This is a genomic window from Marinibacterium profundimaris, assembly GCF_002210095.1.
Classification (GTDB): domain Bacteria; phylum Pseudomonadota; class Alphaproteobacteria; order Rhodobacterales; family Rhodobacteraceae; genus Marinibacterium; species Marinibacterium profundimaris.
Map to the genome: position 1 here is coordinate 1 of NZ_AQQR01000028.1, position 47,964 is coordinate 47,964.

General features: G+C 60.0%; 53 protein-coding genes and 1 pseudogene. 27 read left to right on the forward strand and 27 right to left on the reverse strand.

Going from position 1 to position 47,964, the window contains the following annotated elements; genetic code table 11:
- The 9 genes from ATO3_RS26085 to ATO3_RS26125 all read right to left on the reverse strand — a co-directional run.
- The coding region (locus ATO3_RS26085) for a strawberry notch-like NTP hydrolase domain-containing protein (protein WP_198963356.1) at positions 1–2,331 on the reverse strand (2,331 nt) is incomplete at its 3' end.
- Between the two features lie 126 nt (positions 2,332–2,457).
- On the reverse strand, positions 2,458–2,757 hold the full coding sequence (locus tag ATO3_RS26090) for a type II toxin-antitoxin system RelE/ParE family toxin (protein ID WP_008335672.1): 300 nt from the start codon (positions 2,755–2,757) through the stop codon (positions 2,458–2,460).
- Positions 2,750–3,001, reverse strand: coding sequence for a type II toxin-antitoxin system ParD family antitoxin (locus tag ATO3_RS26095; RefSeq protein ID WP_037207773.1), 252 nt, complete (start codon positions 2,999–3,001; stop codon positions 2,750–2,752). Before ATO3_RS26095 ends, ATO3_RS26090 begins: the two co-directional genes overlap by 8 nt.
- 50 nt (positions 3,002–3,051) lie before the next feature.
- Positions 3,052–3,696, reverse strand: a complete 645-nt coding sequence (locus ATO3_RS26100; RefSeq protein WP_008335676.1) for a hypothetical protein — start codon at positions 3,694–3,696, stop codon at positions 3,052–3,054.
- 106 nt (positions 3,697–3,802) lie between these two features.
- Positions 3,803–4,279 carry a DUF6915 family protein gene (locus ATO3_RS26105; protein WP_008335678.1) on the reverse strand — a complete coding sequence of 159 codons (477 nt, stop codon included), beginning with the start codon at positions 4,277–4,279 and terminating at the stop codon, positions 3,803–3,805.
- A 1-nt stretch (position 4,280) separates the two neighbouring features.
- Complete coding sequence (locus ATO3_RS26110) at positions 4,281–4,664, reverse strand: DUF6878 family protein (RefSeq protein WP_008335679.1); 384 nt, start codon at positions 4,662–4,664, stop codon at positions 4,281–4,283.
- Between the two features lie 77 nt (positions 4,665–4,741).
- Positions 4,742–5,038 carry a hypothetical protein gene (locus ATO3_RS26115; RefSeq protein ID WP_008335680.1) on the reverse strand — a complete coding sequence of 99 codons (297 nt, stop codon included), beginning with the start codon at positions 5,036–5,038 and terminating at the stop codon, positions 4,742–4,744.
- 116 nt (positions 5,039–5,154) lie between these two features.
- Entirely contained in the window at positions 5,155–5,535 is a 381-nt protein-coding gene (locus tag ATO3_RS26120) for a DUF3768 domain-containing protein (protein ID WP_008335689.1), read from the reverse strand.
- 126 nt (positions 5,536–5,661) lie between these two features.
- Complete coding sequence (locus ATO3_RS26125) at positions 5,662–7,833, reverse strand: ParB/RepB/Spo0J family partition protein (protein WP_008335691.1); 2,172 nt, start codon at positions 7,831–7,833, stop codon at positions 5,662–5,664.
- 299 nt (positions 7,834–8,132) lie between these two features.
- Between ATO3_RS26125 and ATO3_RS26130 the strand changes: the two genes are divergently transcribed.
- Positions 8,133–9,200 carry a helix-turn-helix domain-containing protein gene (locus ATO3_RS26130; RefSeq protein WP_088652792.1) on the forward strand — a complete coding sequence of 356 codons (1,068 nt, stop codon included), beginning with the start codon at positions 8,133–8,135 and terminating at the stop codon, positions 9,198–9,200.
- Positions 9,201–9,269: 69 nt separating this feature from the next.
- On the opposite strand, the gene petA is transcribed toward ATO3_RS26130, so the two are convergent.
- Positions 9,270–9,830, reverse strand: a complete 561-nt coding sequence (gene petA / locus ATO3_RS26135; RefSeq protein WP_088652793.1) for a ubiquinol-cytochrome c reductase iron-sulfur subunit — start codon at positions 9,828–9,830, stop codon at positions 9,270–9,272.
- A 103-nt stretch (positions 9,831–9,933) separates the two neighbouring features.
- A complete protein-coding gene (locus tag ATO3_RS26140) occupies positions 9,934–10,458 on the reverse strand; it encodes a hypothetical protein (RefSeq protein ID WP_088652794.1) in 525 nt (174 codons plus the stop codon).
- Positions 10,459–10,533: 75 nt separating this feature from the next.
- On the opposite strand from ATO3_RS26140, the gene ATO3_RS26145 reads away from it, so the two are divergent.
- A complete protein-coding gene (locus tag ATO3_RS26145) occupies positions 10,534–11,100 on the forward strand; it encodes a Crp/Fnr family transcriptional regulator (RefSeq protein ID WP_088652795.1) in 567 nt (188 codons plus the stop codon).
- Positions 11,101–11,105: 5 nt separating this feature from the next.
- Here the strand turns inward: ATO3_RS26145 and ATO3_RS26150 are convergent, their stop codons facing one another.
- The 7 genes from ATO3_RS26150 to ATO3_RS26180 form a co-directional block, all read right to left on the reverse strand.
- On the reverse strand, positions 11,106–11,558 hold the full coding sequence (locus ATO3_RS26150) for a DUF411 domain-containing protein (RefSeq protein WP_012187045.1): 453 nt from the start codon (positions 11,556–11,558) through the stop codon (positions 11,106–11,108).
- Complete coding sequence (locus ATO3_RS26155) at positions 11,473–12,315, reverse strand: sterol desaturase family protein (protein WP_233152326.1); 843 nt, start codon at positions 12,313–12,315, stop codon at positions 11,473–11,475. The genes ATO3_RS26150 and ATO3_RS26155 overlap by 86 nt, the downstream gene beginning before the upstream one ends.
- A gap of 156 nt (positions 12,316–12,471) precedes the next feature.
- Positions 12,472–13,458 carry a cation diffusion facilitator family transporter gene (locus ATO3_RS26160; protein ID WP_088652796.1) on the reverse strand — a complete coding sequence of 329 codons (987 nt, stop codon included), beginning with the start codon at positions 13,456–13,458 and terminating at the stop codon, positions 12,472–12,474.
- A gap of 1 nt (position 13,459) precedes the next feature.
- Positions 13,460–14,122 carry a TVP38/TMEM64 family protein gene (locus tag ATO3_RS26165; RefSeq protein ID WP_007803355.1) on the reverse strand — a complete coding sequence of 221 codons (663 nt, stop codon included), beginning with the start codon at positions 14,120–14,122 and terminating at the stop codon, positions 13,460–13,462.
- A 3-nt stretch (positions 14,123–14,125) separates the two neighbouring features.
- Positions 14,126–14,575, reverse strand: coding sequence for a DUF6010 family protein (locus ATO3_RS26170; RefSeq protein WP_007803357.1), 450 nt, complete (start codon positions 14,573–14,575; stop codon positions 14,126–14,128).
- 161 nt (positions 14,576–14,736) lie between these two features.
- The gene (locus ATO3_RS26175; protein WP_012187040.1) at positions 14,737–15,174 is read right to left on the reverse strand and encodes an ion channel; all 438 of its coding nucleotides are present in this window, start codon (positions 15,172–15,174) and stop codon (positions 14,737–14,739) included.
- Between the two features lie 88 nt (positions 15,175–15,262).
- A complete protein-coding gene (locus ATO3_RS26180; RefSeq protein ID WP_008327269.1) occupies positions 15,263–15,736 on the reverse strand; it encodes a rhodanese-like domain-containing protein in 474 nt (157 codons plus the stop codon).
- Between the two features lie 188 nt (positions 15,737–15,924).
- On the opposite strand from ATO3_RS26180, the gene ATO3_RS26185 reads away from it, so the two are divergent.
- The 7 genes from ATO3_RS26185 (at position 15,925) to ccmI (ending at position 22,613) form a co-directional block, all read left to right on the forward strand.
- Positions 15,925–16,647, forward strand: coding sequence for a response regulator (locus tag ATO3_RS26185; RefSeq protein WP_007803380.1), 723 nt, complete (start codon positions 15,925–15,927; stop codon positions 16,645–16,647).
- Positions 16,647–18,113, forward strand: coding sequence for an ATP-binding protein (locus tag ATO3_RS26190; RefSeq protein ID WP_088652797.1), 1,467 nt, complete (start codon positions 16,647–16,649; stop codon positions 18,111–18,113). Before ATO3_RS26185 ends, ATO3_RS26190 begins: the two co-directional genes overlap by 1 nt.
- Positions 18,049–18,354 (forward strand): SHOCT domain-containing protein, encoded by a 306-nt coding sequence (locus ATO3_RS29375; RefSeq protein ID WP_233152327.1) that lies wholly within the window; start codon positions 18,049–18,051, stop codon positions 18,352–18,354. The genes ATO3_RS26190 and ATO3_RS29375 overlap by 65 nt, the downstream gene beginning before the upstream one ends.
- 65 nt (positions 18,355–18,419) lie before the next feature.
- Positions 18,420–20,420: a heme lyase CcmF/NrfE family subunit gene (locus ATO3_RS26200; protein WP_040884124.1), complete on the forward strand. Its 2,001-nt coding sequence runs from the start codon at positions 18,420–18,422 to the stop codon at positions 20,418–20,420.
- An 8-nt stretch (positions 20,421–20,428) separates the two neighbouring features.
- Positions 20,429–20,995 (forward strand): DsbE family thiol:disulfide interchange protein, encoded by a 567-nt coding sequence (locus ATO3_RS26205; RefSeq protein ID WP_007803389.1) that lies wholly within the window; start codon positions 20,429–20,431, stop codon positions 20,993–20,995.
- Positions 20,992–21,465 (forward strand): cytochrome c-type biogenesis protein, encoded by a 474-nt coding sequence (locus ATO3_RS26210; protein ID WP_088652798.1) that lies wholly within the window; start codon positions 20,992–20,994, stop codon positions 21,463–21,465. The genes ATO3_RS26205 and ATO3_RS26210 overlap by 4 nt, the downstream gene beginning before the upstream one ends.
- Positions 21,462–22,613, forward strand: a complete 1,152-nt coding sequence (gene ccmI, locus ATO3_RS26215; protein WP_088652799.1) for a c-type cytochrome biogenesis protein CcmI — start codon at positions 21,462–21,464, stop codon at positions 22,611–22,613. Before ATO3_RS26210 ends, ccmI begins: the two co-directional genes overlap by 4 nt.
- Positions 22,614–22,641: 28 nt before the next feature.
- Here ccmI and ATO3_RS26220 read toward each other — a convergent pair whose 3' ends face one another.
- Positions 22,642–24,771, reverse strand: a complete 2,130-nt coding sequence (locus tag ATO3_RS26220; RefSeq protein ID WP_088652800.1) for a protein-disulfide reductase DsbD family protein — start codon at positions 24,769–24,771, stop codon at positions 22,642–22,644.
- 283 nt (positions 24,772–25,054) lie between these two features.
- Positions 25,055–25,357 carry a DUF2933 domain-containing protein gene (locus tag ATO3_RS26225; RefSeq protein WP_043754567.1) on the reverse strand — a complete coding sequence of 101 codons (303 nt, stop codon included), beginning with the start codon at positions 25,355–25,357 and terminating at the stop codon, positions 25,055–25,057.
- Between the two features lie 155 nt (positions 25,358–25,512).
- Between ATO3_RS26225 and ATO3_RS26230 the strand changes: the two genes are divergently transcribed.
- The 7 genes from ATO3_RS26230 to ATO3_RS26260 all read left to right on the forward strand — a co-directional run bounded on the left by ATO3_RS26230 (position 25,513) and on the right by ATO3_RS26260 (position 31,093).
- Positions 25,513–26,073 (forward strand): L,D-transpeptidase, encoded by a 561-nt coding sequence (locus ATO3_RS26230; RefSeq protein ID WP_088652801.1) that lies wholly within the window; start codon positions 25,513–25,515, stop codon positions 26,071–26,073.
- A gap of 28 nt (positions 26,074–26,101) precedes the next feature.
- Positions 26,102–26,560 (forward strand): c-type cytochrome, encoded by a 459-nt coding sequence (locus ATO3_RS26235; protein ID WP_078523124.1) that lies wholly within the window; start codon positions 26,102–26,104, stop codon positions 26,558–26,560.
- A 369-nt stretch (positions 26,561–26,929) separates the two neighbouring features.
- Complete coding sequence (locus ATO3_RS26240; RefSeq protein WP_088652802.1) at positions 26,930–27,523, forward strand: c-type cytochrome; 594 nt, start codon at positions 26,930–26,932, stop codon at positions 27,521–27,523.
- Between the two features lie 2 nt (positions 27,524–27,525).
- On the forward strand, positions 27,526–28,443 hold the full coding sequence (locus ATO3_RS26245) for a c-type cytochrome (protein ID WP_088652803.1): 918 nt from the start codon (positions 27,526–27,528) through the stop codon (positions 28,441–28,443).
- A 43-nt stretch (positions 28,444–28,486) separates the two neighbouring features.
- Complete coding sequence (locus tag ATO3_RS26250; RefSeq protein ID WP_058239069.1) at positions 28,487–29,881, forward strand: multicopper oxidase family protein; 1,395 nt, start codon at positions 28,487–28,489, stop codon at positions 29,879–29,881.
- A complete protein-coding gene (locus tag ATO3_RS26255; RefSeq protein ID WP_040182556.1) occupies positions 29,878–30,360 on the forward strand; it encodes a c-type cytochrome in 483 nt (160 codons plus the stop codon). The genes ATO3_RS26250 and ATO3_RS26255 overlap by 4 nt, the downstream gene beginning before the upstream one ends.
- A gap of 1 nt (position 30,361) precedes the next feature.
- Positions 30,362–31,093 (forward strand): DsbA family protein, encoded by a 732-nt coding sequence (locus ATO3_RS26260; protein ID WP_009807488.1) that lies wholly within the window; start codon positions 30,362–30,364, stop codon positions 31,091–31,093.
- Positions 31,094–31,135: 42 nt separating this feature from the next.
- Here ATO3_RS26260 and ATO3_RS26265 read toward each other — a convergent pair whose 3' ends face one another.
- Entirely contained in the window at positions 31,136–31,336 is a 201-nt protein-coding gene (locus ATO3_RS26265; protein ID WP_007803412.1) for a heavy-metal-associated domain-containing protein, read from the reverse strand.
- A gap of 152 nt (positions 31,337–31,488) precedes the next feature.
- On the opposite strand from ATO3_RS26265, the gene ATO3_RS26270 reads away from it, so the two are divergent.
- Both ATO3_RS26270 and cueR read left to right on the forward strand, forming a co-directional pair.
- Positions 31,489–33,999, forward strand: a complete 2,511-nt coding sequence (locus ATO3_RS26270; protein WP_088652812.1) for a heavy metal translocating P-type ATPase — start codon at positions 31,489–31,491, stop codon at positions 33,997–33,999.
- Between the two features lie 12 nt (positions 34,000–34,011).
- Positions 34,012–34,410, forward strand: a complete 399-nt coding sequence (cueR, locus tag ATO3_RS26275) for a Cu(I)-responsive transcriptional regulator (RefSeq protein WP_088652804.1) — start codon at positions 34,012–34,014, stop codon at positions 34,408–34,410.
- Positions 34,411–34,431: 21 nt separating this feature from the next.
- Here cueR and ATO3_RS26280 read toward each other — a convergent pair whose 3' ends face one another.
- Both ATO3_RS26280 and ATO3_RS26285 read right to left on the reverse strand, forming a co-directional pair.
- Positions 34,432–35,196: a MauE/DoxX family redox-associated membrane protein gene (locus ATO3_RS26280; protein ID WP_012187037.1), complete on the reverse strand. Its 765-nt coding sequence runs from the start codon at positions 35,194–35,196 to the stop codon at positions 34,432–34,434.
- A gap of 12 nt (positions 35,197–35,208) precedes the next feature.
- Positions 35,209–36,045: a DUF305 domain-containing protein gene (locus tag ATO3_RS26285; RefSeq protein ID WP_012187184.1), complete on the reverse strand. Its 837-nt coding sequence runs from the start codon at positions 36,043–36,045 to the stop codon at positions 35,209–35,211.
- A 179-nt stretch (positions 36,046–36,224) separates the two neighbouring features.
- On the opposite strand from ATO3_RS26285, the gene ATO3_RS26290 reads away from it, so the two are divergent.
- The 4 genes from ATO3_RS26290 (at position 36,225) to ATO3_RS26305 (ending at position 39,528) form a co-directional block, all read left to right on the forward strand.
- The gene (locus ATO3_RS26290; protein ID WP_082204816.1) at positions 36,225–36,806 is read left to right on the forward strand and encodes a L,D-transpeptidase; all 582 of its coding nucleotides are present in this window, start codon (positions 36,225–36,227) and stop codon (positions 36,804–36,806) included.
- Positions 36,807–36,931: 125 nt separating this feature from the next.
- The gene (locus ATO3_RS26295; protein WP_007803424.1) at positions 36,932–38,194 is read left to right on the forward strand and encodes a multicopper oxidase family protein; all 1,263 of its coding nucleotides are present in this window, start codon (positions 36,932–36,934) and stop codon (positions 38,192–38,194) included.
- Positions 38,195–38,307: 113 nt separating this feature from the next.
- The gene (locus ATO3_RS26300; RefSeq protein ID WP_456298938.1) at positions 38,308–38,820 is read left to right on the forward strand and encodes a disulfide bond formation protein B; all 513 of its coding nucleotides are present in this window, start codon (positions 38,308–38,310) and stop codon (positions 38,818–38,820) included.
- A 42-nt stretch (positions 38,821–38,862) separates the two neighbouring features.
- Positions 38,863–39,528: a L,D-transpeptidase gene (locus ATO3_RS26305; protein ID WP_088652806.1), complete on the forward strand. Its 666-nt coding sequence runs from the start codon at positions 38,863–38,865 to the stop codon at positions 39,526–39,528.
- Positions 39,529–39,615: 87 nt separating this feature from the next.
- On the opposite strand, the gene ATO3_RS26310 is transcribed toward ATO3_RS26305, so the two are convergent.
- Complete coding sequence (locus ATO3_RS26310; RefSeq protein WP_233152328.1) at positions 39,616–40,173, reverse strand: hypothetical protein; 558 nt, start codon at positions 40,171–40,173, stop codon at positions 39,616–39,618.
- A gap of 396 nt (positions 40,174–40,569) precedes the next feature.
- Between ATO3_RS26310 and ATO3_RS26315 the strand changes: the two genes are divergently transcribed.
- The 5 genes from ATO3_RS26315 (at position 40,570) to ATO3_RS26335 (ending at position 46,526) form a co-directional block, all read left to right on the forward strand.
- Positions 40,570–41,163: an EF-hand domain-containing protein gene (locus ATO3_RS26315; RefSeq protein ID WP_223229252.1), complete on the forward strand. Its 594-nt coding sequence runs from the start codon at positions 40,570–40,572 to the stop codon at positions 41,161–41,163.
- Positions 41,164–41,302: 139 nt separating this feature from the next.
- Complete coding sequence (locus ATO3_RS26320; RefSeq protein WP_050686143.1) at positions 41,303–41,689, forward strand: DUF302 domain-containing protein; 387 nt, start codon at positions 41,303–41,305, stop codon at positions 41,687–41,689.
- Positions 41,690–41,794: 105 nt separating this feature from the next.
- Complete coding sequence (gene lgt, locus ATO3_RS26325) at positions 41,795–42,715, forward strand: prolipoprotein diacylglyceryl transferase (protein ID WP_050686145.1); 921 nt, start codon at positions 41,795–41,797, stop codon at positions 42,713–42,715.
- A gap of 78 nt (positions 42,716–42,793) precedes the next feature.
- Positions 42,794–45,139, forward strand: coding sequence for a copper-transporting P-type ATPase (locus tag ATO3_RS26330; protein ID WP_173014454.1), 2,346 nt, complete (start codon positions 42,794–42,796; stop codon positions 45,137–45,139).
- A gap of 49 nt (positions 45,140–45,188) precedes the next feature.
- Complete coding sequence (locus tag ATO3_RS26335; RefSeq protein WP_088652808.1) at positions 45,189–46,526, forward strand: APC family permease; 1,338 nt, start codon at positions 45,189–45,191, stop codon at positions 46,524–46,526.
- A gap of 7 nt (positions 46,527–46,533) precedes the next feature.
- On the opposite strand, the gene ATO3_RS26340 is transcribed toward ATO3_RS26335, so the two are convergent.
- The 3 genes and pseudogenes from ATO3_RS26340 to ATO3_RS26350 all read right to left on the reverse strand — a co-directional run.
- Positions 46,534–47,178 carry a hypothetical protein gene (locus ATO3_RS26340; protein WP_088652809.1) on the reverse strand — a complete coding sequence of 215 codons (645 nt, stop codon included), beginning with the start codon at positions 47,176–47,178 and terminating at the stop codon, positions 46,534–46,536.
- Positions 47,179–47,282: 104 nt separating this feature from the next.
- Positions 47,283–47,552 (reverse strand): hypothetical protein, encoded by a 270-nt coding sequence (locus ATO3_RS29605; RefSeq protein ID WP_088652810.1) that lies wholly within the window; start codon positions 47,550–47,552, stop codon positions 47,283–47,285.
- Positions 47,553–47,665: 113 nt separating this feature from the next.
- Positions 47,666–47,964, reverse strand: a pseudogene (locus tag ATO3_RS26350) (hypothetical protein); the annotation flags it as partial.

A 47,964-nucleotide genomic window follows, 5' to 3' on the forward strand; every position in this document is an offset into this window, starting at 1 on the left:
CTCGCGATTACGCACCTTATGCGCAGCTGCGCATAAGGTCCGGTAGGCATCGGCATAGCTGTCATAGATCGCGATCTGTGCGGGCGTCAGCTCATGCACCAGCATTTCGTATTCGACCCCGGCATAGGAGAGGGACCGCGCAAGATAGAGCCCGAGCGCCTTCAGATCGCGCGAGATCATCTCCATGGCAGCAATGCCCCCGGCCTCCATCGCGGCAACGAACTCGGCCCGCGTCACGAAAGGGAAATCACCCGTGCCCCAGAGCCCGAGACGGGAGGCATAGGCGAGATTGCCGACCACCGTCGCGCCGGTCGCTGAGACGTAGAGCACCCGGGCATCGGGAACGGCATTTTGCAGCGCGAGGCCAGCAAGGCCTTGTTGGGATGCCTTCTTGTCGCCGCGGTCGGACTTTTCGCCGGCGGCATTCGCCATGGCGTGGCTTTCGTCGAAAGCGATGACCCCGTTGAACCCCTCGCCAAGCCAGGACGTCACCTGATCGAGGCGGGAGGCTTTCCCGTCGCGTTCAGCAGAACGCAGGGTGGCATAGGTGACGAAGAGGATGCCCTCTGGGAGACGGATATCGCTCCCCTGGCGGAATTTCGAGAGCGGCACGATATCGCTTTCACGCCCCCCAAGCGCCATCCAGTCGCGGCGCGCATCCTCGATGAGCTTGTCGCTCTTCGAGACCCAGACCGCGCGGCGTCGTCCTTGCAGCCAATTGTCGAGGATGATGCCCGCGACCTGCCGGCCCTTGCCGCAGCCCGTGCCATCGCCGAGGAACCAGCCCTTGCGCAGGCGAAAGGCACCTTCGTCATCCTCAGACGCTGCCATCAGCTGACCTTCGATCTCGCCGCGCTTGAACCAGCCCTTGAGATGCGTCTCGTGGGCATTGCCCGCATAGATGACGCTTTCAAGCTGCGGCGCGGAGAGGAGACCGTCCGCGACGAGGGTCTTCGGCAGCATTGGGCGGTAGGTCGGGACAGGCGGCGGGACAGAGGCCATGGCCGCGGATTGCACGAGTGCGGTCGGATGAGCGGCCGCGCCGTCGATCCGGATCGATTGCAGGTCATAGGCTTCGTAGACCGTATCCTGCAGCGCGCCCTCGGGTTCGCTCCAGGCTTTCGGCAGGTAGTCGAGCGGGGCCGTGTCGATGTCGTCGAACGGGTGCTTCGCGCGTTCCTCGGCGAGGGCGCGGGTTTCTTTGCGTGCTGCGTTGCGCAGGGCGTGGAGGTTGGTGCGGGTCGGGCGAGGTGGCACCGAAAGAGCCGCGCCAGTGGGGCAGGGCAGGGGGTTGCGGCGCGCGGGACAATGGGTGAGTACTACGGAGAGAAGATCACTCGTGGTCGCGCAGATCGGATGATAGGCGGCGTCAATATCAGCCGGTGCGGTCTCTTCAGCACCAGCCACGCGCTTGTCGATCACCGTCAGCCTCGTGTCGATCGTGGTGCCATGCCGCGCGAAGACCTTGCCGTCGATGGCTGCGGAAAACACCACGTCAGCGCTTTGCCTGATCCGCTGAAACGTAGGCTGGAAACTCTTGGTGGAGGGACGGAAACTCTCGCCGGTGATGACAACGAGACGCCCACCGGGCGCGAGGCGAGCAAGGGAAGACAGAACATGTTGGCTGGTGGCCTGCCGGAACCGGCCTTCGACGTGGCTAGCGGCCGAGAACGGTGGGTTCATCACGATGACCGAGGGCGTGATCGACCGATCCAAACGGTCGTCGATCGAGGCGGCATCGTGTTCCGAGACTGCAGCGTCGGAGAAAAGCTGCTCCAGCAACGCGCGGCGGGTCTCAGCGAGCTCGTTCAGCGCCAGGCGAGCGCCTGCGATCCGGGCGAAGATCGCCAGCATGCCGGTGCCGGCCGAGGGCTCGAGCACGAGTTCGTCGGCCCGAAACCCCGCCGCCTGCGCGACGATGGCTGCGAGCGGCAGAGGGGTCGAAAACTGTTGCAGACGGATGCTGTCTTCCGAGCGCCGCGTGTGAGAGGGCGCCAAACCGGCGAGGCGTTCGATCATGGAAAGAAAGGCGTGCGGCGTAGCCGCCTGCCGCTGTATCAGCGCACCGTAGCGCGAGAGCATCAGGATCTGGGCGACCTCTGCGGCCTCATAGACGTCCTTCCAGACCCAGGCACCACTGGTGTCGCTGGCACCGGAAGCTTCTTCCATCGCGGCGCGCAGGGCAGCGGCGTCGATGGGCTTGCCCGCCTCGAACTGGGGGACGAGGGTTTTCGCAGCCAGCAAAAGGTTTTGGGCGAAGCGCGAGGCTTCCGAGCGGGCAGGGGTCTCGGCCTCGGGCGCAAGCGGGACGGAATGGGGGTGAGCGTTCATCGGCAATCTCCGGGGTTGAGGGTTGGCCCCAAGCCCCGCGCGCACTCTCTCACCCGGGAGGGGTCACCCCTCCCGCCCTGTCTCTCGCTCTTTCATGGCAAAGCCCCGGTGCAAATTTGCCCGTTATCAGGACGACCGCAGATGCCTCGGCACGTCCATGGACTGATGCAGGACCCGGATCACGAATATCCTGTCCGGGTCCACCTCGTAGAACACGAGGTGCCGACCCGTGATCAGTTTACGCGCACCCTGCTGGAGGTCGGAGCAGTCCGATCCCATTTGCGGGTTGGCGATGAGCCCCTTCAGGGCACGATCGATGTCGTCGAGATAGCGGTCCGCCTGCGCCGCGCCCCACTGTCGATCTGTCTCGACCCAGATGTCGACGAGATCGGATTTTGCCGCCTGGGAGTGATGGATTTCACGCATCAGAAGCGCCAGAGCGGCTCCGCGCCTCGCGCTTGATCTCATCCATGTCAAGCGGACCGGCGTCACCGGATTGTTTGCCCTCCATCAGCGCAACGCGAAGCCGCGCCCGCTGACCTTCCTGCTCCTCCATCAGGCGCAGAGAGGCGCGGATCAACTCGCTGGTTGACCCGTAACGCCCCTCTTTAAGCATCAGGGCGATGAATTCGTCCCAATGGGGGCCAAGTGTGACGCTTGTGCTTGCCATGCTCATCTCCAGAATACGCATGAATAAGATATATGAGTATTTCGGGCATTTCAACTCGGGGGTGGGCTTGCGCCCTGTTCGGCGCCGGCAGGTCTGTGCAGCTCTCGCAAAGTCAGGTGATCTACAAATGCTCGTGCCTCGGACAGGCAGTCCAACTCATAGTGCCCGAAGAACCCCCAGCAGGCATCGACCTCCTCGCCGTCACGCTCGACGACATAGCCATAAACCTGGCCGCCGAGGTAGGCATCGAAGGTGACGATCTCAGCGCGCAGAATGTTTTTGGCCTTTTCGCGCATCGCCTTGGTGACGCGTTTCACGCCGAACTCTTCCCGGACCGCGTCGAGCGTCACGTAGACATAGCCGACTTGGCTGGAATCCCACGGGCAGTGAAACCCGATCGTGTTCATCGCGAGACCGGAATGATCGTAGAGAAACACGGGCAATAAGATCGCCTTGCGCTCGGCGCGCTCGCGCAGCTGCTCAATCGAGAGGTCGCTCTGGTCTGTGACGCCCGAGAGATCGCGCAGGAGCGCATCTGGGCTGTCGAAGGGATGGCTGTCGCCCAGCCGATAGCGCCGGTGCCAGCAGATCAGTTTCCCGAGGTTGGACCACTCCCTCGGGCTCTCAGTATCCGGGTCATGGTAGATCTTGATGGTATGGCCTTGGTAGGCCTCCTCGTAGACAGGGTCTTGCATTTCGATATCCTTTCTTGAAACGCAATCGACCCGCCGAGCCGGTTGAGGCCGCAGGCGGGTCGATTTGGACGTGGTCAGGTGGTCGGCGAGTTTGCCGTCCGGTGGATCAGGCAGCAGCGCGGTTCTGACGATCTTGGATGTGCTCAACCGAAACCTTCAGCAGCCAGTCCTCGAAGCCGAGAATGGTCTGGTGATTGACCACCGCCGCGACCCAAACTGCGCGCGGATCGCCAACAATCTGTGTCGGGTCGTTGTCGATCCGGCCATTGGCCATCCACGGCTCTGGCTGGATGCGCCCGAGCCAGTCCGCCAGCGACGGGATGCGTCCTTGGCAGTCTTCGCGCACATGCTGCTCGCCGATCCAGCGGATGGGAACAACCCGGCCCGCGCTGTTGGTCAGGCTGCGACCGAAGTGGCGTTCAGCATCATAGATCCCAACGGTATGATGTTTTTGGGCTCTGTGAACAAAGAGACCTAGGTGCTCTTTGGATGAGTCAAACCAGTCATGCACATGCTGGTAATCGTTTGGCACACCGCCAAACTTTCGGGCTGAGCTTTCAGCGTGATGGAGGGGGTGTGCCATGTCAGAGCCCCTCGTGTTCAGTGGTGTTGGTCTCGATGTAACGGTTCGAATGACTGACATCGATCTTGTCAGTCTCAAGCGACCAAGTCAGTTCACCATAGCCGCCCTCGTTGTTCTCGAACCCGGGGCACAGGGCATAGGCGAAGTCCCAGCCGAAATCTTCGGCCCGGCGCCGCAGGTCTTCCGTCAGGATGATCGTGTCAGGGGTCACCACGACATCCTCGACATTGCCGGAATCGCCGTAGCCTTCGTATTGCACCTCGATGTTCGTTACGCCGAGGGTGCGCAGTTCGGAAAGAAGCGTCGCGCGGGTTTCTACCCGCTGTTCGGCAGCACGCCTCTGGGATTCGAGTATCTGCGCGTAGAAATCAGTCTCTTGTGTCATGTCTTTGATCCTTTGGAATTGAGGAAATGGGAGGGCGACCATTACGCGGGGTCGCCCAGGAAGTTTCCTGCGGGGCTTCAGGCCGCAGCGTCGCCGCGGTCTTCAGCCGTCCGATCTACCAGGTTGAAATAGAGGTTCTCGGTCGCGCGCTTGAACCCCGGCGGTTTGCGCGGGGCGAGACAACGCACCGAAGCGCTGCAGCTCTCGCCGTGCTCCATTGCGAACTGCGTCACCTTGTCGATCAGGTCATCCATTCCCGCGGCCTGGATGCGCTTTTCGGGGTAGCTCGCCATCATCTGGAACTGAGTGACAACGAAGGCGCCATCGCGATGCGCGGGATAGAGGGTAATCTGGTAGTCGAGTGTCTTGGCCATCTCTGGTCTCCTGTGGCGGGCCGGACGCGGGTATCGCGCCCTTTGGAACCCGCCAGCCTGAAAGGACCGCCCTTTGTGCAAGGGCGGTCCGGGGCGGTGACTAGGGATGGGGGGCGTCAGTATTCCGACGGCAGCAGCAGGGTCAGGACCCGACGCGTTTGCGCAAGGTCAGAGGGCTCGGGGGAGCCGTATTGGTAGTCGACATCGTACAGGTCGAGTTTGAACCAGACCGTCGTGTCCTCAAGCTCAATGACACCCATCTCGTGCCAGCCATGGGGGTCGCTGTCGGCAATGAAGGTGTCGAAAGCGGCGACGCGGCGGGTGAGTTCCAGCTGCACATCGAGCCCAAGCGCCGCGACGCCGCGTGTCATTACGAACTGGCCCTGCGGGGCATCGGCAACTGGGGCATTGCCAAGGATGGTACGGCGAAAGGCGTCATTCTGCGCAGCGATAAGTGCGGCTTCCTGAACGGGGTCGAGGTCGAGTGTGGTGGTCATAGGAATTCTCCGGGACGGGCCAGCTGATCCGTTATCGGCTGTGGTCAACCCGCCAGCCGGAAAGGGCCGCCCTCGATGTGAGGACGGCCCAGAGATCATGTCAGGTTCAGGTCGGTGGTCGCTTCGTCAGGCAGCATCCCCACTGAGGAAGGCTGGCAAGGACGACGGTTCGTCGTTCTCGGCATCGATCTGAGTATCTGAGGCGGGCTGGTCGCCTTCTTCGGCCTCGGGCACATCGTCACCCATGTCGGCGTCAGCGTCCATCGCACCGGCAAACGCCATCCCGTCGGGCAGCCAGCGCGTCGTCTTCGCAACCGTCGCCGCGCCGAACCCTTCCGTCTCGCCGGCGGTTTCCGCGAAAGCCCGCTCCATCGCGGCCGCGATATCGCCCTTGCGCTCGCGATTGCGATCTTCGGCGTAGTCCTCGCTGATCAGCTTGAGCGCAGTCGCGACTGCATGGCCCTTGTTGACTCGACCCCAGTAGTTTTGCGCGGTCGGGCGCCAGCAGGCCGCCACATCGACATCAAGCCGCGCGCCAATCTCCTCGATGATTGGGGAGGGGCGATTGTCGGAGGAGAGCTGCGGCTTTACCGCCAGACCCGTCGCCCAGGCGAAAAGCGCCTGCTTATCGGCAAGAGGCAGCGCCGACATCACCCGGAAGTCCTCTGGTTTCTCGAGCTTCATCCAGTCGGTGGCGAGGTCCTGTTCCAGTGCCTCGAGCATTTTCTGGGCGACAGTATCCGCATGCAGCACCTCGCGGTCTTGCGCCTGGAAAGGCCGGATCGAGATGTCGAGCGCTTCGTTGTTGTAGGACCGCCCCAAAGCCTGTTCGCAGAGCGCGTAGAGCATCGCATCGAACGCCACCTCGAAATCCGCCGCCAGATGCGCCCGCAGGATGTGCTGACGCGTCGCGCGCAGATCGTCGGCGAGGCTCGCCGAAATCCCATCCGCCTTGCGCAAGGTCGCCGCCGGATCGGAGGTTGGCACCGGCGTCGAGGAGGTTGGCGGCGTCACGTGCGGGCGGGCAGGGGATGGGGCATCACCCGCTTCAGCACTATCCTCGCCCGGCTCGGTCGCAGCGGGGATATCTTCTGGTCGCACGAGGCCTTTCTCGACACGTAGCGCCCCGTCATGACCGATGGTCAGAACCACGCCCGCGATGGCACGATCTTCGTCCGCGTACGGTTGCCGTTCGCGCTGCAGGGCTTCGATCTCGCGCAAACGCGGCTCGATTGCGTAGTATTCCTCCGTCTCCGCCTCAGACCAATCCTCGCCGTCGTTCTGCGCCGCCAATTCCTCTTCGCGGGCGATGAGACGTTCCTCCTCGGCGAGCAAGTCCGGATCGGGATCGACATCCTGCGGATAGACCCGCCCGAAACTGCGAAACGCGCCGTAGTCGACCGAGAGGTGAACCTCGACCCATTTCCACATCCCCTCAAAAGTCTTGGCCGCAGCCTGCAGCCTCTCGATGGCGAGGCGCTCCAGGAGCTCGGGGTTTTCCATATGGGCGCTGGCACGATCGTCGAAGAGATCGCGCAGCAGAACGCCGCCTGCCGCCTCATACGCCTCGATGCCGACAAAGCGCCCGAGGGCCGAGTTCGCCGAATGCGCGGTCTCAGTCAGCTGGCGTTTGATGCTCTGTGGGTGGATGTGATAGCCGCCCTTCACCGCGTTCCAAACTGCCAGTTGGCGGTCATGGTCGTCGGTCAGCGTGAAAGCCATCACGCATTCGAGGGTCAGATCGCCCGCACGGAATTGTTCGATGATCTCGGGCGCGACACGGGCGAGTTTGAGACGACGTCGCACCAGGTCGACCGAGACGCCGAACTTCAGCGCGATCTCGTCCTCGCTGCGCCCCTCGGCGATCATCGCCTCAAAAGCTTCGAACTGGTCGGCCGGGTGCATCGCCGCGCGCTGGAGGTTTTCCGTGGTAGATGTGAGGATGGCGTTGCGCTCGTCCTCGACGAGGCAGGGCACGGGGTGATCAACTGGGATCACGCCGTCATCGGCGAGCTGCTTCAGCGCCTTGAGGCGGCGACCGCCGGCATCAACCGCAAAACGTGTCTCAGACAGCGCATGAACCACCAGGTTCTGCTTGATGCCGGTTTCGCGAATGCTTGCGAGAAGCTCGGCTTCGACGCTGGCGCTCGGCGCCACCTTGCGAACGTTGAGCGGGCTGGGCTCCAGCTGGTCGAGCGGGATCAGACGAATGTCGGTCGCTCCGTCTGCCGTTGCCGATGCGGCGGCTTCTGTCTTCTTCACGGTGGCGGGTTTCGGGCGGGTTGAGGTCTTGGCCATGGTCAGGGTCCTTGTTACGCCGGACCCGGATGAGACTCTCTCTATCCTATCAAGCCCGGCACCCGGGCTTCCCTTTCTCTGGCTTTTTCCAATTGCGGATCACGTCACCAATCGACCGTTTACAAACGAATGCAAGCAAGTGTTTTCTCATTGTGCCGATGCACAATCCCCTAGTTTCCTTGCATTGATCGCGATCTGAAAGGTTCCGTCGGCAGTCGCGCGCACGTAATGTGTAAAGAGCATTGTCGACGGTCACAAAACAGCTTGGGTAATGTGCAAATAATCTGTATTTTGCACATATGATGCCACAATCGACTATTATTCCTGAAGATTTCGACGAACCCCTCGACATCGGAGAGGGGAATGAGGATGCTTCGGAAGAAGTTCTCTGGTACCTGCCGGGCCCGATCGAAGAGGAACCGGATTACCGGCCTCCCGGACCTCGGGCGGGACAGCCGGAAAAGGGCCTCATTGATGACTGGGCAAGGGCCGAAGCGGAGCAGGCTGCGCTTCTGGCAAGGGTGGCCGGGCGCTTGGGTGCGCTCGATGACCGATTGGCTCGCGCGCCCAAAGGCTGGCTGCATAGGTTGGCACTGATCGAGGCGGCAGACCTGAGCTGGTTTGCAGGAGATCGCTTAGGCTCGGATCGTCTGGCGCTATGGATTTCTATGCGCCTGTCAGGCGCACAAGATGACCCAAATGCCTTGGCGCGAATTGGATGGGCCGTTCGGCGACTGACAGGCGGTCCTGACCCGATAGTCGATATCGCAGCCTTCCTCGACCGCCGCGATCCTGAAAACATCGATGAAAATGCCGAGCGCTTCGACGATCGCGCGAGCGGTTGGCTGGATTTGATGAAACAGGCCGCCGATCTTCATCCGATCACCCGCGCCTGCATGGGGTTTCATCTCTGGCGTCTTGCGGGCCTTGGGCAGCAGGGCGATCGGGTGGAAGCAGCGGTCACGGCCGCGCGCATCGCGGCTAGCGAGGGAAACGGGGCAATTTTCGCACCGTTGGCAATGGGCGGGGCAGGGGGCCTGCGCGCGAGTGGGCCATCGGCAGAGCGCCTTAAACAATGGCTCGAGGGGATGCAGACAGCTATCCTCATGGCGATGCGGCGCCTCGACGATATCCAATCATGGTCAGCGAAGGCCAAAGCAGAGATGTCAACGCTCTCAGGCAAGACACCGCCGGTCCTGAGCGCCCTGCTGACCGAATGGCCCCTCGTTTCCGCCCCGATGGCCGAAATGTGGATCGGTGCTAGCCGCGCCACCGCTCAACGCAATCTCGCCTGGATGGAAGCGAAGGGTCTAATCCGTGAAGTGACGGGGCAGGGACGGTTTCGGATGTGGAGTATTGCGATTTAGGCCGACCAGCGGCCAGTCGAAATCTGTTCCAGTTTCGAGCGCTCTGATTACAGATTATCCTTTATTGCATCACCCCAAAGTCAGCACCATCTCCTCCGAGAGCGACAAGTCCGGAATATGCAGGTTCTCAGGTGCCGGGCCTTTGCGAATGCGCCCAGCCGCGTCATAATGGGAACCGTGACAGGGGCAGAACCAACCCCCGAAATCCCCCGCCCCATCCCCCAGAGGGACACAGCCCAGATGGGTACAGACACCGATCATGACCAGATATGCCTCGTGACCCGCAATGGCCCGGTTCTCATCGCTTGCCAGCGCATCGTCGGGCAGATTTGGGTTGCGCGCCGAGCTGTCAGGCAGGTCAGAGACCGCCTGTGCCCGAGCCTGAGCCATTTCTGCCTCCGTTCGATGACGGATAAAGACAGGTTTTCCGCGCCAGTTGACGGTCAATTGCGTTCCGGGCGCGAGATCGGAAATATCAACAGTGATCTGTGCCAAGGCGCGGACATCGGCGGAGGGGTTCATCTGGTTCACCAGTGGCCAGAGCGCAGCCCCTGTTGCCACGACCCCTGCCCCGGCTGTTGCGTAATACAGGAAATCCCTGCGGGCGGTATTCTCTGACGCTTCCATCATCGGGCATGTGTCCGTGCCTCCCGCGCTGGAAGGTCAACACGCGAGATGTAACGTTTTGTCAGCGCACCTCTCTACGGATCATCAAACAGGCCTTGTCGGCGCATTAATGGTGCGGGCCCGCGCCTTTTGCCATCATGAGGTGGTGCTCCTGGTGATGCGCCCCGATGGTCATCAGACCAAAGAAACCAAGTCCCTGAATCTGCGCGGCATCGCCATCGACACTGAGCGCCACGCCATCTTTTAAGTCCTCTGTCACAACGTCCCAGCCGGTCTCGGCCGCGAGAAAGGGCGCATGGGCGGGCACCATGGCGCGGATGGCCTCGAGAACACGGGGGGTGCCCCGAATCTCGAACCGGGCCCCTTCCGGCCGCAGGGTGCGGGCGACCACGGCCTCTTGGGTCAGAAGGTCCATATCGACCAGATGGCGGCGCAATCCGTCAATATCGACCCGCTCCCAATCCGTCTCGGGATCGGCCTGCAGGATCGTTACGATTTCCGCCAAGGCGGCAAAGGCCGATTGCCCGGTTTCCTGCGGTCCGCCCATGTCGTGACCAGCCGCGGAATTGGCGTGCTGCGCGGCCACGGGTGCGGCCATCACTATGGCAAGGACGAAGGGAATGAGACGCATGGACAGGTCCTTCAATGGGGTGGTGTCATGTTTACGCTAGCAGGGGCGGATGCATCGTAATATGATTTCAATCATATGTTGCCAAACCCCTATGATCATATCCCGAGCTCAGCCCTGCGCCCAATCTCCGGCGCGGTTGGAGATACCGTATTTCACCAAGGCGACCCCACCCACGGTCTCTATGTCGTGCAAACCGGGCGCGTGCATCTCGAGCGGGTCGATCCAGATGGCGAGCGGTTCATCATCCACCGTGCCCAAGCCGGAACAAGCTTTGCCGAAGCTTCGGTGTTTTCGGAGGTCTATCATTGCGACGCAGTCATTGTTGAGGCCGGGGCGCTGATCCGGATCGACAAGGCTTCCGTATTGGCCGCTTTTGCCGACCCGGCATTTGCCCGCGCCTATGGCCGTCAGGCGGCTCAACAGATACAGGCGCAGCGACAGATGCTGGAGATCGTCGGCATTCGGCGCGCAGAGGACCGGGTGATGGCAGGGTTGATCGCAGGCTTGCTCGAAGGCTCCATCGTCGAGTTTGCCGCTCGGTTACAATTGAGCCATGAGGCGATCTACAGGGCGCTGCGAAAGTTTGTGCAAGACGGACGGGTCATGAACCCGTCCCGCGGGATCTATCACCTGCACCCATGACCTGATCAGCTGTGGCTCGCGAAGACCGAGGTCGCGCCGTCGGAGCCAACAAGCAAGGTGTCAAAAGCGTCACCGGCCCCGGGACCGCCCATGCCGGGCGAACTCATCGGCATGCGGGGGACAGTCAAACCGCGCGCCATCGGTTGCTCTGCTAGCAGCCGCGTGATGTCCGCGGCAGGCACGTGGCCCTCGATAAAATAGTCGCCCACGACCGCCGTGTGACATCCAGCAAGTTCCGGTGCAATTTGCAGCCGATCTTTGAACGCATAAAGCGCATCCTGATCGACGTCCTGCGCCTCGACCGCGAAGCCCGCTTGCCGGACATGATCGACCCAAGCGGTGCAGCATCCGCAGGTGGGGGTTTTCAGGACTTTAATGACCGGTTCCGTGTTGGCCAGTGCTCGCAGGGGGAGTGTGGCAGCCGCTCCGGCCAGCAAGAACGTACGTCGTTTCATCATGTGTTCCTTTTTGAGTTGCCCGAGACCCTAGAACTGTGTTTTCGAGAGTCCAGAGGCTGTTCCTGCTTGTCGGCGTGAGGGCGGATGTATCCAGGGCGTGTCCGCTTGCTGGCCCGCGAAGGGGCTGGATCAACATCCTGTCGACCCAGAGGTCGCGCGTCGTGCGAAACTGCTCGATACCGATCGTCATTCCCTCGTGGCCCTTCGCGGGCTGGGCTACGTAAGTACCCATGAGGCGGTCCCACCACGGCAGGTTGAAGCCGTAGTTTGAGTTGGTTTCGCGCGGATCGACAGAATGATGCACGCGGTGCATGTCGGGTGTGACGACGATCCATCTGAGCCACCGGTCGACCGGTCTCGGCAGGTTGATGTTGGCATGGTTGAAGAGGGCAGTGGCGTTGAGGATGATCTCGAACAACAAAACCGCGACGGCGGGCGGACCAAGCGCTGCCACCAGGGCGAGCTTGATCGCCATCGAGATGAGGATCTCAATCGGATGGAAGCGTAATCCAGTGGTTGCGTCGAAGTCGAGATCCGCATGGTGCATCCGGTGCAGGCGCCACAGGGCCGGGACGGCGTGGAACATGACATGTTGCAGATAGATCGCCAGATCGAGCAGCAGCATGGACAGGATCACAGCCAACCCGAAAGGAGCCTCGATAATGTTGAACAGGCCCCAGCCCCGCTCCTCGGCCAGGACCGCCAGACCGACGGCCAGGATTGGGAAAGACAACCGGAGGATCGCCGTATCGATCACGACAAGTGCCAGGTTGTTCGACCAACGGATGACACGCGGTATGTCACGCCGCCGACGCGGGGCGGCGAGTTCCTAAAGCGCCATGGCGGCCAGCACACTCAAAAACGCCGTCAGACGAATCTCCGGCTCTGCGGCTAGTATTATGTCCATCACAGTCTACGGCCCTTCTGTGTTAGGGCTTGGGTGCGGATGCGCATCTCGCACATCAGTCTTTTCTTGCGCAGCCTTTGCAGCCGCTATCTGGACTATATCAAGATCCCGCGCGTGGCGCTCGTCGAGACACGCGGTTTCGAGCTGCAGCGTGACCATGTGAAACCCATATTGTTCCGTCAGTCGATGATAGGCCCGGTTCAGCAGGTCCGCGGCCTCTGCGGGCTCACCATGGCGGATATGGGCAGAAAATGCGTGTTTGCCGCTGGTCAGCGTCCAGGCATGCACATGGTGAACGTCCAGAACCCCGTCCTGGCCGCGCAGGTCCGCCGTCACAGCCTCGAGATCCGTTCCCTCTGGCGTGCCTTCCATGAGGATGTGGACCGCTTCCTTGATGACGCCGACGGAGGCCCAGAGGAGAACCACCCCGAACGCCATGCCGAGGATCGGGTCAATCGCCAGAAAGCCGGTGAACTCGATCACTAGAGCGGTGACGATGATCAGGAGGCTGCCGACAAAGGTCTGGATGATGTGCCAGAGCGCACCACGGGCATTCAGATCGTCCTTGCTCGATTGCCACATCAGCGCCAGAGAGACCACTTCCGTGACCAGGCCCCCGAAGGCGACCCAAAGCATGGGGCCTTTGGCCAGGTGGATCGGGTCTCCGAGCCGCATCGCGCCCATCCAGATCACCAGAAGCGCCATGCCGAGAAGAAAGCCGCCATTCACCAGCGCCCCGATGATTTCGGCGCGGTACCATCCGAAACTGCGCGTCGAATCCGCTGGACGGCGCGCAATCCGCTGCGCGGTGATGGCCACGAGAACGCCGCCAACCGCCGACAGGGTGTGAAACGCATCCGACAGGACGGCAATCGAGCCAGTCCAGAGCCCGACGGCCAGTTCAATCACGAAGTAGACGCCGGTGAGCCAGGCCGAAATCACAAGGGCCTTGCCGGAACTCGGCATGTGCCCGGCGTGAGAATGACTGGCCATATCAGCTCTCCTCCCGTTGTGTACCGGTCTTTCGCGTCGCGGCGAAGAGAACCGACAGGCCGGTAAAGCCACCGAGCGCAAGCGCGGTCCATGTGGCAGTGCGGGCATCTCCGTTCATCGCCTGGCTGCCCATGTGAGCGAGCAAAAAACTCGCTGGAATAATCCCGGCCATCGTGGCCAGCGCGAACCTCCAAAGATGCAGCTTGCTCAGACCTGCGGCGTAACTGATCATATCGAAGGACAGAAACGGCAGCAGGCGACTGCCGAAGACCAAGAAGGTCAGAGTGTTCTGCGATCCGAACAGGCCTGTGTTAATCTTCTGACCGAGATGACGCTCAACGAAGGGACGACCGAGACCGCGGGCCAGACCAAAAGCGGCAAGCGCACCGAGTTCCGCGCCAAGAACGACAAAGAGTGTCCCGAACGTGTGCCCATAAGCCGCTCCGGCGGCGAGTGCGATCGGCGCCGAGGGCAGGGGGCTTGCGACGATAGCGATTGTCATAAGCGCCACGATAACAATTGGTCCGGCAAGACCTGCCGCCTCGATCCAGCGGTCAATTTCCGCGCGATCAGGCAGGCGAATGTCAACGCCAAGGACGTCCGGGAAGGCCAATGCGACGACTCCCATCAGGAACACCGCAATAAGAAGGATGCGCATCATCATGGATCAAAACACGGCATAGAGCAGAACGAAGAACGTCGCTGCCAAAAGGTCAAAGGCCACGCAGAATGGAATATACCAGTTCGGAATCCGGGCGAGACGATAAGAATTGTGGTGTGACATGTCCCAAAGGGCGTGCAGGGCCAAGCCCAAGGGAAGGAAAGCCCAATGCCATATCAGCCCCAAAAAGGCTGCCGAGCCGAACAAAAGGGCGACGGCGAGCTCTGCCCAGAACACGCGCGCTCTGCCGTCCGCGGCGCCAAAGCCGATATAGGCACCGCCAATCAAAGCAAGCGTGATCGAAGCAAGAGCTATCGAGCTCTTTTCATCCAAAAACAGGTGAGCCGGCATTGTGAGCAAGACAAACAACACACCAACCCATACGGGAGATCTCAAGATATCCCCGTGTCGATGGTGCGATACGTGATCGCCTGTCTTTTCGAAAATCTGTGCCATGGCTTTGTACCTAGGGATTCCAGCAACTGGAAGGTCAAGGGCTATTCATCCACGCGCGCAACGCAGCGCTCACTCAACCGTTCCACGGTGAGGTCAAAGGACCGATATCAGGACGTATTTGACGCTGACGCCAAGCTCATGTCCGACGCGCGTGGCGATTTTCAGTCATCTTTCGCCTTCTGCCAGACTTGCTGGCAGGCTGAGTAAAGAAACGTCGCTGACCAGGTCAGCAACATGAAGCCCAAAAGCGATTGCAGCATCAGCAACAGTCGAAAGGGCCCGACCACCTCTATGGACGAATAGCCAAGGGTCGAGAACGAGATGCCCGTAACATAGAGAACATCCTGAAACATCGGCGGGCTGTTGCTGAACGATTGCGGCAGAACGCTTGCCACCACCATCGTGTTGAACACGGCGAGCGTCACAAGTTCCAATACGTGCAGCAACAGCAACGCGGAAAACGTCAGGATGATCCGAAAGCCGGAGCCATCCGACCGCTGCGGGGAAAACTTCAGAATGCCCGACAACGCATAATGATGGACAATTCCCATCACGATCGCCGCGCATATTCCGACAAACATAGCCATCAACTCGGTCATACACCCAAACCCGTCTTCCTGTTCAAACAGGTCAATTTGACCATACATCAGGCTTTTAGCACAACGGGACCAATTGATTCTTCACTGGTCAGGCCAACGCGGGGGGCAACCCGTTCAGGGCGACATCCACCGGAACGGTCGGCAAGTTCGATGCGATCCAGCCAGGCCCTTCGCCTGATCCCAACATCCCTTCCGAGATATCGGCGTAGCCCGAATAACCAGCTTGTCTCAACGCTCGAAGCAGCGATGCGGAGCGTCCGCCAGTGGCGCAGATCAGTCCAACAGTGCGATCACCGCTCAGTTCCTTGGCCCTGAACAATCGGTCCGGAAAACCGGACGCGTGCATGCTTATCGGCCATACACCAGCACCTACGCCGGTTTCTTGCCACTCTTTGTGCGTTCTGACATCGATGATCCGCGCCGTATCCGATAGAAGCGCGTCAAAGGCATTCTCTGCCGACCAGACAGATCGGCTCTGCGCCAACAGCGGTGACGCCGCGACGGTCAGCACCGTCATATGAGCACCCAGAACGAAACGGCGCCGGTTCAAATCAAGAGCCATATTCGAAAACCTCATCCTTTGATCGGTTGCGATCCCAAAGGTCACATAACATACGCGCGACGCTACCCGGGAGCACGACACGGTGCAGGCACAGATTTGTATCCATCTGTAGCAAGGGACTGACCTGATACAAACGGCTACAATTCTGCCCATGAAACAGAATGCAACGATGATCTAGGAAGGACGCCATGGGACCGCCACCTCATATCCTTATCGTGGACGACCACGCTCAGATACGCGAAAGCGTCGCGCGCTTCCTGGAGAAGAACGGAATGCGCACGACCGTCGCCAGGGATGCCGTGGAGATGGATGCCAAGCTGGCCACCGGTCACTTCGACCTCCTCGTGCTCGATGTCATGATGCCGGGCGAGGACGGTTTGTCGGTTTGCCGCAGACTTGCGCCAGAGGGTGATCTTCCGATCATCATGCTGACGGCGCTTGGTGAGGAAACGGATCGGATCGTGGGTCTGGAAATCGGTGCGGACGATTATCTCGCCAAGCCGTTCAATCCACGAGAACTGCTCGCCCGCATCAAGTCGGTTCTTCGGAGAAGCAACCGCGACGAACCTGTGGCCGGAAGCCTCGCTGGGAGGAAAGTCTCTTTTGCGCACTGGATACTGGATACCGACCGGCAGGTGCTGATTGACGAGTCCACCACCGAGACCCCATTGACGACCTCCGAGTTCAAATTGCTGGCGGTCCTGCTGGAACGCGCGAGGATGGTGCTCAGCCGTGACCAGTTGCTTGACCTGACCGCTGGGCGGACGGCAGGCCCGATGGATCGAACCATCGACAATCAGATCAGCCGTCTCCGCCGCAAAATCGAGCCGGATGTACTTAGGCCCAGTGTCATCAAAACGGTGCGGAACGGCGGATACTGTCTGGCTGCCGATGTCGAGGATGCGCCGTGATGCGCCGTGCGATGAGGTCTCTGAGCGGCCAGTTGATCCTGCTTGTGGTCGCGGCACTTGTCGTGGCCCAGGCGATCAGCCTGTTCCTGTTCGCTGACGAGCGCACCCTTGCGATTCGTGCCGCATTGGGGTTCGAGGCCGCCGGTCGCGCAGCAAATGTCGCGCGGTTGATCGAGGAGGCCCCGCCGGAGTTGCAGGACTCGATCCTCCGCGCGGCGAATTCGCCATTGATCCGGTTTGATCTGTCGGACGTTCCGAGCGTGGAACACACCGGTCATTCGGATGGCGGCATCGTGGAAGGACGCATACGCGCGCTTCTGGGCGATAACTACAGCCGGGATATTCGCGTTGAACTGCACGAGGTCGAGGGCGCGTTGCGGCCCCTTCCCAATCTCTCGGACGAGATGACAGAAATGCATCTCGCGATGATGCGCGGAGAGTTGACAGCGGTTGAAATGAACCTGTCCATCGCCATCAAGGGAGCGCGTTGGCTGAATGTCGGAACGCGGTTCGAGCGACCGCCGATCCAATGGCCTTTCTATTCGATGCTGACCTTCGGGATTTCCGCCGGACTGCTTCTGGTGGCGATCTTCTGGTTTGTAATGACGCGCCTGACGCGTCCTTTGCGGCACCTGTCGAAGGCCGCGGACCATCTTGGCCGGGGCGAAGATGTGGGCGAATTGGCGGTCACAGGGCCGACCGAGGTCAGAGATCTGACCGTCGCATTCAACCGCATGCAACGACGGCTGACCCGGTTTGTCAGTGATCGTACACGTATGCTCGCAGCCCTTGGCCACGATTTACGCTCGCCGTTGACTGCCATGCGTGTCCGCGCGGAGCTGGTTGACGAAGAAGAGACGCGGGACAGCCTCATCGCATCGGTCGAAGAGATGCAGAGTATGGTCGAAGCGACGCTCACCTTTGCACGCGGCCTTACCGGATCCGAAGGTGCCGAAGTGGTCGATCTGCGCAATTTTCTGGACAGCTTGTGCAGCGATATGGCGGCACACTGCACCTTTGCCCCGAGTGATGATGTTGCCGTGCGGCTTCGACCCAACGCGTTCCGAAGGGCACTGAGGAACTTGCTTGAGAACGCCGTTCGCTACGGTGGTGCCGCAAAAGTCAGCTGGGCGACCCACGGTTCGAACCTCGTACTCAACATCGATGACAATGGGCCCGGCATTCCCGTCGACCAGTTGGAAAAGGTCTTCGATCCGTTCTATCGCCTCGAGCAATCGAGGTCTCTGGAAACGGGCGGTTATGGGCTTGGGCTCTCAATCGCGAGGACAATCGTCCAATCCCATGGCGGCGATATCCAGCTGGTCAATCAGAACAGCGCGGGTTTGCGCGCTGTTGTCACCATCCCGTTGGATGAAACCGAACTGACCGAAGGAGAAACAGATGAAACTGAACGCGTTGATCCTGCCGTTGCTGGCCAGCTTGCCCGCCAGCATGGCGCAGGCTGATGGACCAGGCTCCTGGACGGGGCACATGTGGGGCAGTGGCTATGGCTTTATGGGCGGCTTCATGATGCTCGCCTTCTGGGGTGCGCTGATCGCATTGGTGGTGTTTCTGGTGTTCAGGCTGCGGGACAATGGCACCCGTCCCCTGGACTCGGACGCGCAGGAAGCGCTCAGGCGCCGCTTTGCAAATGGGGAAATCGACGAAGAAGAGTTCCGTCGCCGCAAAGCAACGCTCGACGAATAGACCCCGCCGCGGACGCCAAAGCCGTCCGACGCGACGCCCACCGACGCTGAATAGGAAAGAACGCCATGGTCCCGGAAATTGGTCACTTCGCACTGGCCCTCGCACTGGCGCTTGCGCTTGTTCAGAGTGTTCTACCGATTGCAGGTGCGTCGCGTAGAAATGCCGTCTGGATGAAATCCGCCCAGGCGACGGCAATAGGACAAGTGCTGTTTGTGGCCATCGCCTTCGCAGCGCTGATGCAGGCTTTCATCGTCAGCGATTTTACCGTCAGGAACGTCGTCGAGAACTCCCATTCGCTCAAGCCAATGCTCTACAAGGTGGCCGGGACCTGGGGCAGCCATGAGGGTTCGCTGCTGCTCTGGATCCTGATACTCGCGGTGTTCGGCGCGGGCGTCGCCTGGTTCGGATCGAACATCCCCGCCGAGACCAAGGCGCGCACCTTGTCGGTGCAGGCGTGGATCAGCGTCGGCTTCCTGTCCTTCCTGCTGCTGACGTCGAACCCCTTCGAGCGGGTGTTTCCGCCGCCGCTCGACGGCAATGACCTCAACCCGTTGCTTCAGGACATGGGTCTCGCCATGCACCCGCCGCTCTTGTATTTCGGGTATGTCGGCTTCTCCATCGTGTTTTCCTTTGCCGTTGCGGCTCTTCTGGAAGGGCGCGTCGATCCGGCCTGGGCCAGATGGGTCCGCCCGTGGACATTGGCCGCGTGGGTCAGCCTTACGGCAGGTATCGCTCTTGGATCGTGGTGGGCCTATTATGAACTGGGCTGGGGCGGCTGGTGGTTCTGGGACCCGGTCGAAAACGTGAGCTTCATGCCCTGGCTTCTGGGCACGGCGCTGCTGCATTCCGCCATCGTCACCGAAAAGCGCGACGCGTTCAAAAGCTGGACCATCCTACTTGCCATCCTGACTTTCTCGCTTTCGCTGCTCGGGACGTTCATCGTCCGGTCAGGCCTGCTTACATCCGTGCATGCCTTCGCCGTCGATCCAGAGCGCGGGCTTTACATTCTGGGTCTGCTGGCCGTGTCCATCGGTGGGTCGCTGGCGCTCTACGCCTGGCGGGCGCCCGAAATGGAGCCGGGTGGTCTGTTTCGCCCGATCAGCCGCGAGGCCGGGCTGCTCGTGAACAACCTCATTCTGGCCGCCGCTACGGGAACGGTCCTGTTCGGGACGCTTTATCCGCTGATCCTCGAGGCTATCACGGGGGACAAGATCTCGGTGGGTCCACCTTTCTTCAATGCGGCTTTCATTCCGATGATGCTGGCGCTGGTCGTGTTCATGGGTCTTGGTCCATTCCTGTCGTGGAAGCGGGCTGATATCGCCGGGTTGCTCGATCGCATTCGGTTCGTGGTCGTTCTGGCGTTCATCGCAGCTTTGGCCGCATGGTATCTTCTGAACGGTGGGCCGATCATGGCCTATCTTGCCATCCTTGGCGCAGCGTGGCTGCTTTTTGCAACCCTACGGGAATGGGCGCTACGCATCCGCCTGTTCGAGGTTCCCCTTGCAGAGAGCGCGAGACGCGCGCGCAACCTGCCACGCGCCTCTCACGGTATGACACTCGCCCATGCCGGCGTCGCTGTGTTGATGATGGGGATGATCGGCTCGACCGGATGGAAGAGTGAGGAGATCGTCTTTGCCGCCCCCGGGACCGAAGTCACGATCGCGGGGTTCGACATCACCTTCGAAGGGGCCACACAGGTTCAAGGGCCGAACTACATCGCGGATCGCGGCACCCTTGTGGTCCGTCGGGATGGCGAGCTGGTCACGACGCTTTTCCCAGAACGCCGGTATTACCCGGTCGCGGAAAGCCAGACGACGGAGTCGGCCATCCGCTCTACATTGGCGGGTGATCTCTATACGTCGATTGCAACGCCAGCCTCCGATCAAGTGAACAACGCCGGAGCATGGACCCTTCGGATCCTCTATGAACCGCTCGTCAACCTGATCTGGATCGGCTCGATCCTGCTGGTGATCGGTGGCTGTTTGTCCTTGTCGGATCGCCGTTTGAGGGTCGGGGCGCCGCGCCGCGCCAAACAGCCAGCCAGCGATGCTGTTCCTGCCGAGTAGGAGAGAAGATGAAACGTCTCATTGCCGGGCTGCCGTTTATTGCGGCGGTCATATTCGGGGGTTTTTTTCTCTGGGGGCTCAATCCCGACCGGGATCCCAACGAGATCCCTTCCGTCCTGATCTCGCAACCGGCCCCGGCGTTCGACCTCGATCCCGTGCCGGGGTTGGAGACACCCGGCCTGGCCCGAAGCGATCTTGTAGGCAACGAACGACCGGTCGTGGTCAATGTCTTTGCGTCCTGGTGCGTGCCCTGCCGCGCGGAACATGCCGTGTTGACACGCTTTGTCGAACGCGAGGGCATGCGGTTGTTCGGCATCAACTACAAAGACAAACCAGAAGATGCCGTGAAGTGGCTCAATGACCTCGGCAATCCCTACGAACGGATCGGGTCCGACCTTTCAGGCCGGACAGGGATCGAATGGGGCCTTTCAGGCGTGCCGGAAACCTTCATCGTCGATGGCGATGGTACTGTTCTGTTTCGCTATGTCGGGCCGGTCGTGGGTCCGGACGCCGTCGAACGGTTCACGCAAGCCCTGAAGCAGGCAGGCGCACTGCCAAAGGGAGCAGCATCATGAGACAGTTGATTTTCGCGTTTTGCATCGGGCTCTTTCCCTTTGCCGCCAATGCGGTCGAACCAGACGAAATGCTGACCGACCCGGTATTGGAACAGCGTGCGCGGGAGATTTCCAAGGATCTGCGATGCGTCGTCTGTCAAAACCAGGACATCGACAGTTCGAACGCGGGTGTGGCGCGGGACTTGCGTCTGCTCGTACGCGAGCGACTGGTCACCGGAGACAGCGACGCGGAGGTGATCGAATACATTCGGGCGCGGTACGGGGATTACGTGCTGCTCAAACCGCCTCTGGAGCCTGCGACCTACGCGCTTTGGTTTGCGCCGATCGCTTTCGTTCTGATCGGGGTTTTCGTTGGTGGCGGGGTACTGATGAGTCGGCGAAAGCAAGAGGCTTTTGAAGATTTGGGCGCGGAGGATGAGAACACCGTGTCCGAAATTCTCAGACAAAACGAAGCGGGGGATGCGTCATGATCTGGGGTATTTTCGGTCTTCTGACGCTGGTCGCGATCGGAATAGTCCTCTACCCGCTGCTGCTGTCCAAATCGAACACTCTCACCAGAGGAGATGCGGTACCGGCCATCCTCGCCGATCAGATGCAGGAAATCGAACGAGACATGGACCGCGGTTTGATTTCTGAACAAGAAGCTCAAGCAGCCAGACTCGAGATCAAGAAACGGATCCTCGCGACGACCCGCAATTTGGAAGCAAAAGCCGGATCGTCCCGTAGTGGTGGCAGAGGCACTCTTGTTGTCGCGGCGGTCCTCGCGCCGGTTATTGCCGCGGGCTACTATCTGACAATGGGATCGCCGGAGGTGCCTTCAATGGCCTTCGCTGCCCGTGCAGAGGAGCGCGCACAGACTGATGAAGTGACGGCGCTGGCAATACAACTTCGCGAAAGGCTTATATCCGATCCGACCGGCGGCCCCAGCGAAGGGTGGATGCTGTTGGGCCAGACCTATCAGCGCATGGGCAGAACAGTTGATGCTGTCGAAGCATTCGAAGTTGTCGCCAAACGGGAGGATGCCACCTCCGCGACATTCTCCATGCTGGCGGAGGCTGTCGCGGTTGCCAATGATGGCGTTGTTATTCCACGGGCGAAATTGGCCATTGATCGCGCTTTGGAACTTGACCCATCCAATCCTGCGGCAACCTATTTCGAGTCTCTCTACCATCTTCAAAAAGAAGAGACGCGTAAGGCCTACGATCTGCTCGTTTCCCGGCTGAACCAGGAAAAGACGTTCGTGCCCTGGATGGAAACATACGTTTTGCAAATCAACCGGATTGCAGCGGCAGCTGACCTCCCGGTCGTCAATCTACCCAGCGGGCCGACATCCCCACCCGGCCCGAGTGCGGCAGATGTTGCGACGGCGTCGGAGATGAATGACGCGGACCGCGCGGAGTTCATCCGATCGATGGTCTCGCGGCTGGCCGAGCGTCTTGAGGATGAACCGGACGATCTGGATGGTTGGATGCGGCTGGCAAACGCCTATACGGTCCTTGAGGAGCCCGATCGCGCCGTTGAGGCCTACCGCAAGGCTGAAGCGCTGTTGGAGCAGCAGCCCGCCAGTGATCCTCGGCGTGCGGCGGTCCGTGCCGCGCTTGAGCGGCTCGGCGGCTGACTGCTGGTCGGTGTCCCGCCCGGGCAGGTCACTCCTGTCCGGCAACCTTTGCGGAAACATCCCGACCGCTGGCTTGCGCCAAGGCGTCCATCACGTCTTCGGTTGTTAGCAATTCGGACAGCACAATGCCGTTCGGTGCCGATGGTCCGTAGACGGCATTGAAGGGGATGCCGTATCTGCCGAAACTCTCAAGGTAGCGGGAAATGCGCGTGTCCGGGCGTGTCCAATCTGCCTGCATCGCCGTGACTCCAGGCGCTTCAAGCGCGCTCCGGACTGGCTCCCGGTCGATGACAAGTGTCTTGTTCGCTTTGCAAGTCAGGCACCAGTCAGCGGTCACATCGACAAAAACGACCTCTCCTGCGGACACGCGTTTCGCTATGTCCGAACGATCAAATGCGATCCAAGCCATTGCCAACTGCGGCGTCGAACGCGCAGGTGCTGATTGCTGCAAGAGAGGACCTGCGGCAATGGCCAGGACAAGGCTGGCTATGGCAATAGACCACCTGAACTGGGACTGCACATTCGGGAGAGATAGTGTCAGAACGGCGAGACCGGACAACGCCGCGACCGCGATGACAGACACAAGCCCGGCGACACCGTCGAGCACCCAGAACAGCCACACGGCGGTTGCAAGCAACAAGACCCCCATGACGCTTTTGATGATCAGCATCCATCGACCAGGCTTAGGCATGAATGCGACCAGACGCGGGAACGCGGCGATGACGAGATAGGGCAGGGCGAGGCCGAACCCGAGGCTCGAAAAGACAATGAGGATGTCCAAGCCACGCCCGGCCAAAGCAAAGGCCACAGCGGTGCCGAGGAACGGTGCCGAACAAGGCGTCGCCATGACGGCACCGAACATGCCAGTGAAAAAGTCGGCGGAATACCCGTTGCGTCCACCGGCCCCTGCAAGCCGCGTTTGAATGCCGTGTGGAAGGGCGAACTCGAACGCTCCGAACAGATTTGCCGAAAAGACGAGCAGAACAGCGATCATCACCGCAAGAAACAGCGGGCTTTGAAACTGCAGACCCCACCCGACGCTGAGGCCTGCCGTCTGGAGCGCCCAGAGGACGAGCGCCAGACCCCACATGAACGTCATGATGCCGGCGCTGGCAGCGACGAAACCGAACCGGACACGGGTTGTGTCGTGATCGGTGTGTTTGAGCACAGACGACACCTTGATGGACAGCACCGGCAGCACGCAGGGCATCACATTCAGGATCAATCCGCCCAGCAGCGCGATCGCGGCAATCCAGATCAGTTCCATCATGTCCGGTGTCGTGGCGGCCAGCTCAAAGGGTGGTGCTATTCCTTGCGCCACGCGATCCGCGATGATCGTGAAGGCCCGGTTCTCGCCGTCGGTGACGGTAATCGACGGAGCCACTGTCACATCCGTATTCGACGAGAGGATCGGCAAGCGCGCCCAAAGCAAACGATCCTCTTCTCCCAAACGGATATCGGGTTTGCCAAGCGCAACACCCATACCCAGTTCGGGAAACACATCCGGCGACTGGAGTGGTTCATCGACGCGAAGGCTGACGATCAACGCCGTGAGGTCTTCGTCGATGAAGGCATTTGCCTCGCTGACGCCGCTCGTCTTGGCCCCTTCGGGGACGCGCTCGGAAAACGTACCGATCAGCCCAGCCGAAGTGCTGTCGATGACGTTGCCCCGTCCGAGGCGAAGTGACAGGTCAAACTCTTCCGGGACACAGACATTGGAGCACACCAGCAGTTTGACCTGCGCGGAAAGAGTCACAGGTGCGCCGGGATCTTCGAGCGTTATGCGCAGCGGAAAGACGACTTCACCCGCATAACCAAAATTTTCGATGCCGAAGGCGGTGAAGCGCGTCGGGGCGGGCCACATGAATTCGACATCTGCGACGTTTTCGGAACCGCTCCATTCGACCGAAGGCGGTATTCCCACCTCGCCCGCCGACCGCCAATAGGTCTTCCAGTTTTCGTTCAGTTGAAGGTGAAGCCCGGCTGACAGAGTCTGTGTGTTCTCGGGAACGCCGTCCTGTACACTAATGAGATGCGCGGTGAGTGGCGCGCTCTGGTATTCAGCAGAGGTTGCTGCCGCGACACTTCCAGAGACAACGGCCAGGAGCACGAAGGGAATAAGCAAAACCCGTCGCAGGATCAAAAGGCAATCGATCAAGATACCTGCTTCCTTCCCATATTTTCCGCAGATTTCGCCAGGACGGCGGAAATTGCGTCAAAGTCCACCTGTGGCAAAACCCTGACGACCGTCCGCACAGACAATTCGCGCAACGCCAGTCGCAGAAGATGAAAGGGTTCGACACCCATCCGGCAGAAGGTCTGACGCTTGCTTCGTGGACACGATAGCGCCGCGATCCGAGCAGTCTTCAAGACTTCCTGCACATCCCCCAAGCATGAAACCCGACAACAGCAACGCGCCTACGCGTACCTTCCCGCGCACATCACGGCCTGTCGCGGACCACGACTGGAATCGCGGAGGTTATGGGCTCGGTCGTTTCCTCGATAGTATCCTTTGCCTTGTCGGAATGGCACGATTTTCCCATGAACTTGTGCATCACGAGATGCGCCCCAACGCACAGCAGGAGCGGGGCGAAAGCCGCTGCATTGCCCCACATGCCCGCCAATGTGCCGCCGGCAAGAAAAAACCCCGCAACGGGCAGCAGCATGACGACGCAACACGCCATCATACCATAATGCATGAGCCTGTCCGTGATCGGCTTTTTTCTGTGGCTGTGGTGGTCCATGACACCCTCTTTGTCTCGTTCCCGGCGTCATTTGCGACCCTCCAGCAGGGTAAGGTCAAGGATACAAATGGATACACTTCTCGCGGCCTTGTCAGGTTGCCTGATGCCGGGTCTCCCGTAAAAGACATGTACAAACCGTAGGCTAGGAGTGTGTCATGACGACATCGCGAAACAACAAGATCAATCGACGAAGCCTGTTGGGGTATGCGGCTGTCGCTTTGGTTGCACCAAGCGTGGTTCGAGCCGAAACCATTCGCCGCAACATTTCTTCTTTCCGAGTTCATGACTGGCAAGATCACTTCGACGCACTCGGAAAGGGGATCATCATCTCCGATACCGTGACGAAGGCGCTCCAGCATTGGACATCAGATGGCGAAATGCGGATCTACCCAACGTCCGTTCCGCTGACCGACGAACTCACCAAACGCGGTTACACCGAAGTGGTGGAAAAACGCAAAAACCCCAGCTGGGCGCCAACGCCCTCCATGCGGGAACGCAATCCGGAATGGCCGGCTCGTGTCGAGGGGGGTGATCCGGACAACCCATTGGGTACTCGTGCACTGTACCTGTCGTGGCAGTACTACCGTATTCACGAGACACAGGATACGCGCAAGATCGGCCGCCGGTCGTCAAACGGCTGCATCGGCCTGTTCAACGCACAGATCGAGGAAGTCTACGAGCGGGCACCTGTCGGCACTCAAGTCAAACTCATCTGACCCAACGGGCAAGGCGGAAGATACAGGCATGGACAAATTGACTGCGCTGATTGGTGCCGTTTTTGTTATCGGCGGGGGTTTTGCCGTTTGGCAGTTCGTTGGAGCGGAAGATACAGCGGTTGGCCACTCCATGACGCCACCCGACACAAGTGAGATCGCTGAAGGCGGCCCGATCGTTCAGGTCCAGCTGCCTTCCCAACTCTCGCAACAGGCGGCGCTTGGAAAGAGCATATTCGAGGCAAAGTGTTCCGAGTGTCACGGCGAAAATGCCGCCGGTCGCAACGGTGTTGCGCCGCCTCTCGTGCACAAGATCTACGAACCGAGCCACCATTCGGACATGGCTTTTGTTCTGGCAGCTCAAAACGGCGTCCGTGCACATCACTGGAATTTCGGTAATATGCCTAAGATCGAGGGATTGACCCAAGGAGACGTCAAGATGGTGGCCGCCTATGTCCGCGAATTGCAGCGGGCCAACGGGATCAACTGATGCGTTGGTCGAAGACGAACCGATGGATTCTGTCGGCCGTTTTCGGCCTTTTCCTTGTAGTTCTCGGGGTGCCAGAGGCGCCGGTATATCATGGTGAAACGTCGTTGGGGCAGGAATACCATGGTCACGAAGACGCAGGGCCATCGACCGAGGCCTCTGGCCACTGCCATCCAGGCCTCGATTGTTCTGTCCCGGCAGCGTTATTGCTTCAGCCGAACATGGCGTACGAGCCTTCTTTTCTGAAAGCCGTCATGCAAGACGGCGCGACCCAACGAACCGAGTTGCGCCCCACCAGCGATCCTCCACCGCCGCGACGGTGGGTCTGATTTCACATCGCTCGAAAAGCAGACCCAAAGAAGGATCGAAGACATGAAAAAGACGACTATCGTAGCGGCAGTGTTGATTGCAGGTACTGCGGTCGCGGCATTTGCGCATAGCGGTGCCACGGGCATCGTAAAGGAACGCATGGATGCCATGGCCGCCATGGGAAAGGCAGTCAAAACCGTAGCCCCGATGATGCGGGGCGAAACGGCCTATGACGCAGAAATAGTGGGCGATGCAGCGCGCCTGTTCCAGCAGCACGCCGGTGAGAGCATGACAAAGCTGTTCCCAGAGGGCACAGGTGGCATGCCCTCGGAAGCCAAAGACGAAGTGTGGACCGATTGGGACCGCTTCGCAGCACTGGCAAATCAGCTGGAAGAATACTCTGAAGGCCTGAAACGCGCAGCCGACAATGGGCTAGGCGGCATGGGCGGCAATACCTCCACGGATGGCGCCTCGATGATGGGCGGCGGATCCATGATGGGAAGCGATACAACCATGATGGGCGGGAGCACGATGATGGGCAGCGGCGGCATGATGGATGCTGCCGCCATTGCCGAAATGCCCGCCGACGCGGCATTCGCGATGACGACACAGGTCTGTTCCGCATGCCATGAACGCTTCCGGGCGGAAGAAGACTAACCATGCGCCGGTTTTTGAAACTCGTCACCGGGGTCGCCGTGCTGGGCGCGGCCGGCCTCGGCGTGGTGATTGCATGGCCTGTCCGCAGTGCAGTGACTCCGATTGCAACAGAGGGCAATGTCGACCGGGGCGCATATTTGGCGCGCGCCAGTGGGTGCATTGCCTGTCATACCAATTTTGAAGCGGGCGGCGCACCACTTGCCGGAGGGGCGCCGCTCGAAACCCCGTTCGGAACGTTCTATCCGCCCAACCTGACGACCGACCCCGAACATGGCATGGGCGAATGGACGGCAGAACAGTTCGCAAAAGCCGTGCGGCAGGGGATCGGCCCCGATGGAACGCCCTACTATCCATCTTTCCCATATACGTTCTATGCGGATTTTTCTGACCAGGATATCGCTGACCTCTGGGCGGCGTTTCAAACCGTGCCGCCCGTGGACGAACCTGCACCAGAAAACGATGTCAGCTTCCCATTCGATCAACGATGGGGGCTGAAGCTCTGGCGAGCGGCGTTCTTCTACGATCCGGATACCGAACCGGTTGAAGGGCGAAGCGGCGCATGGAATCGCGGACGGGAATTGGTGCGCGGTGCGGCACATTGCGGAGCCTGCCATACGCCGCGCAATCTTGCAGGAGGTCGCGATATCGGTGCTTCCTTTGCAGGCAACGCCCAGCTTCCCGGTGGCAGCAAGGCACCCGCGATACGGCCAAAAGACCTGGCCAAAAATGACTGGACGGTTTCAAACCTCGCTTATGCGCTCCAGACCGGCATCATCCCTTCGGGCGATGCTTTCGGCGGCAGCATGGCGGAAGTGGTTCGCGAGGGAACTCGGTTTCTGACACCTGCCGATCGCGAAGCGATGGCGCTTTTCCTGCTGAACAAGGACACGGTCGAGGCGGAGAACCCCGCGTCGAACTAACACCACGCGGGGGCAACAAGCCCCCGCTTTCTCGAGGATCGAAATGAGACAAACACGTCGGGATTTCTTGCGCCATGCAACACTGGCGGCCTGCGCGGCGGCCATCCCGCGGTCGGCTTTTGCCGCAACCCCGTTCGAGGACGTGGTTGCCAAGGTTGCACGTCAACAGCTTCTTCCGGACACCTACCCGGAAACAGAGATCTGGGGCTATGACGGCCTTGTTCCGGCCCCGGAAATCCGGGTCGCTCAAGGCGATCGGGTGCGCCGCAGGTTCCGCAACGAGGTACCCGATCCCAGTTCGGTTCACTGGCACGGAATCCGGATCGATAACGCGATGGATGGCGTTTCAGGGCTGACCCAAGAGCCCGTGGCACCTGGTGAAACCTTTGACTACGACTTCGTCGTACCGGACGCCGGGACCTATTGGTACCACGCGCATAATCGCTCATACGAGCAGGTCGCGCGTGGTTTGCGCGGTGCTTTGATCGTCGAAGAGGCCAATGGACCGGACATCGACCGCGAGGAAGTCATCGTTCTGGAGGACTGGTTGCTCGATCCCGAAAGCGGGCAGCTTTTCGACAATTTCGAGCAGCCTATGATGATGAGCCACGGTGGACGCATCGGCAACTTTATCACGACCAATGGGCGCTATGACCTGACCTTGTCCGCGAAGCGCAACGAACGCATTCGCTTGCGGATCATCAACGCAGCAAGCGCGCGGATTTTCCCGCTGACGCTCTCGGGGTTGAGTGGCTGGAGGGTGGCCGTCGATGGAATGCCAATCGGCCAACCCCAGCAGATTGACGGCGAGTTGATCCTCGGCCCGGCACAGCGCGTCGACTTAATTGTCGATGTGACCGAAGACGAAGGCGGCGTGGCCCATTTGCTGCGCATCGGCGATGACGATCAACCGACCCCGCTCGTGAGTTTTCCGATCGACGGCACAGCCAGTTCAGTACCAAGAGGCAAGCCACTGCCGTTGCCGCCGAACCCCGCAGCAAACGCCCCGGACCTTGCCGATGCGCGAGATTTGCGACTGGTCATGTCCGGCGGTGCAATGGGGCGGATGCAGTCCGCGTTGCTCGGTGGGGAACGTCTTGGATTCCGTCAGCTTGCCCAAGCGGGCAAATTCTGGGCCCTGAATGATGTCGCCGATATGACCGACACGCCACTGGCCGATCTATCCCTGAACGAGCCGGTGCGCTTGAAGATCGAGAACCAGACCGTGTTCCCACATGCGATGCACCTGCACGGGATGCATTTCCGTGAGCTGCGCCCCGACGGCGCGTTCGGGCCGATGCGGGACACGATCCTGTTGGCCGGCAACGAGTCCCGGGAGATCGCCTTTACGGCAGACAATCCCGGCAAGTGGCTGTTCCATTGCCACATGCTCAGCCACGCCGCGTCCGGCATGACGACCTGGATACGGGTCACATGAGGTATCTCGTTTGGTCCGTTCCGATCACTGTCGCAGCAGCCGCCTTCACGTATTGGCTCTCGACCAGTGCATCCTCGGATGTCGGCAGCGCGTCCAAGGCGGAGAGCTACGACATCGAAGAAGGCGCGTTGCTCTACGCAGAAAACTGCGCGTCTTGTCATGGCGTGGATCTGGAAGGCCAGCCGGAATGGCGAACGCCGGGCGCGGATGGGCGCTTGCCAGCACCACCGCATGATGAGACGGGTCACACCTGGCATCATCCTGACAGCCTGCTCTTCGATTACACAAAACTGGGGGGTGCAACGCTTCTGGCGCGTCAGGGCGTCGAATTCGACAGTGGCATGCCCGGTTTCGCAGACGTGCTGACCGACCAGCGAATTCACAACATCCTGGCCTTCATCCGGTCCACCTGGCCAGACCGCATCCGCGAAGTCCAGGCCGCGCGGACAGAAGCCGACGAACAACGGGGAGAGAACTAAAATGCGTTTCAGACAAGCCTTCACGACGGTCGCGATAGCTGCCTTGCTTCCGATACCGGCACTCGCGGACGAACTGTCAGAGTCCCGGGTCAAGGAACTTGTGCTCGAGGCAATCCGCGAGAACCCGGAGATTGTCATGGAGGCCGTGGCGATCCTCGAACAAAGGCAGGCGCAAGCGCAGGAGCTCAGTCAGGCCCAAGTTCTGAATGACCAGCGCGATCTGATCGAGAACGATCCGAATGCGCCGGTTCTCGGCAACCTGGAAGGGGACGTCACTGTTGTGGAATTTTTCGACTACAACTGTCCCTATTGTCGGCGGGTCAAACCCGAGGTGCGGGCTTTGATCGAAGACGATCCCAACATTCGCCTCGTCTATCGTGAATGGCCCATTCTCGGAGACGGATCGGTGTTTGCCGCGAAAGCGGCCTTGGCAGCGCGCAAGCAGGACAAATACGAAGAGTTTCACTGGGCAATGATGGGGCTGGAAGGCCGCGCGGAAGAGGCCTCCGTGCTGCGCGTGGCCGAGGAGATCGGCCTGGATATCGCGCAGTTGCGCAAGGACATGGAGGCCCCCGAGGTCGAAGAGCACATTGCGACCTCCATGCAACTGACCCAAGCTCTGGGCTTTAACGGCACGCCGTCTTTCGTGATCGGGGATGCGCTGGTCCCGGGCTTCGTCGAAAAGGCGCAGCTTGCCGACTTGGTCGAGGAAGCCCGCAAAGTCGAAGACTGAAATTCTGTGCCCGGACCACCCTTGGGTGGTCCAGGCACTGCATCAAGCGGCCGCAGGTTCCACGTTGTAGCCCGCATCCCGAATGATCGCTTGGACCTGATCGGCTGGTAACACGCTGTCGACATGCACCTGTCGGGCAGAAAGGTCACATTCTACGCCTGCATTCGGATCTGCGCTCTTCACCGCGCTTTCGATTGCTGCGGTGCAATGCCCACAGCTCATGTCCGGAACGCTGAACTTCATCGGAACCACTCCTTGATCTGATTTCTATCGGTGACATGGGGCTTCCCCCCGCTGGAAGGTCAAGTGAAGAAATTTATTTGGCGCCCTCCCATTGACCCTCCAGTAACTGGAAGCCTCATATTCCACTTCGAATGGAAAAACAGGTGACACATATGCCCGAACCCAAACAGATCAGCCTGCCGATCGAAGGCATGTCATGCGCGTCCTGCGTTGGCAGGGTCGATCGCGCATTGAATGCAATCGACGGCGTAGAAGATGTGTCGGTGAACCTTGCCTCGGAAACTGCTCGCATGAGCGTGGACGCGCTCAAGCGCATTCCCGACATCATCGAATCCCTTCGCGAGCTGGGCTACCCCGCGCGGAAGGCCAGGGCCGAACTCACGATTGCAGCGATGTCCTGTGCCTCTTGCGTCGGGCGGGTCGATAAGGCGCTTGCCGCGGTGCCCGGGGTGGTCGAGGTGAACGTCAACCTCGCCTCAGAGACGGCGACGGTCGTTTACGTCGAAGGTCTTGTCACGACATCCGATCTGATCGAATCAAGCGGCGCGGCAGGGTATCCAGCAACCGTGGCAACGGCCCAGGCCGGTGACGACAGAGTTGCGCGCAAGGAGGAAGAGGCTCAGGCGCTTGCCAAACGGGTCACCTTTGCGGCCATCCTCGCCTTGCCGGTCTTCCTGATCGAAATGGGTGGCCACGTCATTCCGGCCGTTCATATGCTGATCGAGACCACGATTGGCCAGCAGACGAGTTGGCTTCTTCAGTTCGTGCTGACGACAATCGTTCTCTTCGGCCCGGGCCGGACGTTTTACACCAAGGGTTTCCCGGCCTTGTTCCGGGGTGCCCCCGACATGAACAGCCTCGTCGCGGTCGGCACCGGGGCGGCTTACCTTTATTCCGTGGTTGCGACATTCGTACCGTCGGTCCTGCCTGACACGCTGCGCACCGTCTATTTCGAGGCGGCAGCGGTCATCGTCGTTCTGATCCTTCTGGGGCGGTTTCTTGAAGCGCGCGCCAAGGGGAGAACGGGCGCGGCCATCCAGAAGCTATTAGGGCTTCAGGCGCGGACTGCACGCGTGATGCGGGACGGAGAAAGCGTCGAGATCGAGATCGATGCGCTGGTTCAGGGTGACATCGTCATCGTGCGCCCTGGTGAACGCATCGCGGTCGATGGCGAGGTCATCGAGGGGACCAGCCGCGTCGACGAAAGCATGCTGACAGGCGAGCCGATCCCCGCTGAAAAAGGTGCCGGAGATCCGGTGACCGGCGGGACGGTCAACGGCGCCGGAAGCCTGCAGTTCCGCGCCACGCGGGTCGGCGCCGACACGACCCTGGCGCAGATTATTCGCATGGTCGAAGAGGCCCAGGGCGCCAAACTGCCGATCCAGGGATTGGTCGACCGGATCACCTTGTGGTTCGTACCTGCCGTCATGGCGATCGCGGCGGCGACCGTGCTGGTCTGGCTGGTTTTCGGGCCTGATCCGGCCCTGACAATGGCGCTGATCGCCGGTGTGTCGGTGCTGATCATCGCGTGCCCCTGCGCGATGGGGCTTGCGACGCCGACCTCGATCATGGTCGGGACGGGACGTGCTGCGGAAATGGGCGTCCTGTTCCGCAAGGGCGACGCCTTGCAGCTACTTGATTCCGTTGATGTGGTCACCCTCGACAAGACAGGCACGGTGACCGAGGGGCGACCCGCACTGACTGACCTTGTGCTGGCGGAAGGGTTCGATCGTTCAACAACGCTCTCGAAGATCGCCGCCGTGGAGTCGCTCTCCGAGCATCCTGTCGCGGACGCCATCGTCCGCGCCGCCCGGGGCGACGGCGCCCCGCTTGTGGGGGCCGAAGGTTTCCAGTCGGTCACCGGTTACGGCGTGCGCGCCTTGGTCGAAGGCGCGGAGGTGTTGGTTGGGGCCGACCGCTACATGACGCGGGAAGGCATTGACATCTCGGCATTGGCACCAGAAGAAACGAAGATCGCGAGCAAGGGTCGGACGGCGCTTTACGCTGCCATAGATGGACGTATCGCCGCCGTGATCGGCGTCGCCGATCCGGTCAAACCGGCAAGCCGCGCAGCCATCGCAGCGCTGCACGAAAAGGGTCTTGCGGTTGCGATGATCACCGGGGACAAACGCGAAACCGCCGAAGCCATCGCCCGCGAAACCGGCATCGACCATGTCGTCGCCGGCGTTCTGCCAGACGGCAAGGTCGCGGCGCTCAACAGTTTGCGCGAGGGCGGCAAGCGCATCGCCTTTGTCGGCGACGGGATCAACGACGCCCCGGCGCTGGCGCATGCCGATGTGGGCATCGCCATTGGAACCGGCACCGATGTGGCCATCGAATCTGCGGATGTCGTCCTGATGTCGGGCGATTTGCGCGGCGTGGTGAACGCCTTCGAAGTATCGCGGCGGACCATGCGCAACATCCGGCAGAACCTGTTCTGGGCCTTTGCCTACAACGTGGCACTTATTCCGGTCGCTGCCGGGGTGCTCTATCCGGCCTTTGGGTTGCTCCTGTCACCAATCCTTGCGGCGGGTGCGATGGCGTTGTCCTCGGTGTTTGTCCTGACCAATGCCCTGCGGCTGCGGCGCATCGCGCCTGCGATGGACGAGCAGCGCGCAATCCCGGCAGAGATGGCAGCCGCCACTCCTGCTCCAGCAGAATAACGGAGGTCCGACATGAACATCGGAGACGTTGCCCGACAATCGGGTGTGCCCGCCAAGACGATCCGCTACTACGAGGACATCGGTCTGATCCGCCCGAACCGTAGCGAGAACGGCTATCGCGCGTTCACCGAGAACCACGTTCACAAGCTGGCGTTTCTGGGTCGCGCACGGGCCTTGGGGTTCACCATCGAAGATTGCAGGACGCTCCTGTCGCTCTACGAGGATGAAAACCACGAAAGCATGCAAGTGAAGGCGGTTGCGGAAGACCATCTGCGCCAGATCGAGGAAAAGATCGCGAAACTGCAATCCATGCGCGCGACGCTCGCCGAACTGGTGGAAAAATGTGCCGGGGATCACCGGCCCGACTGCCCCATCATCGAGGATCTGTCGCCGGAGCGGTTGGCCAAGTGACAGGCAAGAAGGGGCTGTACCTCAGAACCAGATCGCGCGGACCGGCATCCAGATACCCATGAAGATCATCATCAGGTTTTCCGTCAGCGAAATGAACCCCAGCGGGACGGAACTGTCACCGCCGACGCAGGCGCATTTCAGCTCTCTCTTGTCGATATAAACAGCCTTGAACACGCTGACAGCGCCGACCGTGCCGATAAACAGGGCGACAGGCGCCGAGAGCCACAGCAGCGCGCCGGCAGTCATCAGGACACCTGCCAACGCTTCGCCGAACGGGTAGACCTTGCCGTATCGCACCCATTTGCGCGCCAGCAGATCGTAGTTGAGGAACATCGTCGAAAACCCTTCGACATCCTGCAATTTCTGGATCGCGAGAATGGTCATGGACAGCGAAATGAACCATTCGAACCCCCGCAAGGTAAGGACCGACCCGTACTGGTGCCAAGACAGGCCCAATGCCAACAGCGCGGCAACGGAAAAGATCGCGATGACCGGCTGGTAGGTCGTGTCGCTTTGCTCTTCCTCGGGTGGGTCAATGTCGAAAAACACCCTGAGATCATCGTAACCGCCGATCCGTTCGTCCCCGATGAAAGTCTGCGGCGTCGTCTCGACCCCGTGCTTCTCCATGAAAGCATCGGTGTCTTCACGGGTGTCAAGCGGATGGTCTTCCACCTCGAAGCCTTGCCGCTCCAGCAGGTCTTTCGATTTCAGACCGTAGGGGCAGACATGGCCCGGCATGACCATGCGATAAAGCTGCGCGGATTTACTGTCTGTGTCGCGGGGCATGTCCTTTCCTCCTTATCCGCTGCACGTAAGTTGACCACGGAACCCGGCTTCGTAGTCGGTTCCCGCGCTGACGATCAGATCGGTCAGGTCACCGTTCGTCTCTGCGATCTCGGCCGACAGCGGGCCTTCAGAAAATGCATTTTCGCCCTGCGCATTCAGGCGCACCAGATCACCGCTGATCTTCATTGCGGCGGCAGACCCTTCGCCGGTTTCACCAGTCACCAGTACAGCCGGACTGTCCGAGGTGTAAGCAAAGCGGCAATTTCCGCCATTCGGGAACACCGCAGCGATTTCGTCTTCCGTCAGAAACTCAGGATCGACCTTCGACACGACCTCCGTTTGAAGCGCCTGTTGCGCATCCACAACCTGCGCCGGCGTTTCGCTTCGCGTGGCCGATGCTTCGCCGTTTGCTCCAATGTCAGCAATAAGGTAGCGCATTTCGGCGATTTCCTTGTCCTGCGCATAGATAATGTCGTCTGCGAGCCCCCGGACGCGCGGGTCGGTGATCTCGGCACGAGTCGACGTCATGATGGCGATCGAGTGGTGCGGGATCATGGCGCGCATGTAGGACCTGTCCTGCACCGTGAATTGCCCGCGAACCAGCCAGAGGCTCGCCGCGAAAAGGACTATTGCGCCAACGAAAATCGCGATGTTGGCTTTGGTGTTCTGATACATGGACAACATGTACGCCAACATGATCACGGCCATGGTCGCCCCCATCAGGATGGCCATGTAAAGGCGTGTCTCCGAAAAGAAGATATGGCCCCAAAGATAGGTGTTCAGGTACATCAGAACGAACATGACCACGGTCGATGTTCCGATCATCATAAAGAATCGTGAGTAGTGCATTTCCAGTCACCTCCTTGCAGTTCTCTGTAAAACAACAACATTCCAGCGCTGGAGAGTTCCAAAAGCACGAATTTTCGTAGTTTCAAGGCAACAAAGGCGCGTCGTTTGCCCCGGTTCACGGCTTCTTTTCTTTGCCCCTGACGCGCACTGAATTTTCATGGGTCCGAGGAGATCGCGCCATGCAGAATTTCACGAGACGAGAATTGATTTGTGCCGGAGCGATGGGTTGCTTTCTGCCCACAACTGCCTGGGCCCACAAAGTCAAATTGCCCGAACGGTTCGAACCACAATTGGTAAACACCCGTCGTGGTGACTGGGTTAAAGGCGATGTCCACGTCGTTCCCGACGATTTTTTCCTTTATTTCATGCTCGAGGACGGGATGGCGATCCGCTACGGGGTCGGGGTAGGGCGCAAAGGTTTGTACGAACCCGGAGAGTTCACGGTAGCGCGCAAGGCCAAATGGCCATGGTGGCGGCCAACGAACGCCATGATCCGGCGCGAGCCACGCAAATACGCAAAGTACAAGGATGGACTGAAAGGCGGGCCAAACAACCCGCTCGGGGCCCGCGCGCTCTATCTCTACGATGCCGAGGGACGCGATACCTATCTTCGCATTCATGGAACGAACGCCCCGGAGACAATTGGGTCTGCCGTGTCGAATGGATGCGCGCGGTTGACGAATGAACATGTGAAGAATCTGTACGAACGCGTTGAAATCGGCGCCCGCGTCTTCCTGTATCCCAAAGTGACAACGGCGTGAGGAGTGTTCTGTCGCCTTGAAGTTCCTCTTCCGGAAATGGCACAAGTGCGGCAGTTGGCGAAAGCCAGTCTATCATTCATGAGGTGACGGAATTGTCTTTGAGCCGGAGGTCTTTCCTTGGCGGGATGACCGTTGCGCTGGCTGGTACCCGCTTGCCAGCAGCGACACACGAGTTGATCCTCGCGCCCCAATCGATCAAGGCGCACCTTGCTGGGTACGACGTGTCGATGTTGGGCTTCAACGGTGGTCTGCCGGGCCCAGAAGTCAGAATGCGACAAGGACAAACCGCCCGCATTACCCTCGATAACCGATTGGAGGAGGGCGCTCTCGTTCACTGGCATGGGTTGCGGGTTCCAAATCGGATGGATGGTGTCAACGTCCTCACTCAGGATGTGGTCATTCCGGGCGACTCGTATCGTTATCAATTCGGCGTCCCGGATGCCGGCACGTATTGGTATCACTCGCATTACCTGTCTTACGATCAGGTCAGCCGCGGTCTTTTCGGCGCCTTCATCGTCGAGGAGCAAAATGCGCCGGCTGTCGACCATGACATCGTTGTTCAGTTCTTCGATGTCTTGCTGGATCAGTCCGGGCAGTACGACGAAGCGTTCAACCCGGCCCATTTCGCAACCGAGGGCCGTATCGGCAATACGGTCACGGCACTTGTTTTCAATGGAACCGGCAAGACTGTGAAACGAGGCGACCGTCTGCGACTGCGTCTCATAAATCCCTCTATCGACAGGGTGTACCGTGTCGGCCTGGATGGTTTGATAGGCAAGATCGTTGCACTGGATGGCATGCCTCTGGCGCATCCTCGGACGCTCGAACCGATCCTTCTCGCTCCGGGGCAAAGATGCGATGTGATTGGTGATGCGACCGGGCCTATTAGATTCGACGACAGCTTTGGAGAACAGACGTTGAGCCTTGGCGAAATCGCTGTTTCCGGTTCCCGTGAGCCCGCGAAAGCGCCCATCACCGCATTGCCCGCCAACCGAATGCCCGCCCCGAAAGACCCCGGCCAAACCGCGGAGCTGGTGCTCCAGGGAGGTGCGGGAAGCGCGTCCCACAACGGCACAGGGACATGGGCGCTCAATGACGTATCCGGCCTGCCTCGAAGGCCTTTCCTATCCGCCGCGCAGGGGACGACCGCGCGCATTTCGATCCGCAACGAAACCGGGTTCCCACACGTCATGCATCTGCATGGCCACCATTTCTGGGAACTCGATGCGGCGGGTGAAGCCGGTCCATACCGGGACTCGACCTATCTGGATACCGGCGAGACGCGGGATATTCTCGTCGTCCTGGACAATCCGGGATCGTGGATGCTGCATTGCCACATGTTGAGCCACCAGGCCGACGGTATGGCAACGTGGATCAGAGTCGGCTGAGGGTCGCGACGGATACATACCGTTACAAATCTCTGAATGATAACAGCCCTTCTGCCGTTTACGTAACCTGACAAGCGAGAAACAGGTCCATCGATTGCCAACGGGAGCGTTCATTGACCCTGACACCAAAATCTCTCGGCATGACTGCGGCGGCAGGATCAGCCGCCTTGCTGTTAGGGGCCTTCGTTTTCCAGGCTCTTGGCTACGCGCCTTGCGCAATGTGCATCTGGCAACGCTACCCACACGCAATCGCCATTGGAATGGGCGCTATGTTGCTCTTTGCTCTGCCGATCCTCCCAATCCTGATAATCGGTGCCCTGTCGGCACTCAGCACATCCGCGTTGGGAGTGTTTCATACCGGGGTCGAGCGCGGCTGGTGGGAGGGACCGACTTCTTGCACAGGATCCGGCCTCGATGTCTCTCAAATGTCGGTATCGGAATTGCTGCCCTCTGCCAGTTCAAGTGCTTCGACTCTTGTTCTGTGCGATGAGGTTGTCTGGGAATTACTGACGTTGTCCATGGCCAGTTGGAACGCGATCCTGAGCGGTGTCCTTACTTGCCTCTGGTTAGTCGCGATCGCAAAGAGCCTTAAGGTTCGGTGGCGTGGGGCAGCGGACGTTTCTTGAAACGTCCCGCATTCATCGAAAACAAACAAAGGGCTTCGTTTCATGGTTACAAGACGACACTTTCTTGCACTCTCCGGCTCGCTGTTTTCAGCGTCTCTGAGTTCACCAGCATTCGCTAAGACCTGGCCGACAACAGCCGAAAAAGCAGCTTGGGATGCGCAGGTCACGCCCGCCAACTATGACGCGGCAACAACCAACCCATGGGGGCTGCATCCCAGGCTGCTGCCGCAACGCGTGTTGGCAAATGACGGTTTGCGCCCGGGTGACATTCACGTCGATGCGATCGCGCGCTATCTGTACCATATCGAGGAAGGTGGCACCGCGATGCGCTACGGGGTCGCGATTGCCAAGGGCAATCTCTACGAGCCCGGCACCTACACGATTCGTCGCAAGGTCGAATGGCCACACTGGACGCCGACGCAGTCGATGATTGAGCGAGACCCAGATGCATTCGCTCAGTTTGCCGATGGAATGGAGCCCGGCCCGGAAAATGCCTTGGGGAGCAGGGCTTTGTATCTATTCGTCGGAGATCGGGATACGTACCTTCGTATCCATGGGACACCCAGCCCACGCAGCATTGGCGGCCGGGCCAGTTCGGGATGCGTGCGCATGGTGATGGCCCACATCAATGATCTCTATCCGAATGTCGCTGTCGGATCGACGGCGTTCCTTTACTCGGCCGAGGACAGCGTTACCGCTCGAAGCTGATCAATTCGTCGGACAGCGCATCTTGGGCTCACGCGCTGAGGACAGCGTCATGCAGGAAAATCTTGCAACGAATTGTTGGACGAACACTCACGGCTGTGTCGCAAGTGAATTTTCGAACTGTGCGATCGCTACGGATTTATCGTCCTCATCGTTCTCGAACAGCTTTCTGGTTCGCACACCCGGCAACTTGCCAAAATCCGCCATCAGGCGCTTTGGAAAAAATGTGCGTCCAATGGATTCAAATCCTGGTAATTGTCTGAGTACCGCGGAGGTACTGGCACTACAAAAACCGGAAGCGGCTGGGCCGCTGGCAATTGCAAGCTGTAAGGCCTGCTCCGCGACTTCGGGAGACACATCGATCTCTTGTATGACGACATGGTAGGTCTCCCGAGCATGAGCCCGCGCATAAAAATCGGCCACTTGTGGAGTAATGCCATAAAGCACATCTCCCCGTTCCGGTACCGCGCTCAGCCGGACCGTTCCTGCCGGATCGAAGATAACACGCTGCGACCCATTAATCATGACGCTGGTATGCGCACCCGCCCCGGACCTGTTATTGATCATGGTGTACAGCGTCAGCGCGGCCGGTCCGTCGTGACGGTAGGATGCACTACTGATGACTTCGGCTGAAGCATCAGGGCGCATGTCGTTTCCTGCACCGCACCCCGCCAAAATTACCAAGGTTAGAACTGAGAAAATGCGGTTCAAAAAGAGCACCCTGCAGCCTCCTGCCATGGGTGAATAATTGAATTTTCGGGATATTCAGGTCCTCTACCACTCTCGACACCAACTCTTCCGGATTTCACGTCCACCGAAACACGGGTTCGGTGTCGGTTGGTACGCGACTCCTCGACAGGTTTTTCTCTGGATATCGCAAGTCTCAGATTAAGAGGAGCGTTCGCCCCGAATTGATTTGTCGCAATTTGTAACAGACCCCGCCTTTGTGACCTCGCGATACAAAACACCGGCTCGCGTGGCATTCCGCATCTGCAGGTGCATCCCATATGGTGGCTATCGTAACACTGACACGAGGTGATCGACATGAAACGCAATACTCTACTCGCTGCAATGACTCTGGCTGCAACCGCCTTTGGTGGCGTCGCCTTGGCGGATGCCAACCATGGGCACAGTGGTCAACCTGGTGCCCAAAGTGGGGCAGGCATGATGCAGAACGGTGGTCCGGGCATGATGGGGAACATGGGCGGAATGATGGACATGATGCAGCGCATGCACGGAAACATGATGGGCGCAGGCATGGGCAGTGGTATGATGGGCGCAGGCATGGCTGGCGGCATGATGCAAATGTTCGACACCGATGGAGACGGCACAACGACGCCGGAAGAAATGCGCACGCAGCTGCAGGCCAAGCTTTCCGAGTTTGACAGCGACGGGGATGGAAACCTCTCGATTACCGAGTTTGAAGCTCTCCACAGCGCGATGATCCGCGAAATGATGGTGGATCGTTTTCAACACCTCGATGCCGATGGCGACGGCGCGGTGACGCCGGAAGAGATGGCCGCTCCGGCCGATAGGATGGAGCGGATGCAGATGATGCGGTCGAACATGGCAGATGCGCCTGCGCGGCCGGGCAACGGTCAGGGCATGGGCAACGGCTCCATGATGCAGGACAACTGAGCCAACGGGTGCCGGTTTTTTCCGGCACCCGTCCTCAAAACGCCAAAACCGTTCTCGGCCGGGACATTGAACCGAACCGCGACCTGAACCGTTTAGCCTCGTTATGCCAAAAAATAGAGACACGGAAAGGAAAATTCCCATGGCCTATACCTATGATCGCGTCCTGAAAGACACCAATATCGATGACGCAGAGATGCGTGTTCGGGATGCTTTGGCAGACAAGGGCTTCGGCGTTCTGACTGAGATTGACGTCAAAGCGACGATGAAAAAGAAACTTGATGCGGACATGCCGCCTTACCGCATTCTCGGGGCCTGTAATCCGGGCATGGCGCACAAAGCCATCGAGATCGAGCCTCGCATCGGTGCGATGCTTCCCTGCAATGTCATCCTGCGGCAAGTGGACGGCGACACCGAGGTCAGCGCGGTCGATCCTGTCGCTTCGATGCAGGCGGTGCAGAACCAAGACCTGGACGCGGTCGCCGGCGAAGTCCGCGATCTACTCCGGGACGCCCTCGACGCCGCGTGATGGCGGGATGGGCGTTGGATGCCCTGTCGCAGATCGAGCGCCTTTAGCGGTGCTCGATCAATGCCATCTAATCCCCACGTAAATTCCTGATGAGGAACTCACCCAGTGCTGCCAGCGGGATTGCCATTTCCGGATATTGGAACCGACCTCATCTCCTTCGACATCGGGGGGGTCACATTCGCACTCCGCTGGTACGCGCTAGCCTATATCTTCGGTATCCTGATTGGCTGGCGCATTTGTTTGAGTGCGATAAGCCGTCCCGCGCTCTGGACATCAGTTGGACCGCCGCTTGACCGGACGCAGATCGAAGATCTTCTGACGTGGATCATCATCGGCGTGATTGCTGGTGGTCGCCTAGGCTTTGTACTATTCTACCAGCCTGCATATTATCTCGCAAATCCCTTGGAAATTCTGATGGTCTGGCAAGGCGGCATGTCCTTCCACGGGGGGTTCGCGGGCGTTGTCATCGCTGCCTTGCTGTTCTGCCTTCGACAGAACGCGTCTTTGCTCAGCACTGGCGACTTGCTGGCTTTGGCGGCACCGCCAGGCTTGTTTCTTGGGAGGCTGGCGAACTTCACCAACAATGAGTTGTGGGGGCGGCCGACGGACGTTCCCTGGGCGGTGATCTTTCCCGGCGAAGTCGCGCAGGCCTGCCCAGGGATTAGTGGCCTCTGCGCCCGACACCCGTCCCAGCTGTACGAGGCGCTATTGGAGGGGCTCATTCTTGGAATGCTGCTCATTTATCTCGCTTGGGGCCGGGGCTGGCTGAAAATGCCCGGTGCCTTGGCTGGCGTGTTTCTGACCGGCTATGGTCTTGCCCGAAGTTTCGTCGAGATGTTCCGGCAACCGGACCAACAATTTGTGACGGCGGACAACCCGATCGGCCATGCGCTTCATTTTGGTGAGTGGGGTTTGACCATGGGCCAGTTGCTCTCCATGCCAATGGCGCTGGTCGGGCTGGCGTTGATCGTGTTCGCCCGGCGGGAACGGGGCCGGACAGCGCCACCCCGCAGAGCCGCAATGTAATCGCCGTACTGATCTCTCTTGACCCTCCCGCGGATGGAAGCCCTAGGCAAGAGAAGCATTCTCGGAAAGGACCGCAAAATGAGCACTCCCGACAGTTCTGAAACCACAGCAGCTTCTTCGGTATTCGTTTGCCCCATGCACCCTGAGGTGCGGCAGGACGAGCCCGGCAATTGTCCGAAATGCGGGATGCATCTCGGGCCGGAATCGGAGCTGGAGGTCCATTCAGCACATGATCATCACGACCACCACGCGGGTGCCGCGCCGGCGGATGGCCGATATGATCTGGTTCCTAGAGGGCATGATGGTCCCATTTACACCTGCCCGATGCACCCTCAGGTGCGGCAGCCTGATCCGGGCGCGTGTCCGATCTGTGGTATGGGATTGGAACTGGAATCCGGTGTGCCGGGCGATGAAGGTCCAAATCCCGAACTGGTGGATTTCACACGGCGGTTCTGGGTCGGCACAGTCCTGACGATCCCGCTCCTTGTCCTCACGATGGGGCCTTTCGTCGGTTTCCCCGCAGTCCGGACGTTTTTTGGCGAAAGCACTACACAATGGATCGAATTGATCCTGGCAACGCCAGTGGTCTTGTGGTGCGGCTGGCCGTTTCTGGAACGCGGATGGATTTCCTTCCGCACATTGAACCTCAACATGTTTTCCCTGATCGGCATGGGCGTTCTAGCCGCCTGGCTCTTCAGCGTCGTTGCCGTTCTCGCACCGGACATATTCCCTGATGGGTTCCGAGACTCCGAAGGCCATGTCGGCGTCTACTTCGAGGCGGCGGCTGTGATCGTGACGCTCGTGTTGCTCGGTCAGGTGATGGAATTGCGCGCACGTGAAGGAACCGGCAAGGCGATCCGCGCGCTTCTCGACATGGCGGCCAAGACCGCGCGGGTCATGCGGGACGATGGCTCCGAGGAGGAGATCCCGCTGGAGGACGTACAGGTCGGCGACCGGCTGCGCGTACGGCCCGGTGACAAGGTGCCTGTCGATGGCGTGGTTCTGGACGGCCGGTCCTCGATCGACGAAAGCATGATCTCCGGTGAACCTGTGCCCGTCGAGAAGACCGAAGGCGACCCGGTAACTGGAGCGACGATCAACGGCACTGGCAGCCTGGTGATGGAGGCGACGCGTGTCGGGTCCGACACGATGCTTGCGCAGATCGTCGAGATGGTGTCGAACGCGCAGCGATCGCGCGCGCCGATCCAGAAATACGCCGACAAGGTGGCGGGATACTTCGTTCCGGCCGTCATCGGTATCGCGGTCCTGTCCTTCATCGCCTGGGCGATCTGGGGGCCCGCGCCTGCGCTTTCCTACGCATTGATTTCGGCGGTGGCGGTTCTGATCATCGCCTGTCCCTGTGCGCTTGGCCTGGCGACACCGATGTCGATCATGACGGCAACGGGGCGGGGCGCTCAGGCCGGCGTGTTGATAAAGAACGCCGAGGCACTGGAGCGGTTCGAGAAAGTCGATACCCTGATCGTCGACAAGACCGGCACGTTGACGATGGGCAAGCCGCGGCTTGTCGACGTACTCCCGCAACCCGGCCACGACGAAGCCGAGGTTTTGCGTCTCGCCGCATCGCTTGAGCGCGGATCGGAGCACCCCTTGGCCGAAGCGATCGTCAGGGGTGCGGAGGAGCGAGATGTCAAAATGGACGAGGCACGGGACTTCGAGGCGGTCACTGGCAAGGGCGTCAAGGGTGTTGTGGACGGCAAAGCGGTGGCGCTCGGCAATCTGGCGATGATCCGTGAATTGGGGCTCGAGGCGGGCGACCTGACCGCCAAGGCCAATGCCCGCCGCGACGAGGGTGAGACAGTGATGTTCGTGGTGCTGGACGGCGACATTGCCGGTCTTGTCGCTGTCGCCGACCCGGTGAAGGAGACCACGCCCGCCGCGATCAAGGACCTGCATGAACTGGGGTTCCGCGTCATCATGGCGACCGGCGACAACGAGCGCACAGCCAAGGCGATCGGCGCGCGGCTCGGCATCGACGAGATCCGGGCCGACGTGCTGCCCGAGGACAAGGCGCGGATCATCAAGGAATTGCAAGCCGAAGGTCGCAAGGTCGCCATGGCCGGGGACGGCGTCAACGACGCCCCAGCGCTCGCGCAGGCCGATGTCGGCATCGCCATGGGCACTGGCGCCGATGTGGCCATCGAAAGTGCGGGCATCACCCTCGTCAAGGGCAACCTCGATGGAATCGTGCGCGCGCGGCGGTTGGCTCGGGCCACCATGCGCAACATCCGTCAAAACCTGTTCTTCGCGCTGATCTACAATGCCTCCGGCGTGCCGGTCGCGGCAGGAGTTCTGTTTCCCTTCTTTGGCATCCTCATCAGTCCGATGTTTGCTGCCTTCGCCATGAGCGCGTCGTCAATCTCGGTGGTGCTCAATTCGCTGCGTCTTCGCGGCGTTCGCATCTAGAAGCGCGCAACATCGTTCGGACGAACCGAAAGCAAAAGAGAGACCATTTATGCAGAGCAAACAAGACACGTACCGCGAAGGCTCTATCAGTCTGGGCGGCGCCATCGCGATGGGAACAGGCGTGATGATCGGCGCCGGAATCTTTGCGTTAACGGGGCAAGTCGCACAGCTCGCCGGCCCTCTGTTCCCTCTTGCATTCATCGCCGGCGCGGTCGTCACAAGCTTCAGCGCCTACAGCTACATCAGGATGTCGAACAAATGGCCGTCCTCGGGTGGCATCGCCATGATCCTGCAGAAGTGCTATGGTCCCGGAGCCATCGCAGGCGGGGCCGCGTTGCTGATGGCGCTCAGCATGGTGATCGCGGAAAGCCTCGTCGCGCGAACCTTCGCCACCTATGTCCTGCGCCCTTTCGATATCGAAGGTGGCCCATTGGTCCCCGCTCTGGCTGTGGCCGTGATCGTTTTCGCCTTTTTGGTGAACATCGCCGGAAACCGCTCGGTCGGGCTGTTCTCGTTGATCATGGCCGCGATCAAGATCGGAGGCATAGCTCTGTTTGGCATCGCGGCCCTGTGGTCCAGTGGTTTTGCGTTCGCCGCGGCGTCCGAGACCTCACAATCCTACGGGCTCACGGGGTTCATCGCCTCTACGGCGCTGGCCATCCTTGCGTTCAAGGGATTCACCACGATCACCAACAGCGGAGCCGAGATCACTGAACCAAATCGCAATGTTGGCCGAGCGATCATGTTCTCTATCGGAATCTGCGTCGTCGTCTACCTGTTGGTCGCCTACGGGGTCGGTTCGAGTCTCACGATCGAGGAGATCATCTCAGCGCGTGACTATTCGCTGGCACAAGCGGCGCAGCCCGCCCTTGGACAAACCGGCTTCATACTCACGGTGATCCTGGCCGCTGTCGCAACGGCGTCCGGCGTTCTGGCCAGCGTCTTCGCGGTGTCGCGTATGCTGGCGATGCTGACCGACATGGAAATGATCCCGCACAGCCACTTCGGTATGCCAGGTCCCATCCAACGCCACACCCTGGTCTATACTGTCGTCATCGCCGCGACGTTGGCCGTGCTCTTTGATTTAGGCCGGATCGCATCCCTCGGTGCTTTCTTTTACCTCGTCATGGACATGATCATACATTGGGGCGTGTTCCGCTATCGTCGAGCAGACGTCGGCGCCTTCGGTATCGTGCTTTTGACTGCCCTGGCGCTCGATGCGATAGTACTGGCAGCTTTCACCGTGATGAAGCTTCAAAGCGACCCGATGATCGTTCTCTACGCCGCTGTCGGGATGATCGCTGTGTTCGCCTTCGAGCGCGTTTACTTGTCGCAATGGGTGGCACCGCAAGTCGCCCCCGCCCACGCCCACGCCCACGGTGATTAGCCTGCCATCACCTGGCCTGAAGAGATGCGATGCCTTGTGCGCCGATCGTGATCAGCCCGACCGACAAGGCAAACGCAGCCAGGGCAAGCAGCATCACGCCCGTGTTCATGGGCAAGCGACGTACAACCGGTCCAAGAAATTCCGACCGCCCGAAAGCCGAGACGTAGAGCGGCAACGCGCTTATCATAGTCGCATAGAGGTAAACGCCGGAGATGTTCTCGAAAAACGCCGAACGCGCAAGAGTCGGGGATACAACCGCCAAAGCGGTTGAACGATTGCCGCCGGATGACCCGAACCAGTCGGCAGATAGAACGTATATAAGCACGTGGAGACCTGGAAAGAGAAGGGCTCTGAGCAAGACATCGACCAGCACGAAAAACACCGTGTCTCTTGAGCCCGCCTTTGGTTGCTTTGTCATGGCGAAAAGGAAAAAACTGACGTAGTTGACGGCAAAAACCACGGGCAAACCGTTGGTCGCAACCTGCCTTAGAAAGCGCATGAGTGCCGGTCCGCCGGCAGCAAGAGCCGGAGCAAAGCCCGGAGCCAGTAAGACATAGAACAACAGGACCGGCAGTAATGCAGCGAAGCTGAACAGCAGGACATTTCTAACAAACTGAGCCGCGGGCATACTGATAGAGAAAAATCTATCCATTGAAATAGCCTGCCATGTGGGCACCACTAGGTCGATGATACGTTATCGATCCCTACCAAGTGGACGGAAGCGACAAGCCGGTTGCGGGCATTCCCAGAGATCGCCTACTCGGCCCGTTTGACGCAAATTGGGTTTCCCTCGATCGTCCTGAGCGGCAATCGCGTTGTTTCAACCGGACTCGCGTGCATGTACCAGTAGCAGTTGTCCTCGGGCCGCAGATAGGCGGTCGCGAGGTCTTGGTTCGGTGCGGCCAGTTCCAGGATATTTTCCGGTAATGGCGGGCGTGACGACGCGTTTTCTGAATTCGAGAAAGACTCCGAGCAAGCCCCCAAGGCCAAGACGGTTGTGAGAAGAAGTGCGCTTCGTATGTACATCAATTGATGATCCTTCTGGTTGGTTTGTTTTGGCCGCTCTGGTATCGGCTTCCCTCTTTCACAGGTTTGCGAACCATCTTGATTAGGCAGTCCCTCCGTCAAATCGCCAACGCTCAGAAATGTGTGGCCCAGCGAGGGTGGCTTTCGTCGATCACCAGAGCATGGCTGTGCCTGCGATGCCCCTTCAAGTGGGGATGATCAAGTGGCAGGTTGTCGTGCGTGTGTTCAAGCTCCACGGGATCGCTCGCTGGCCAGAGTTTCAGAGCAGCGAGCATGCCAGTGGCCGCGAGAAGCGCCAGACCGATCAGCGCAGGAACGACACCGTAGACCGTCAGCAGCCAGCCCGACAGCGGATAGGTCACCAGCCAGGGTAATCCCCCCGTTTTTACGGGGACTTGGTCGTAGAGTTCAC

Coding starts and splice junctions, on each gene's coding strand:
- ATO3_RS26230 (WP_088652801.1), top strand. CDS start 25,513: ATGACGACATCGCGAAACAACAAGATCAATCGACGAAGCCTGTTGGGG.
- ATO3_RS26175 (WP_012187040.1), bottom strand. CDS start 15,174: ATGACCGAGTTGATGGCTATGTTTGTCGGAATATGCGCGGCGATCGTG.
- ATO3_RS26165 (WP_007803355.1), bottom strand. CDS start 14,122: ATGATGATGCGCATCCTTCTTATTGCGGTGTTCCTGATGGGAGTCGTC.
- ATO3_RS26150 (WP_012187045.1), bottom strand. CDS start 11,558: ATGATGAAACGACGTACGTTCTTGCTGGCCGGAGCGGCTGCCACACTC.
- ATO3_RS26295 (WP_007803424.1), top strand. CDS start 36,932: ATGACCGTTGCGCTGGCTGGTACCCGCTTGCCAGCAGCGACACACGAG.
- ATO3_RS26240 (WP_088652802.1), top strand. CDS start 26,930: ATGAAAAAGACGACTATCGTAGCGGCAGTGTTGATTGCAGGTACTGCG.
- ATO3_RS26340 (WP_088652809.1), bottom strand. CDS start 47,178: ATGGATAGATTTTTCTCTATCAGTATGCCCGCGGCTCAGTTTGTTAGA.
- ATO3_RS26250 (WP_058239069.1), top strand. CDS start 28,487: ATGAGACAAACACGTCGGGATTTCTTGCGCCATGCAACACTGGCGGCC.
- ATO3_RS26330 (WP_173014454.1), top strand. CDS start 42,794: ATGAGCACTCCCGACAGTTCTGAAACCACAGCAGCTTCTTCGGTATTC.
- ATO3_RS26280 (WP_012187037.1), bottom strand. CDS start 35,196: ATGCCCCGCGACACAGACAGTAAATCCGCGCAGCTTTATCGCATGGTC.
- ATO3_RS26225 (WP_043754567.1), bottom strand. CDS start 25,357: ATGGACCACCACAGCCACAGAAAAAAGCCGATCACGGACAGGCTCATG.
- ATO3_RS26255 (WP_040182556.1), top strand. CDS start 29,878: ATGAGGTATCTCGTTTGGTCCGTTCCGATCACTGTCGCAGCAGCCGCC.
- ATO3_RS26235 (WP_078523124.1), top strand. CDS start 26,102: ATGGACAAATTGACTGCGCTGATTGGTGCCGTTTTTGTTATCGGCGGG.
- ATO3_RS26130 (WP_088652792.1), top strand. CDS start 8,133: ATGATGCCACAATCGACTATTATTCCTGAAGATTTCGACGAACCCCTC.
- ATO3_RS29375 (WP_233152327.1), top strand. CDS start 18,049: ATGAAACTGAACGCGTTGATCCTGCCGTTGCTGGCCAGCTTGCCCGCC.
- petA (WP_088652793.1), bottom strand. CDS start 9,830: ATGATGGAAGCGTCAGAGAATACCGCCCGCAGGGATTTCCTGTATTAC.
- ATO3_RS26145 (WP_088652795.1), top strand. CDS start 10,534: ATGTTGCCAAACCCCTATGATCATATCCCGAGCTCAGCCCTGCGCCCA.
- ATO3_RS26260 (WP_009807488.1), top strand. CDS start 30,362: ATGCGTTTCAGACAAGCCTTCACGACGGTCGCGATAGCTGCCTTGCTT.
- ATO3_RS26245 (WP_088652803.1), top strand. CDS start 27,526: ATGCGCCGGTTTTTGAAACTCGTCACCGGGGTCGCCGTGCTGGGCGCG.
- ATO3_RS26105 (WP_008335678.1), bottom strand. CDS start 4,279: ATGGCACACCCCCTCCATCACGCTGAAAGCTCAGCCCGAAAGTTTGGC.
- ATO3_RS26115 (WP_008335680.1), bottom strand. CDS start 5,038: ATGGCCAAGACACTCGACTACCAGATTACCCTCTATCCCGCGCATCGC.
- ATO3_RS26140 (WP_088652794.1), bottom strand. CDS start 10,458: ATGCGTCTCATTCCCTTCGTCCTTGCCATAGTGATGGCCGCACCCGTG.
- ATO3_RS26190 (WP_088652797.1), top strand. CDS start 16,647: ATGCGCCGTGCGATGAGGTCTCTGAGCGGCCAGTTGATCCTGCTTGTG.
- ATO3_RS26315 (WP_223229252.1), top strand. CDS start 40,570: ATGAAACGCAATACTCTACTCGCTGCAATGACTCTGGCTGCAACCGCC.
- ATO3_RS26110 (WP_008335679.1), bottom strand. CDS start 4,664: ATGACACAAGAGACTGATTTCTACGCGCAGATACTCGAATCCCAGAGG.
- ATO3_RS26180 (WP_008327269.1), bottom strand. CDS start 15,736: ATGGCTCTTGATTTGAACCGGCGCCGTTTCGTTCTGGGTGCTCATATG.
- ATO3_RS26290 (WP_082204816.1), top strand. CDS start 36,225: ATGCAGAATTTCACGAGACGAGAATTGATTTGTGCCGGAGCGATGGGT.
- ATO3_RS26210 (WP_088652798.1), top strand. CDS start 20,992: ATGAGACAGTTGATTTTCGCGTTTTGCATCGGGCTCTTTCCCTTTGCC.
- ATO3_RS26310 (WP_233152328.1), bottom strand. CDS start 40,173: ATGCGCCCTGATGCTTCAGCCGAAGTCATCAGTAGTGCATCCTACCGT.
- ATO3_RS26305 (WP_088652806.1), top strand. CDS start 38,863: ATGGTTACAAGACGACACTTTCTTGCACTCTCCGGCTCGCTGTTTTCA.
- ATO3_RS26205 (WP_007803389.1), top strand. CDS start 20,429: ATGAAACGTCTCATTGCCGGGCTGCCGTTTATTGCGGCGGTCATATTC.
- ATO3_RS26335 (WP_088652808.1), top strand. CDS start 45,189: ATGCAGAGCAAACAAGACACGTACCGCGAAGGCTCTATCAGTCTGGGC.
- ATO3_RS26170 (WP_007803357.1), bottom strand. CDS start 14,575: ATGGCACAGATTTTCGAAAAGACAGGCGATCACGTATCGCACCATCGA.
- ATO3_RS26120 (WP_008335689.1), bottom strand. CDS start 5,535: ATGACCACCACACTCGACCTCGACCCCGTTCAGGAAGCCGCACTTATC.
- ATO3_RS26265 (WP_007803412.1), bottom strand. CDS start 31,336: ATGAAGTTCAGCGTTCCGGACATGAGCTGTGGGCATTGCACCGCAGCA.
- ATO3_RS26185 (WP_007803380.1), top strand. CDS start 15,925: ATGGGACCGCCACCTCATATCCTTATCGTGGACGACCACGCTCAGATA.
- ATO3_RS26095 (WP_037207773.1), bottom strand. CDS start 3,001: ATGGCAAGCACAAGCGTCACACTTGGCCCCCATTGGGACGAATTCATC.
- ATO3_RS26285 (WP_012187184.1), bottom strand. CDS start 36,045: ATGCACTACTCACGATTCTTTATGATGATCGGAACATCGACCGTGGTC.
- ATO3_RS26160 (WP_088652796.1), bottom strand. CDS start 13,458: ATGGCCAGTCATTCTCACGCCGGGCACATGCCGAGTTCCGGCAAGGCC.
- ATO3_RS26270 (WP_088652812.1), top strand. CDS start 31,489: ATGCCCGAACCCAAACAGATCAGCCTGCCGATCGAAGGCATGTCATGC.
- ATO3_RS26320 (WP_050686143.1), top strand. CDS start 41,303: ATGGCCTATACCTATGATCGCGTCCTGAAAGACACCAATATCGATGAC.
- ATO3_RS26125 (WP_008335691.1), bottom strand. CDS start 7,833: ATGGCCAAGACCTCAACCCGCCCGAAACCCGCCACCGTGAAGAAGACA.
- cueR (WP_088652804.1), top strand. CDS start 34,012: ATGAACATCGGAGACGTTGCCCGACAATCGGGTGTGCCCGCCAAGACG.
- ATO3_RS26090 (WP_008335672.1), bottom strand. CDS start 2,757: ATGCGTGAAATCCATCACTCCCAGGCGGCAAAATCCGATCTCGTCGAC.
- ATO3_RS26100 (WP_008335676.1), bottom strand. CDS start 3,696: ATGCAAGACCCTGTCTACGAGGAGGCCTACCAAGGCCATACCATCAAG.
- ATO3_RS26200 (WP_040884124.1), top strand. CDS start 18,420: ATGGTCCCGGAAATTGGTCACTTCGCACTGGCCCTCGCACTGGCGCTT.
- ATO3_RS29605 (WP_088652810.1), bottom strand. CDS start 47,552: ATGTACATACGAAGCGCACTTCTTCTCACAACCGTCTTGGCCTTGGGG.
- ccmI (WP_088652799.1), top strand. CDS start 21,462: ATGATCTGGGGTATTTTCGGTCTTCTGACGCTGGTCGCGATCGGAATA.